The organism is Candidatus Kaelpia imicola (assembly GCA_030765505.1).
GTDB classification, from domain to species: Bacteria; Omnitrophota; Gorgyraeia; order Kaelpiales; family Kaelpiaceae; genus Kaelpia; species Kaelpia imicola.
The window spans coordinates 1-57,671 of the sequence record JAVCCL010000019.1; the positions used below are offsets into that span (position 1 = coordinate 1).

The 57,671-nt window shown below is 39.9% G+C and carries 54 protein-coding genes and 4 tRNA genes (1 of these 58 running past the window's edge); 29 read left to right on the top strand and 29 right to left on the bottom strand.

Annotation, left to right across the window (positions count from 1 at the left end):
• From P9L98_02885 to dnaA, 28 genes are all read right to left on the bottom strand, one after another.
• The coding region (locus P9L98_02885) for a hypothetical protein (GenBank protein MDP8216253.1) at positions 1-266 on the bottom strand (266 nt) is incomplete at its 3' end.
• A 158-nt stretch (positions 267-424) separates the two neighbouring features.
• Positions 425-2,065, bottom strand: coding sequence for a hypothetical protein (locus tag P9L98_02890; protein ID MDP8216254.1), 1,641 nt, complete (start codon positions 2,063-2,065; stop codon positions 425-427).
• Between the two features lie 157 nt (positions 2,066-2,222).
• Positions 2,223-2,885, bottom strand: a complete 663-nt coding sequence (locus tag P9L98_02895; protein ID MDP8216255.1) for a rhomboid family intramembrane serine protease — start codon at positions 2,883-2,885, stop codon at positions 2,223-2,225.
• A 42-nt stretch (positions 2,886-2,927) separates the two neighbouring features.
• Positions 2,928-3,374 carry a D-aminoacyl-tRNA deacylase gene (gene dtd, locus P9L98_02900; GenBank protein ID MDP8216256.1) on the bottom strand — a complete coding sequence of 149 codons (447 nt, stop codon included), beginning with the start codon at positions 3,372-3,374 and terminating at the stop codon, positions 2,928-2,930.
• Entirely contained in the window at positions 3,375-4,859 is a 1,485-nt protein-coding gene (locus P9L98_02905; protein MDP8216257.1) for a hypothetical protein, read from the bottom strand.
• A gap of 18 nt (positions 4,860-4,877) precedes the next feature.
• Positions 4,878-5,630 carry a glycosyltransferase family 2 protein gene (locus tag P9L98_02910; protein ID MDP8216258.1) on the bottom strand — a complete coding sequence of 251 codons (753 nt, stop codon included), beginning with the start codon at positions 5,628-5,630 and terminating at the stop codon, positions 4,878-4,880.
• A gap of 72 nt (positions 5,631-5,702) precedes the next feature.
• The gene (locus P9L98_02915; protein ID MDP8216259.1) at positions 5,703-5,828 is read right to left on the bottom strand and encodes a hypothetical protein; all 126 of its coding nucleotides are present in this window, start codon (positions 5,826-5,828) and stop codon (positions 5,703-5,705) included.
• Between the two features lie 135 nt (positions 5,829-5,963).
• Positions 5,964-8,510, bottom strand: coding sequence for a glucoamylase family protein (locus tag P9L98_02920; GenBank protein ID MDP8216260.1), 2,547 nt, complete (start codon positions 8,508-8,510; stop codon positions 5,964-5,966).
• Positions 8,511-8,584: 74 nt separating this feature from the next.
• Positions 8,585-9,160 carry a carbohydrate binding domain-containing protein gene (locus tag P9L98_02925; GenBank protein ID MDP8216261.1) on the bottom strand — a complete coding sequence of 192 codons (576 nt, stop codon included), beginning with the start codon at positions 9,158-9,160 and terminating at the stop codon, positions 8,585-8,587.
• Between the two features lie 69 nt (positions 9,161-9,229).
• Complete coding sequence (locus P9L98_02930; GenBank protein MDP8216262.1) at positions 9,230-10,423, bottom strand: ROK family transcriptional regulator; 1,194 nt, start codon at positions 10,421-10,423, stop codon at positions 9,230-9,232.
• An 18-nt stretch (positions 10,424-10,441) separates the two neighbouring features.
• Positions 10,442-11,710 carry a sugar ABC transporter substrate-binding protein gene (locus P9L98_02935; protein MDP8216263.1) on the bottom strand — a complete coding sequence of 423 codons (1,269 nt, stop codon included), beginning with the start codon at positions 11,708-11,710 and terminating at the stop codon, positions 10,442-10,444.
• 76 nt (positions 11,711-11,786) lie between these two features.
• A complete protein-coding gene (locus P9L98_02940; GenBank protein MDP8216264.1) occupies positions 11,787-12,974 on the bottom strand; it encodes a hypothetical protein in 1,188 nt (395 codons plus the stop codon).
• Positions 12,971-16,021: an efflux RND transporter permease subunit gene (locus P9L98_02945; GenBank protein MDP8216265.1), complete on the bottom strand. Its 3,051-nt coding sequence runs from the start codon at positions 16,019-16,021 to the stop codon at positions 12,971-12,973. The genes P9L98_02940 and P9L98_02945 overlap by 4 nt, the downstream gene beginning before the upstream one ends.
• A gap of 14 nt (positions 16,022-16,035) precedes the next feature.
• Complete coding sequence (locus tag P9L98_02950) at positions 16,036-19,488, bottom strand: efflux RND transporter permease subunit (protein MDP8216266.1); 3,453 nt, start codon at positions 19,486-19,488, stop codon at positions 16,036-16,038.
• A gap of 13 nt (positions 19,489-19,501) precedes the next feature.
• Complete coding sequence (locus P9L98_02955; GenBank protein ID MDP8216267.1) at positions 19,502-20,758, bottom strand: efflux RND transporter periplasmic adaptor subunit; 1,257 nt, start codon at positions 20,756-20,758, stop codon at positions 19,502-19,504.
• Positions 20,755-23,022: a TolC family protein gene (locus tag P9L98_02960; GenBank protein MDP8216268.1), complete on the bottom strand. Its 2,268-nt coding sequence runs from the start codon at positions 23,020-23,022 to the stop codon at positions 20,755-20,757. The genes P9L98_02955 and P9L98_02960 overlap by 4 nt, the downstream gene beginning before the upstream one ends.
• A 91-nt stretch (positions 23,023-23,113) precedes the next feature.
• Positions 23,114-23,839, bottom strand: a complete 726-nt coding sequence (locus P9L98_02965; protein MDP8216269.1) for a hypothetical protein — start codon at positions 23,837-23,839, stop codon at positions 23,114-23,116.
• 52 nt (positions 23,840-23,891) lie between these two features.
• Positions 23,892-25,430 (bottom strand): hypothetical protein, encoded by a 1,539-nt coding sequence (locus P9L98_02970; protein ID MDP8216270.1) that lies wholly within the window; start codon positions 25,428-25,430, stop codon positions 23,892-23,894.
• Between the two features lie 48 nt (positions 25,431-25,478).
• Positions 25,479-26,054 (bottom strand): carbohydrate binding domain-containing protein, encoded by a 576-nt coding sequence (locus P9L98_02975; GenBank protein ID MDP8216271.1) that lies wholly within the window; start codon positions 26,052-26,054, stop codon positions 25,479-25,481.
• Positions 26,051-26,668 carry a hypothetical protein gene (locus tag P9L98_02980; GenBank protein ID MDP8216272.1) on the bottom strand — a complete coding sequence of 206 codons (618 nt, stop codon included), beginning with the start codon at positions 26,666-26,668 and terminating at the stop codon, positions 26,051-26,053. Before P9L98_02980 ends, P9L98_02975 begins: the two co-directional genes overlap by 4 nt.
• 38 nt (positions 26,669-26,706) lie before the next feature.
• Positions 26,707-27,399, bottom strand: coding sequence for a 16S rRNA (cytidine(1402)-2'-O)-methyltransferase (gene rsmI / locus P9L98_02985; GenBank protein MDP8216273.1), 693 nt, complete (start codon positions 27,397-27,399; stop codon positions 26,707-26,709).
• Positions 27,400-27,413: 14 nt separating this feature from the next.
• A complete protein-coding gene (glmS, locus tag P9L98_02990) occupies positions 27,414-29,228 on the bottom strand; it encodes a glutamine--fructose-6-phosphate transaminase (isomerizing) (GenBank protein MDP8216274.1) in 1,815 nt (604 codons plus the stop codon).
• Between the two features lie 49 nt (positions 29,229-29,277).
• Positions 29,278-29,350: transfer RNA gene (locus tag P9L98_02995), tRNA-Glu, on the bottom strand.
• A 90-nt stretch (positions 29,351-29,440) separates the two neighbouring features.
• On the bottom strand, positions 29,441-31,876 hold the full coding sequence (gyrA, locus tag P9L98_03000) for a DNA gyrase subunit A (GenBank protein MDP8216275.1): 2,436 nt from the start codon (positions 31,874-31,876) through the stop codon (positions 29,441-29,443).
• Positions 31,877-31,899: 23 nt separating this feature from the next.
• On the bottom strand, positions 31,900-34,455 hold the full coding sequence (gene gyrB / locus P9L98_03005) for a DNA topoisomerase (ATP-hydrolyzing) subunit B (protein MDP8216276.1): 2,556 nt from the start codon (positions 34,453-34,455) through the stop codon (positions 31,900-31,902).
• Complete coding sequence (locus P9L98_03010) at positions 34,452-34,736, bottom strand: DciA family protein (GenBank protein ID MDP8216277.1); 285 nt, start codon at positions 34,734-34,736, stop codon at positions 34,452-34,454. Before P9L98_03010 ends, gyrB begins: the two co-directional genes overlap by 4 nt.
• Before the next feature lie 3 nt (positions 34,737-34,739).
• Positions 34,740-35,834, bottom strand: coding sequence for a DNA polymerase III subunit beta (dnaN, locus tag P9L98_03015; protein ID MDP8216278.1), 1,095 nt, complete (start codon positions 35,832-35,834; stop codon positions 34,740-34,742).
• Between the two features lie 214 nt (positions 35,835-36,048).
• Positions 36,049-37,410: a chromosomal replication initiator protein DnaA gene (dnaA, locus tag P9L98_03020; GenBank protein ID MDP8216279.1), complete on the bottom strand. Its 1,362-nt coding sequence runs from the start codon at positions 37,408-37,410 to the stop codon at positions 36,049-36,051.
• A 101-nt stretch (positions 37,411-37,511) separates the two neighbouring features.
• On the opposite strand from dnaA, the gene rpmH reads away from it, so the two are divergent.
• From rpmH to P9L98_03145, 25 genes are all read left to right on the top strand, one after another.
• Positions 37,512-37,649 (top strand): 50S ribosomal protein L34, encoded by a 138-nt coding sequence (rpmH, locus tag P9L98_03025; protein MDP8216280.1) that lies wholly within the window; start codon positions 37,512-37,514, stop codon positions 37,647-37,649.
• 301 nt (positions 37,650-37,950) lie between these two features.
• Positions 37,951-38,184 (top strand): membrane protein insertion efficiency factor YidD, encoded by a 234-nt coding sequence (yidD, locus tag P9L98_03030; GenBank protein ID MDP8216281.1) that lies wholly within the window; start codon positions 37,951-37,953, stop codon positions 38,182-38,184.
• 6 nt (positions 38,185-38,190) lie between these two features.
• Positions 38,191-39,678, top strand: coding sequence for a membrane protein insertase YidC (gene yidC, locus P9L98_03035; GenBank protein ID MDP8216282.1), 1,488 nt, complete (start codon positions 38,191-38,193; stop codon positions 39,676-39,678).
• A gap of 14 nt (positions 39,679-39,692) precedes the next feature.
• Positions 39,693-40,535, top strand: coding sequence for an AAA family ATPase (locus P9L98_03040; protein MDP8216283.1), 843 nt, complete (start codon positions 39,693-39,695; stop codon positions 40,533-40,535).
• On the top strand, positions 40,456-41,289 hold the full coding sequence (locus P9L98_03045) for a ParB/RepB/Spo0J family partition protein (protein MDP8216284.1): 834 nt from the start codon (positions 40,456-40,458) through the stop codon (positions 41,287-41,289). Before P9L98_03040 ends, P9L98_03045 begins: the two co-directional genes overlap by 80 nt.
• Before the next feature lie 3 nt (positions 41,290-41,292).
• Positions 41,293-41,814, top strand: a complete 522-nt coding sequence (locus tag P9L98_03050; protein MDP8216285.1) for a nucleoside-diphosphate kinase — start codon at positions 41,293-41,295, stop codon at positions 41,812-41,814.
• Complete coding sequence (locus P9L98_03055) at positions 41,787-42,653, top strand: YicC/YloC family endoribonuclease (protein MDP8216286.1); 867 nt, start codon at positions 41,787-41,789, stop codon at positions 42,651-42,653. Before P9L98_03050 ends, P9L98_03055 begins: the two co-directional genes overlap by 28 nt.
• Before the next feature lie 14 nt (positions 42,654-42,667).
• On the top strand, positions 42,668-42,901 hold the full coding sequence (locus P9L98_03060; GenBank protein MDP8216287.1) for a DUF370 domain-containing protein: 234 nt from the start codon (positions 42,668-42,670) through the stop codon (positions 42,899-42,901).
• Positions 42,894-43,463: a guanylate kinase gene (gene gmk, locus P9L98_03065; protein MDP8216288.1), complete on the top strand. Its 570-nt coding sequence runs from the start codon at positions 42,894-42,896 to the stop codon at positions 43,461-43,463. The genes P9L98_03060 and gmk overlap by 8 nt, the downstream gene beginning before the upstream one ends.
• 22 nt (positions 43,464-43,485) lie before the next feature.
• A complete protein-coding gene (locus P9L98_03070) occupies positions 43,486-43,680 on the top strand; it encodes a DNA-directed RNA polymerase subunit omega (protein ID MDP8216289.1) in 195 nt (64 codons plus the stop codon).
• Positions 43,677-44,198, top strand: a complete 522-nt coding sequence (locus P9L98_03075) for a flavoprotein (protein ID MDP8216290.1) — start codon at positions 43,677-43,679, stop codon at positions 44,196-44,198. Before P9L98_03070 ends, P9L98_03075 begins: the two co-directional genes overlap by 4 nt.
• Positions 44,195-44,839 carry a phosphopantothenoylcysteine decarboxylase gene (locus tag P9L98_03080; protein MDP8216291.1) on the top strand — a complete coding sequence of 215 codons (645 nt, stop codon included), beginning with the start codon at positions 44,195-44,197 and terminating at the stop codon, positions 44,837-44,839. Before P9L98_03075 ends, P9L98_03080 begins: the two co-directional genes overlap by 4 nt.
• Before the next feature lies 1 nt (position 44,840).
• A tRNA-Cys gene (locus P9L98_03085) sits at positions 44,841-44,915 on the top strand.
• An 82-nt stretch (positions 44,916-44,997) separates the two neighbouring features.
• Positions 44,998-45,083 (top strand) — tRNA-Leu (locus P9L98_03090).
• A gap of 154 nt (positions 45,084-45,237) precedes the next feature.
• Positions 45,238-45,696, top strand: coding sequence for a hypothetical protein (locus tag P9L98_03095; GenBank protein MDP8216292.1), 459 nt, complete (start codon positions 45,238-45,240; stop codon positions 45,694-45,696).
• Positions 45,697-45,921: 225 nt separating this feature from the next.
• Positions 45,922-45,998 (top strand) — tRNA-Val (locus P9L98_03100).
• Positions 45,962-47,752: a threonine--tRNA ligase gene (thrS, locus tag P9L98_03105; protein MDP8216293.1), complete on the top strand. Its 1,791-nt coding sequence runs from the start codon at positions 45,962-45,964 to the stop codon at positions 47,750-47,752. Before P9L98_03100 ends, thrS begins: the two co-directional genes overlap by 37 nt.
• Positions 47,736-48,284, top strand: coding sequence for a translation initiation factor IF-3 (gene infC / locus P9L98_03110; GenBank protein ID MDP8216294.1), 549 nt, complete (start codon positions 47,736-47,738; stop codon positions 48,282-48,284). Before thrS ends, infC begins: the two co-directional genes overlap by 17 nt.
• A 10-nt stretch (positions 48,285-48,294) precedes the next feature.
• Positions 48,295-48,492: a 50S ribosomal protein L35 gene (gene rpmI / locus P9L98_03115; protein ID MDP8216295.1), complete on the top strand. Its 198-nt coding sequence runs from the start codon at positions 48,295-48,297 to the stop codon at positions 48,490-48,492.
• 22 nt (positions 48,493-48,514) lie between these two features.
• Entirely contained in the window at positions 48,515-48,871 is a 357-nt protein-coding gene (gene rplT, locus P9L98_03120) for a 50S ribosomal protein L20 (GenBank protein MDP8216296.1), read from the top strand.
• The gene (locus P9L98_03125) at positions 48,871-50,169 is read left to right on the top strand and encodes a potassium transporter TrkG (GenBank protein ID MDP8216297.1); all 1,299 of its coding nucleotides are present in this window, start codon (positions 48,871-48,873) and stop codon (positions 50,167-50,169) included. The genes rplT and P9L98_03125 overlap by 1 nt, the downstream gene beginning before the upstream one ends.
• Positions 50,170-50,199: 30 nt before the next feature.
• Positions 50,200-50,853 (top strand): TrkA family potassium uptake protein, encoded by a 654-nt coding sequence (locus tag P9L98_03130; GenBank protein ID MDP8216298.1) that lies wholly within the window; start codon positions 50,200-50,202, stop codon positions 50,851-50,853.
• Complete coding sequence (gene pheS, locus P9L98_03135) at positions 50,850-51,866, top strand: phenylalanine--tRNA ligase subunit alpha (GenBank protein MDP8216299.1); 1,017 nt, start codon at positions 50,850-50,852, stop codon at positions 51,864-51,866. Before P9L98_03130 ends, pheS begins: the two co-directional genes overlap by 4 nt.
• Positions 51,863-53,962 carry a phenylalanine--tRNA ligase subunit beta gene (pheT, locus tag P9L98_03140; protein ID MDP8216300.1) on the top strand — a complete coding sequence of 700 codons (2,100 nt, stop codon included), beginning with the start codon at positions 51,863-51,865 and terminating at the stop codon, positions 53,960-53,962. The genes pheS and pheT overlap by 4 nt, the downstream gene beginning before the upstream one ends.
• Positions 53,963-53,990: 28 nt before the next feature.
• A complete protein-coding gene (locus P9L98_03145; GenBank protein MDP8216301.1) occupies positions 53,991-55,298 on the top strand; it encodes a replication-associated recombination protein A in 1,308 nt (435 codons plus the stop codon).
• A gap of 7 nt (positions 55,299-55,305) precedes the next feature.
• Here P9L98_03145 and P9L98_03150 read toward each other — a convergent pair whose 3' ends face one another.
• Positions 55,306-55,926 carry a hypothetical protein gene (locus P9L98_03150; protein MDP8216302.1) on the bottom strand — a complete coding sequence of 207 codons (621 nt, stop codon included), beginning with the start codon at positions 55,924-55,926 and terminating at the stop codon, positions 55,306-55,308.
• 123 nt (positions 55,927-56,049) lie between these two features.
• Here P9L98_03150 and P9L98_03155 point away from each other — a divergent pair, with 123 nt between their 5' ends.
• The 4 genes from P9L98_03155 to P9L98_03170 all read left to right on the top strand — a co-directional run.
• Entirely contained in the window at positions 56,050-56,607 is a 558-nt protein-coding gene (locus P9L98_03155; GenBank protein ID MDP8216303.1) for a flavin reductase family protein, read from the top strand.
• A gap of 1 nt (position 56,608) precedes the next feature.
• Positions 56,609-57,226: a hypothetical protein gene (locus tag P9L98_03160; protein ID MDP8216304.1), complete on the top strand. Its 618-nt coding sequence runs from the start codon at positions 56,609-56,611 to the stop codon at positions 57,224-57,226.
• Positions 57,227-57,325: 99 nt separating this feature from the next.
• The gene (locus tag P9L98_03165) at positions 57,326-57,547 is read left to right on the top strand and encodes a DUF167 domain-containing protein (protein ID MDP8216305.1); all 222 of its coding nucleotides are present in this window, start codon (positions 57,326-57,328) and stop codon (positions 57,545-57,547) included.
• A gap of 1 nt (position 57,548) precedes the next feature.
• Positions 57,549-57,671, top strand: the start of a protein-coding gene (locus P9L98_03170) for an SAM-dependent chlorinase/fluorinase (GenBank protein MDP8216306.1). The gene runs 648 nt beyond the window's last position; 123 of the gene's 771 nt are visible here — the first part of the coding sequence; its start codon is at positions 57,549-57,551; its stop codon lies beyond the right edge, outside the window.

A 57,671-nucleotide genomic window follows, 5' to 3' on the forward strand; every position in this document is an offset into this window, starting at 1 on the left:
ACTACAGTATCAACCGATCTTTCAGGACCACTTGCTGGTAAAAGACCGCTCAAGAAAGTCCCCAGCACTAATGCAGCGGTTTCTATGTTTGTCTGATATCTCGGAATTGCTAGTGTACTAACTTCAGACTTTATATTACCGTTGCTAATCGGAACAACAATAGAAGTATTGCCGTATGGTTCAAATAATTGATCAGGGCTCTTAGCAAAAAGACTTGATATCCCAAGAGATAAAACCAAAATTGCAACTATTATAACTTTATTCATTCCTTTTTTCCTCTACGTATACATTTATACCATATAAAGATTAAGATTGCAAATTTGATATAAAAATTTTTAAAAAGTAAATTAATTGCTATAAAATAGGTAAAAACCTCAGATATAAACGCTAAGCTATTAACTGGTAAAGATTTAACTGCTTTAATTTACGGCAAAGATGTAATCAAGAGAGGTTCGTCTTTGCGAAAATAAGCAATAGGATCAACTCCAGTATCGGCTATAATTCTATATCCTTCAGGAGTTGAAGCAAGCAACCACCCACCTGGGGCAAGCATCTGCTGGTAATATTCTGCAATGATAGTACTGGTCACATCCGTATCAAATTTAAAAAGACGTGCTAAATATCCTATGCCTTGCTGTTTATTGCCATCTGCATCGTAATATTCAACCTCTGTAGGCTGCATATAAGAGATTTGATTAATACCCCATTCATAATCATCTATAGTATTACCCCAATTCCTATCAAAAGTAACATATAGATATAGATACCTTCCAACTGGACCACCTATTGTAAGCTTATAGATCACTGTATCATCCTCGCTTGGCAAACGGTTAATCCCTACTCCTTCTCTTGCAGGTTCAGTATCGGAATCAAAATTATCCTCATCTATCGGAGACCATGGTACATACTCTAGAAAATCTCGCCTTAATACCTTCTCAACCTCAAACCCATTATGTTCTACCCCGAGCTGTAATTTACATAGATTTATAATACCTCTAATAGCTTGAGAATAGTAAGCATCATAAGCATAAGCCTCAGGAGCCTCAGGAGCCTCAGGAGCCTCAGGAGCCTCAGGAGCCTCAGGATTATCATAATAAAATTCAAGGCTTCTCTCTGTAAAAAGCTGTTCTATTCCAAAAAGCTCAATTTTAGGTTGAGCAACTGGTCTATTATCCTCTATAGGGTTAGCGCTACCTGGCTCGAACACAAGCAACGGATAAGAATTCTCTGTATCCTCGCTATAAAAAGAACCTTCTTTAAAAATCAAACCGTCTTCTTTATTAAAATATTCAGTATAAAGATGCGCTGTTTTGAAATCTGTCTCAAACCTCCAAGCAAGATCTAAACACTCTACTTTGGGGTCATCAAGAACGCCTGGCAAATATCTATATCTATACAGCGAAGTACTTACTAGTTCACTTACTCCACCTCTATTTAAAAACAAAACATTATATCTTCTAGCATCATCTCCTGATCTTCCCAAGCTAAAATACACAACATCTGCATCTCCTTTTTCATACAATGTCGTTTTAGCCCTTTTAATCCAAACAGGAAATCTTACAACAGCATCGTCTTTATCTTCAGCATATGTGGGCCAAGACCAGTAATATTCAATCTCAGGTGTAAAATATAATAGATCGCGTCTAAGGAGAGCCTCAAACTCGCCGCCTTGACCTTTTTGAAGCTCCATCTTATCCATTGCGCGACATATAACATCTTCAAAAAGCTGACGTGCTGTAAGCTCATCTATCTCAACCCATTCGTTATATGGTATATCTTTTATAAATGCTAAAACATCTTGTCTGACAACATCCTCTTCCCAAGATTCAACAATACCATTATCATAAGGTACCATCCCATCAAGGTTAGACCCTACGCTAACCGGCACCATTCTCCCTAAATTATCTGATGCTGTAGCCTGAGAAAGATTTAAATCAGGAATAGATGCAAAGATAAACGGCATGGACTGGGCATAGGATATACCGCCGCTTATTAATGAAGAAGTAACTACTATATATAAACCCAACCTCTTCGTCAGGGTTTTCATCTGTACTACTATATCCATTTCAACACAAAATAGACCCTTGTCAAGACTAAAACACACTTTATAAACCCCCTCCTAAATTCTAATATATGTATCCCATATATATAGTAGTTTGTCAAATAACACTACATACTTTATAAAGCCGCCCCCATAATATTAACCCCGTGATTTTAATAGTTTAGCGGGAGAGCTTTTTAAAGAAAAGAAATATAGGTAGAATCAATATCCCAACAACAAACCCGCCTATATGAGCAAACCAGGCAACACCTGAGATATTAGACTCAACAGCCAATGATGAGAACCCATAGAAGAACTGAAACATAAACCAGAGACCTATAAATATATAGGCTGGTATCTTTACTACCTGCCAGAATATAAAAATAGGTACCAGAGTAACAATGCGTGTTGCAGGATAGAGAATAAGATAGGCTGCCAAGATGCCTGATATCGCACCCGATGCTCCTATCGTAGGCATAGAAGATGTAGGATTAACCGCTGCATGAATAAACCCTGCACCTACTCCCGATATTATATAGAAATAGACAAAACCCATGCGGCCTAAGAGATCCTCTACCTTATTACCGAAGACCCAGAGATATAACATATTAGATAGAAAGTGGAGCCAGCCGGCATGAAGGAACATATAGGTAAAGAGAGTGAGGTAGAACTTCGAGTCCTGAGAGAAGAATATCTTTACAGGAATAAGAGAGAGTATATCTCTTAGATGGATATAGTGTACATGTTGACGTTGGTATAAGAATATAACTCCGTTAAGTACAATAAGTATTATTGTTGCCAGAGGAAAATTGCGGGTTGGGATTTCATCTCTTAACGGAATCATGGATTTAGTATATCATCTAATCAGACTTTGAGAAACCAGAGTTTATCTGTCCCTACTATCAAGAAATATCGTAACAGGGCCGTAATTAACCAACTCTATATCCATATCGGCTCCAAAGACCCCTCTTCTTACCTCTACCCCCTGGGCTTCTAGGCAGTCAAAGAACCTGTTAAATAGCTCTTCTGCCTTCTGCGGTTTAAGAGCTTTATCAAAAGAGGGCCTGCGGCCTTTCCTGCAGTCTGCAAAGAGGGTAAACTGAGAGACTAAAAGCACCTCACCCTTGATATCGAGTAAAGATTTATTGAGCTTACCTTTACTATCTTCAAATATCCTTAGATTGGCAATCTTCTTTACCAGCCAGTCTATATCACCCTCAGAATCACCTTCGCCTATACCGAGTAAGACAAATAGACCTTTCTCTATCTCTGATATAATCTTTTCTTTAACCGATAGCCTCCCGTATTTAACTCTCTGCAAGACTACTCTCATCTATTTTTTCTTTTTTAACTCTTCTATCCGCTTTGAGAAAAAACCGCCTGTATAGGCATCAAGAGCTGCTGTCAGCTCTTCAAGATACATCATTCTCTTTATTCTATCAATGCTCTCCTCGGGAGGGTTGTTTATCAGATCAATCTTTACCCTCTTTCTTTCAAAATATAATCTGTTCACCTCATCTAAGATATCAAGCCTTAGTTGAGTATTCAAACGTGAACGGGTATCAATATCATCCTGGTAATGGTTCCAGATTAAATCTTCTAAATCCCAGGTTAAATCAACGCTCCAATCCCTGGGCCCAACATAAGATTGTCCGCCGCTGCTATAGGTACCATAGATTGTTTTATCATATCCAAGATCAAGCTGAGGCAGGAGAGCACGATACCGCAAGGAGCGCCTCCAGGCTTTTATCTTCTCAGGATTAACTTCATTATAATCTAAAGTTGCCTGCTGGACTTCCCGGGCACTGGGCTCAAAAGAGAAAACATTCTCATAGCTTAATTCCAGAAACTCCCGGCTATCCTCTCCCTCCTCAAATAACCCCAGAGCTGTTGCAAGATAGAGCTTACCTTTCTTATCCATCGTGAGCATATTGATGCTCTCTGTAGGCAAACCCTCATAGACCTTGATAGCCTTCTTTCTTCCCAGATAGACCTTAAAGAAACCTCTATCAGTTCCAAGATAGATGAGATCTCCTGAGTTATCGTCTTGAAGTATAGAATTAATCTTTACGCTGCCTAATCCTTGAATATAGGCCTTTTTAAAACCAGAACCGTAATCACTGGATATAAATAGGCCTGCAGTTGTACCAAGATAGACCACACTAGGGTCCTTAGCACTAACTGTTACAACCCTTGGAACATAGGATAGGCCTTCCTCTACCTCTTCCTCCTCTTCTATGCTCTTGTCCTTTCTGGGAGTTATAAAAGTCCTCTGGAATCTATTGAAATCCTCGCTTTTGTAAAGCCCCATATCCGTTGCCAGATAGAGATAGGGCTTCATATAGTCTATCCAGTAGACCTCTATATCATTAGGCAAAGCAGCAACTTTCTTAAAGTCATAGATACCATCCTCACCTATATATAATCCGGAAGAGGTTCCCAGCAAGAGTTTATTATCTTCTCTTTTAAAAGAGAGGCATTTTATATCTTTGCCCTGGCTGCGAAAAAGATAATCAACCCTATTAGAGTCTCTTGCCGAGAGCAATCCCGCGTCAGTTGCAATATATAGGAGTTCATAATCTAGAGGGTCGGGATAGACAAAGTTTATCCCGCCTTCCTTAACCTTGTAGATAAACCTCCACTCTCTATTCTCCAGCTTGTATAGAGAGTCGCTTGAGGCAAGATATAGAATATTGTTGTCTAAGGGGTGGACTACGACAAACCTGCAATCTGCTTCGGTCAAACCTTCGATTCTAGTGAACTCCGCCCAAGAGGTAAAAGAAAAAGCTAAAACGAGAAATAGTAATAAGTGTCTCATTTTAAACCTCCTTGTTCTTTAAGTTTTTCTTTTTAGCTCCTTATACTTAATTAAACTTAAAAACTGATAAAGGGATGCAAAATAGGCCAGCACAAAACCATAGAAACCATCGCGGAAACCCTGTTTCCTAAAATAGCTTCTCAAAAATCTATCTATACCTCTTCTTAAAAATCTGAAAGTTTTTATCTCTTTACCCTGATCAATCCATTTCTGAACTTCAAGGGTTGTCTGGCTGTTTAGCTTATTTATGAAATCTGTAATATCGCGGTAAGAGTAATGTATGATATCTGATTTTAGATGGGCCAGATCACCATCCACAAAGGATACCGGGTGAACATGTGCCTCCTCCCACCTGAACTTATCCTTTAAGAACAGCTTAAGCTGGGGTGAAGGATACCAACCGCCGTATTTAACCCAGTAGTTAGCGATATAATTACGCCTCGGGACAGAACATGCCGCGGCTTTAGGTGAAGATCCCAAAAACTCTGCTATCTCTTTCTTTAATTCCTCTGTGACCCTCTCATCAGCATCGAGGCTTAAGACCCACTTATTTTTGGCCTGCTGATAGGCCCAGTTCCTATGCCGGCCTTCAATATCCATTTTACGCAACAGAATCTTATCTGTATATTCTAAGGCAATATCTCTTGTTCTATCACTGCTATTATCGTCAACGATAACAATCTCATCTGCCCAGCCTCTAACAGATTTAATACACTCCTTAATATTCCTCTCTTCATTCTTTGTAATAATGACTACAGATAGAGCAACCATAATATCTCCTTGTCGTTTTGAACAGATAAATCATAGCTTTAAATATAGGCTTTGTCAAAAAACTTATATTTACTAATCATCTTTGATGCGCTCACGCATCTTATCAATTCCCTCTAGAGCTTTAGGCTCATCAGGCGATATCATATAGGCCTTAAGATAATTTTGCAGAACTTCGCTATCGCGACCTATGGAAGCCATAATACCTGCACAGTTAAGATAATATTGCATATTGGTGTAGGAGTTTTGTAGTATTGTAAAAACGGCTAACAAAAAAGTACAACAATATTTTTAAATCTAGGTTCTGTTAAAAGATATGACTTTATCAATCTATATTTACTCTTTCCTCAGTTTAAGCTCTGCAAGTTCAAACCCATCTTTACACCCTTGATCATAGCAAGGTATAAAGAACAGATTATATTTACATTTAGGCGTATTATCATTTTTGTCAAAATCGTTGACCGCTATTGAGAAGCCTATTTTTAGTCCCGGCTCGGGTTCAATGCCTAAAATCTCAAAAGGTATCGCAATCTCAAGAATATATCCCGACTCTGTAATCTTAGATTTTAACTCTATCTCTTCAAACACTCTGTTCTGGAACCAGGCATAATGCAAAGACTCCTTTCTACTCCCGGAGGGTGCAAAACCAAACTGAAACTGTTTTTTATTGCCCCAGTAAAGATTCTTGTTCTCAGGCGTAATATATACTTCTATGCTGTCTTGCTTATAGATTTTATCTGGAATATCTTCTACCAAAACCTCATTATCCGTCACCTCAACCCAGAGATATAGAGACTCTTCATCCCAGCCCAGGCTAAACTCAGAAGCCAAATCATCAGGATATCGTGTAACAGCTCCATGCTCTATTGTCTCGCTGGCTTTTAAAGCGTAATCATAATCCCCGGCCTTAAAGACCCGCCTATAGTCAACGCTGATAAGGGGCTTTTCGTCCGGCCTAAGCTTCATTGTCCCGGATTTAAACCCTGCCCTATTCATGGCTTCGTTGATATATTTGTTAGACATAAAATAGTCCCAAACAGAACCTGTCAGATAGTTTTCAATCATAAGCAGCATCGGGCCCTGGTCTATCCCAATGACAATATCTGAATACCAATCTTTGTCCCGGTTCAAACTATCGGAAAAACCATATCTACCCCAAACGTAGTCTTTGTAGTGATTATACATCCAGCGCAATGCAGTTATTGTCTCTTGCGGGGCAAAAGGAATTGAACCTCCCAGAGCCGTAAAAGCAACAGTCCCATCATAATAAGCATAACCCGGAGGAGCACCGTAAGCACGGTAACCGGCCGGGGATTCACAGGCAGTAAGCCCCCATGAGTTTTCGTTAAAAGTCATAGAGTTAGACCTATTGTTGATGCAAAACTCCCTGTTGGCCAAAGCTGCATTAACAGAAGATTGAAAATAATCCGCATAGTTGTCATGCTTATCTCTAAAATCGACCCAGATATGTGAATACTGATGAGTAAACATAGGCGGTGAAACTAAGCAAGTATAACCTTCGTAGCTCCAAATAGGCCTTCTTATTTCATCCCATACCTCAGGAGAGATTGGGTGAGTAGGAGACCCTATTGCAAAAAGGTACATCAATAACTGTTCACCATATCTGTTCCATCTATCCGGCAAAAATCCTGTCTCAGGCATCCAGCCCATACACAGAGTATCGCCTTGGGCCATCATCCAGTCCCACTCCACCCTTTCATAAAGGTCCTCCGCCAGCTCTCTAACCTTAGAGCCGAAATATTCCCCTGCGGTTATAGCGCCTGCTAAAAAAAGAGCGGTATCGATTGAAGATAGTTCGCAGTTCCAGACTCTCTTACCGCTATCCATACTTACAAAGTGATAGAAGAATCCATGGACATTTTCCAACTTATCTCTAAAATAAAAGAGCGTATTTAAAACTCTCTCTAAAGCCTTCTCTTTACTGATCCATCCTTTTTCAACTGCAATAGGATATGAACTCAAGGCAAAACCAACTGCAGCAATAGAGGCTACCTTAAAATTGTCATCTTTAAAGTTATCTGCCTTATCTCTGATGAGACCTGTGTCTGGATTAGCTTCGCGCCAAAAATAACCAAAAGCTTTTCTTTGAATTAATTCCAGAAACTGTTTATCTGATAGGCGTGATATATCCGGTTTTGGAATTCTTTCCCGGGCAGTAGGAAATAGGGTAGAACAAGAATCGCCTAAATTCTTAGCTGCTGTAAAGTAAATATCGTCTATATATATTGTTCCTTCTTTCTGGGTTGCTTTCCAATCTTCAAAGACTATGACCAGTTTTCTCATACTATCCCACTCTGAGATGCCTACAAACTGATCTAAGTCTATCAGATACTCTTGCCAGCTATCGCTGAGACCTGTTATATAATAGGCGCCTCTCCTGCCTTGAGAGCTCTGAACCTCTATCTTAAAATCTTTCGTATAGCCCCTATCTGTATCTCCTTTAGCCCAGATGACTAGCTGCTTATACTTGCTTAAATCGGCAGCTCCAAGATCAAACCAGACACCATTGAAAGCTGAAGACGGAGAGTCAACATCGTAATCTATTCTCAAGGAATATCCCCTGCTGCCTACATAGGTTAGAGGCGAGAAAGAGTCATAACAGCTTTGAGAATAATCGTTGGGGGCTTTATCCCAGGCACCAAACTCACCCAGGTTGGTCTTGTTCTCTTTTTCGTTAAAATGGCTTAGGAGAAATACCTCCGGAACTTCTGCCTGAGGTATCAGTTTTAGATCTTTTAAGAACTCCTGGCAGGCCAACTCTTGCTTCTCTCTGAGATGTTTAACTCTAAGATATCTATTCGCAGAAAATGCGGCTATTAAAATCGCAAGGATTAGAGCTGCTGCTAAAGAAACTTTCCTCATCTATAAAACTTTCGATTTGTATAAAGGCGGAGCATGTTTTCACTCCGCCTTGATAGATTAATTACAACTTCCTGTTATTCAAATGTAATATCATCAAAATAGACAGTTCCCTCTTTTACTGCACATCTCCAATCCTCAAAGACTATAACGAACTCGTCCATATTAGAGAAGTCGGATATCCCTGCTACTTTTACAAGAGGAACCACTATCTTCTGCCACTGGTTTGTAATGCCCGTGACATAATATTTTCCTACCTCACCCCTGTTGTTTTTCATCTCGATCTTAAAGAGAGGAGAGAACCCTCTATTCTTGTCGCCCTTTACCCAGATAACAAAGTTTGCATATCCAGATACATCAGAACCATTCAGCTTCATCCAGAAACCGTTATAGGCTGGATTCGGAGAGTCAACATCGTAATCCAATCTCATGCAGAAACCTTTCCCGTCTCTGGTCTCACTATTGTTAAAACTCTCTATAGCTGTCTGAGAGAAATCCATTGGATCTCTATCCCAAGCGCCGAAATCACCGCCGATATTGTTTGGCTTTACACCCGAATCAAAATCGGCAACCAGAAGAGCCTCCTTTGCAAAAGAAGCTGCCGCAACTACAAAGAGAGCCACTAACATAAAATAGCCAGCTTTCTTCATCATCCCACCTCCTTTTTTTGTTTTTTGAATCTTCTCATTTATGCCATATAAAGTATCTTTTGTCAAGTTTTCTTAAACCATTAAATAAGTAAAGATATGCTGAATTACAAGGCTTACTGCACCTAAAGCTACAGAGTTTTCGCCCAGCTGAGTAGGTACAATCCTCACCTGACCGCCTATCTCTTCAAAAGTCTTTTCTCTAACAACTTTTTTAATTGCATCAAGCAGTACAGAGCCGGCTCTTTCAATACCGCCGCCTATTACAACTACCTCGGGGTTGAATATCTGAATAAGGTAGGCAATCCTTACGCCTAACTCCTCACCTGCCTCTTTTACCAGGCTTGCTGCAAGTTTATCTCCAGCTCTTACAGCTTCAATGATAGATTTAAAATCTATTTTAGAGCTATCTCCTCCGGCTAACTCCAGAATCTTAGAATCGCTGCTCTCTTTTACCCTCTCTACTGCAGAGGCTTTAAGACCCAAATCAGCCTCCCAGCGATCTAAACCTCTCCAGCGGCTCTTCTCTTCTTCTCTTAAAGTAGGTAAACCCAATTCTCCAGCACAGCCGCCAGCACCTCCATAGATTTGACCATTAATAACTATACCGCAGCCAACTCCGGAGTACATAAAGATAAGATTTTTGATATCGCTTTCAAGCTCAAACTCCCTCTCTCCAAGAGCAGCAACAGTTGCATCGTTCTCTACAAAGACAGGGATCTGAAACTTCTGCTCCAGCATATTCTTTAAAGTGGATATATATATGCTGCCCATCTGCTGGGGCCAGCGTATCGTACCCCCTTTTCTATCTACAATACCCGGTATACCTATACCGATACCTTTTATCCGGTCTCTCTCAACGTCAACTTTGGATATTATTTCTCCAATAAGATCTGACATTGCATCTATCATAGTATTCTCAGTACCTTCAGGCCGACTCTTCTTTACTTTGACCAAAACATTTGCTTTTAAATCAGAGACAACACCTATAATATTAAGAAGGTCCAAGCCTATTCCTATTATATAGGCAGCCTTTGGGTTTAATTCTAAGACAACCGGCCTTCTGCCTCCCGTTGAAACATCAAGACCGCCTTCTATAACAAAACCTTTTTGAATATAGGTATTAACATAATTAGATACCGTAACAATATTTAACTCTGTCTCCTTAGATATCTCTGTGCGAGTAATAGGCCCTTTTCTGCGAATTAGATCGAGGATTGAAAAATTTTTTCGCTCCCTGTCCGTTAAAACCTCTGTTGCTTCTACCATATCTGCCTCCTTTAATAATTACTCCCTAAGGAGCTTGTTGCCTGCTTCTACGATCTCAGGCAAAATATTATCTAATTCAGCCTGACCGTTAAAAAACAGATCCAATTTAGGTTTAATATACAACTCTTCTATCTCTCTCCAGTTAGGACTAAACGGGGGAAAGACTACGCTCTCAACTGCTTCATTAAGCATTTTTTTATTCAGCGGCTTCTCCTTGCTCTGAGCCCAATAAGGGCCCTGGGCAACAGATATTCTGCTTGGCTGCGCCAATCCTATAGAAGCGATACGCTCCATAGTTCGAGCGGAGGTCAAAGCCTTTATTACCTCCCAGGCAAGCTCAGGATTGCTGGATTTTTTCAATATGCAATATGCTGTTCCCCCTGTTGCAATCTGCCGTATATTTTGAGGGCTTTTAGGAAATACCGCTATATCCCAATCAAAGCTCTCTATATTCTGTAATGCCGGAGTCTCCCATATCCCCGACCCTAACATCGCAAGACGTCCGGTCATAAACATCATCTGTACACCCATACCCATATTTATAAGAGCAGAGGGGGTTGGAGATACTCTATGTTTCAAAATAAGATCTCTATAAAACTCCAGCCCTTCTCGCGATGCTTGAGTATTCAACTTTATAGAGCTAGGAGTCTTAACATTATCTACAAGTCTGCCGCCATTAGCTAAAACAAAATTCTGCCAGGCCCAAGTATAAAATCCATATCTCTTAATCTTGCCTTTTTCACCTCTTTCGGTAAGGCACTTTGCAGTCTCAAGAAGAGCATCCCAATCCCAGTCATCATCGGGGTAGGGAATATTATGTTGGTCAAAGATGTTCTTATTGTAATATACACAGGCAAAAGGAGCGATATCTCTTGGTATACCGTAAACATCGCCTTCAATAGTGAAATGTTCAATGATAGGCGAGAAAAAATCATTTAATACAAAACTCTTATCGTTTTCTACAAAAGGAGTAAGGTTTAAGAAAACACCTTTAGAGTAAAAATTTGTAAAAAGTCCTACCTCTGCAGCTATGATATCAGGTGAATCTCCTCCTGCTATCCTAGTTAGAATCTTGCTGCTATACCCTCCGTAAGGAGTATGCTCTAAGGCAACCTTTATTTTAGGATGGTCTCTCTGCCATTCTTCAATAACAGATGTGATTATCCTGACCTCTTCCGGAGAACCCCAAAAAGCAAAGCGCACCTTATTACTATCTGAAGTTGGACACTTCCCGCAGCCCCATATCAATACGGATATTAAGATTAAAATACTTTTTGCAATCTTCATAATAAACTTATTAAGAGCATTGTTTAAATTTTAAAACAACTCTTCACAATTGTCAACATATTTAGAACTAGGAAAATTAATTGCCTGGAAACTCTACAACATCGTTTTTAACCACAGACTCTTGAGGTAAACTCAGAAGGATCTCCGTTGCGGAAGTTACCTCTCTAACTTCATTTACTTTGAGTTTTGCAATCAACTTACCCTCTCTATAAATAAAGCACTCCATCCCTTCTTCTACGCCATCTCTTCTGCCGCGGTCAATTACTATAAAACCTTCTGCTGCGTTAACAGTAACTACCTTGGCTTGAATACTATCATCCCCCACCTCTATTCTGGGCAATTCAACCGCAGTCTCTTGATCGTTGTAACTCATTTTCTTTATCTTTTTAAGAGCTATTTCAAGAGACTGTTTTAGACGTGTAGCCTCAAGCATCTTATCTTCTAAAATCTGACTGGCGTAACTTACCCGCTTTTCGAACCTATCCTTGCTCTGTTCTTCTTTAAGCATCTTCTGCTTAAAATCATCCAGCCTTTTTTCAGTAGCTATTTTGTCTCCCTGAGCCTGTTCTAACTGAAGAGCTAAAGCACGCTTATCCCGCTCCAACCTTTCCAGACCTCTTATAGATTCTAATCTCTCTTCTCTCTCTTGCTCCAGCGATCGGGAAAAAGAAGAGACCATACCTCTAGTCTCAACCAATCTCTCCTCCAGTCTTCTCTTCTCATCCAGAAGCTCTCCTGTAAGCTGATCCAATCGCACTCTCTCGCTTTCAAATCTTAATATCTCTCCGTCTCTTTTCTCAAGCAGCTTCTTAAGATTGCTAAATTTTAGTTCTAAAGAGGTCTTCTCCCGCAGGAGATTAGACCAAAAATCATCTCCCCTGCTATCCTCCGTTTTGACTCTTTTGGTCAATCTCTCTTTTAGATTCTCTCTCTCTCCAATCAACCTGGCAACTTCATCTCTCAGTCTGTTGTTCTCATTGGCCAACTCTTTAAGTTCTTCCTCTGTTAAAAGCCTGCTATCTTCTAGCCTAGTCATCTGGCTTCTGTAGGTTATTAATCGGGTTTTAATATCTTCTACCTCTATCTTAAATTTATCTATTTCAAACTCTAAGTCTCTGTTCTTTTGATGCCAGAGCGCCCTCTCTTCTATATAACTGGAATATATCTTTCTATTCTCCGTACCTAACCAGAAAGCGGATATCAGGGAGAGTGTTGTTAGGACTATCACTGTTGAATATATAACTATCTTTATATTGTCACTCATCGCTTTATCTTTAAAAATATATTTATATGTTTCAATCTATATTTTAAATCTTCCAGTATCATATATCCAGAAGGAATTACAAGAAGAGTTAATATGGTAGATACAGACATCCCTCCGATTACAGTCTTTGCCAGCGGCGACCAGAGATTGGAAGACTCGCTCTTATCTAACGCCATAGGCATAAGGCTGCAGATTGTTGTAATAGAGGTCATAAAGATAGGGCGTAATCTGTGTTCAGCACCTCCAAGGACAGCTTTTTTTAATCCTGCACCCTGTTTTCTCAAAAAATTTATATGATCAACCATGACTATTGCATTGTTGACAACAATACCTCCTAACATCAACATACCCATAAGGGCTCCGATATTAATAGATGTACCTGTATAGTAGAGCATTGGGATGACACCTATTGCAGCGAGAGGCACAGTAGCCATAATAATAAACGGCTGGGTATAAGACTCAAAGAGTGAAGCCAAAACTAAGAAGATTAAAAATAGCGCTGTAATAATCGCAAACTTTTGCTGGCGCTCATTCTCTACCATTAATTCATAATCCCCGCTAAACCTATAAGTATAATCCTCGGGCATCTCAAACTTCTCTAAAACCTTGCTGCATCTTTCAATAGCCGTATTTAAATCCAGGGTTCCCCTATTCGCGCTAACCTGGACCATTCTTGATTTATTTTTATGCCAGATCTCGCTCGGTGCTATATCAAATTTTAAATCTGCAACCTGTTTCAGCGGAATTTTCGCTTTCTCTTTATTGACAAAAGTAATATTCTTTAAATCATCAAAGCTGTCGCGATCAAGCTCGCTCATCCTAACAACAATCTCAACCTCTTTAGTATCAGTATGGAAAAAACTGGCCCTTAGCCCCCGTATCTTCCCGTGTAATTGATAAGCAATATCTTTAACCGTTAGTCCAAATATGCTGAGCTTGTCTTGATCTACTATAATTCTTATCTCCGGCCTACCCTCACGCATTCTTATTTTTTGATCTGTAATCCCTTCAACCTGAGACAGGCTTTGAGCCATCTTCATTGCTATCTGTTTTAAAATATCATAGTCATACCCGTTAATATCGATAAATATTTCATTGCTGCCTACTTCTTGAGGCAGCTCAAAGTATATAAAGGCATCGAAGTTCTTCATTGTTTCATCCATTCTGGGCCGCAGCTCTTCTATGAGATCGTTTGTCATTCGTTCTCTTTGAGCAAGAGGTTTTAACTTTACATATATCTTAGAAGACCATCTCTCTATTCTGGAGGATACAGTCCGTACTTCAGGAACTCCTTTTAGAATCTTCTCAACCATCGCAACCGCTTTATCAGACATCTCCAGTCTTGCACCTGTAGGCAGCTCAACATGTACGGTAAACTTATTCTGCTCTGTAATACCGATAAACTCTCTGCCAATATTTTTCTGAAGAGGCCAAATCCAAATAACAATTGCCATCATAGTTAATATTAAAAGATATCTGAATTTTAAAATAAATTTTAATACATCTATATAAATACCTCTAACTTTTTTAATACTTCTCTCGCTTCTCTTTAAAAATGGTATTCCTCCACCCATCTTGATTATGGATGCAGATAAGGGAATCAAACTTAAAGCCACAAAGAGAGATGCAAGAAGAGAGTAGACAACTGTCAAGGTCAACCCGCTATAGAGCAATCTCATCTGTTTGCCAACAAATATTATCGGCAAGAATGCAACTACAGAAGTAATGGTTGAAGCCACTATCGCCAGGCTGACCTCTTTGCTACCATCTAATGCAGCCTCTCTTTTTTTAAGTCCTCTCTCTTTCTTTTTGAAAATATTCTCAAGTACAACGATAGAGGAGTCGACCAGCATGCCTATACCCAGAGCCAGCCCGGAGAGAGTCATAACATTTAAAGTCAAACCCTGCATAAACATGATTGTAAAAGTGGCCATAACAGAGAGCGGAATAGAGAGTGCGATAATAAATGTCGGAGCCACATCATGGAGAAAGAGCAGCAGCACAATAACTGCCAGCGCTCCGCCGAACATAAGTGACTTGCGGACTGTATCAATAGCCTCTTGAACATACTCGGCCTGCTGAAAAGTAGGTTTTATTATTACATCCTTGGGAAGCTCCTTTTTTATCCTGGAGAGCTCTTCAACCAGCATCTTATTAACTTTTATAGTGTTGGCCGTAGACTCTTTCTGTACATAGATAGAGACAACAGGCCTGGAATCAACTCTGGAAAGATCTATGGGGTCGAGAAAAGAATCCTTGACCCGGGCAATATCTTTAAGCTGAATAATAGACCCCTGAGGATTCACGCTAACCCCAATCTCTTTTATATCTTCAATGCTTCTATACTGACCCATAAGACGGATTAAATTTTTTACTTTTTTCTCTTCCGTCTCTCCTAAAAGCAGATCTATGTTATTAACCCCTACCGTATCAATCAGCTCTCCCAAAGATATGTTGTAAGCCTGTAAGCTGCTCTCAGTTGCTTCGACAATAATCTTTCTCTCTCTACCTCCGGCTATCTCTATATTCGCCACCCCTTCTATTCGCTGCAGCCTGGATTTGATTTTCTCATCCACAATCCTCCTCAACATCTCAGGAGTATATCTCTCTCCTGTTACAGCAAGTATCACTATTGGAACATCTGTCTGTTGATACCGCGCAATAACCGGTTTCTCTATCTCTTTAGGCAGTCTATCTTTGACTCGGCCAAATTTCTCCCTAACCTCCAGAGAAGCAAAATCCATATCGGTACCCGGCTCAAATCTCAAAATAACTCTGGACTCTCCTTCTTCAGAGATAGATATAAGCTCTTTAAGCTTACTCACATCGCTTACAGCTTCTTCAACCGGTTTTGTGACAAGGCGCTCTACGTCAGGGGAAGGAATACCGCCTCTAATCCTTATAATGATGCTTATGGTATCATAGCTATAGTTGGGCATCAGCTCAACGGGCAGCTGTATCAAAGCAATATAACCTATGAGTATAATACCCAAAAATATCATACTCATTGCAACCGGTTTTTTTATCGAGAACTCAGGTAGATTCATAAGTTAAGCCTATGCTATTTTATTCTATACCACCTGCCAGGACCATTTGGCCCTTCTGGAGTAATGATCTTTTTCTTCTGCAGGTCTTTGAGATCTCTGGCTGCTGTAGCAATAGAGATACTAAACATCTGCATATATTCCTGCCTCCTCAACCTTCCTTTCTGACGCAAATATTTTAAAGCCTCTGCCTGCCTCTGATTTAAATCCAAACGTTGATCTTTCTTTTCTCTCTCTTCCTCTCTCTCTGATTTTACCTCTGTAATATCCGGCTGCTCCCGTTGCTGCGACTTGAGACCGGATATTAGTCCCTGTTCTACTTCAGGTAATACCTCTCTCTTGCCGCTCTCTATCATCTTTACAGCAACAATGTATAATGCCGGAACTATAAAGAGAGTAAGCAATGTAGACGAAGACAGCCCTCCGATAACAGCTATAGCCATAGGGGCCCTCAATTCTGCCCCTTCGCTAAATCCCAATGCAAGAGGTATAAGACCGAGGGTTGTAGTCAAAGCTGTCATCAATATCGGCCGCAACCTGTTTTGAGAGGCCTCTAAGACAGCCTCATAAGTAGAGAGCCCCTCTTCTCTTAATCCATTAACACGGTCTATTAAAACAATACCGTTATTAACAACAATTCCGCCCAGGATAATTACCCCCAAAAAAACAACTATATTGAGAGTGGTATGAGTAAGAAGCAGAGCAACTGTTACACCTATCGCTGCCAGGGGCACGGCGAGTATAATAATAAAGGGCTGCCAGAAAGACTCAAACTGCGCAGCCATTATCATGTAGACAAGTATTATAGACAATAGCAGGGCAAAGAAAAGACTTTTAAAAGACTCCTTCATCTCTTTACGCTCTCCGCTAAGCTGTGCCAAATAATCCTGCGGAATATCCAGATTAGATATCCTATTCTCTACGCTGTTCGCGATTTCATTAAACCCCCGCTTATAAATATTGGCCGAGACCAGAACGGTTCTCTCTTGGCCTAACCGCCTGATCTCAGACGGCCCCACGCCTTTCACAAGATAAGCTACATCCGCCAACGGAATCTCAACCCCAAGAGGTGAATGTATAAGTATGCTTCTTATTTTAGAGATGTTCTCTCTGTCCTCGTCACGCAACCTTGTTCTGATATCGTACTCTCTACCCTGCTCTTTATATTTAGAAGCAACGTAACCGCGTATCGCTGCATGGGTTGCCAAAGATATAGTATTCACCGAGAGGTTATAGAGTGCGGCTTTCTGTTTCTTTATATTGATCTTTACCTCCGGTTGAGGAGGCATAAGGTCACTCTTAATATCATAGAGCCCGGTAATGTCGCCTAGACTCAAAACTATACTTTCTGAGATAGAGCGCAAAACATCTAGATCACGCCCTTTTATCTCAACATTGACCGGCTTACCCCCGCCCATAGCTGCTTTGAATATTGTCTCTTGCAGAATATACGCTAGCTCTGCCCCCTCTAAATCAACGACCAGCAAGTCCTTCTGTAGCTGCTGTACAATATCTTGGCTTTTTCTATAATAAGGTGATCTCTTCGGCAGTTTCTTTAAGTTGACTACTATCTGGGACTGATGAGATCCCAGGGTCTCTACAGCTCCCCCATAGTCCTTCTCTTTAGAAGAACCAACGGTCACGCTAACACCTTTAATGTCGGGATAGCTAAAGATGGCTCTCTCTATCCTCTTTACAACCCTATCTGTTATCTCAATCTTTGTACCTGTAGGCATATCAACCTTTATCATAAACTCTCTCTGGTCAACCTTGGGCATCAACTCTCTGTCTACCCTGGTCAAGAGATAGAGAGAGAGGCCTGTTGCTGCAATAACAAGAACGAACCCTATCTGCTTAAATCTCAAGAATGATTTCAATGCACTAAGATATGAGATACGCAATATTTTCATCCAGGCCCACTCTTTAGGTTCTTTACTCACTCCCTTTATTTTAGAAGTAAGACTGGGAATCAAAGATAACGCAACAACAAGAGAAGCAATAAGAGCAAAGATAACAGTAAAAGCCAGCTCTTTAAACAGCTGTCCTGCAACGCCTTTAACGAATATCAGAGGAAGGAAGACCGCTATCGTTGTCAAAGTAGAAGCGAAGATAGCAGCTGCCACTTCAGACGCTCCGCCGATAGCCGCTTCTTTGGCAGGTCCGCCAAGCTGCCTCTTACGGACGATATTCTCTATAACAACAATGGCATTATCTACAAGCATACCAACACCCAAAGCAAGACCGCCTAAAGACATAATGTTAATAGAGAGTCCTCTGAAGTACATAAGGCTGAAGGCAAACATAATAGATATAGGTATTGAAAGCGCGACTATCAGAGAGCTGTATATATTCATCAAAAAGAAGAAGAGAACAATGAAAGCAAGTACACCTCCCTGAATTGCAGCATCTCTAACTCCGTTAATGGAGCTCTGGATAAACTTAGACTGATCATAGACAATCTCTATCTCGACTCTACCCCGCAACCTCTCTTCAATCTTAAGAAGTTTCTTCTCGATAGCCTTAACTACTGTAATAATATTGGCCCCTGCTTGCCGTTGAATTCTAAGAGCAATATTATCGCTGCCGTTATAACGTGAGAGGTTGGTTAAATCCTTAAGCGAATCCTGCACTCTGCCTAAATCGCCCAAGTGAATTATTCTTTTATCCGAACTCTCCCCTTTTAGCTCTCTTATATATTCTTCATATTGCGTCTTTGGCGGGTCAACATCCTGTACTTCAACAATAACATTCTCAATCTCTTTAACCGCTTCAAACTCACCTATTGTCCTGATCAAATATTCATAGAATTTCTCTTTAATTGTCCCGGCAGGAAAAGTAAAATTTGTCTGTTTTATAGCTTCAGCAACTTTTAAGATTGGAATGCGATTGGCATATAGTTTACCTTGATCAAGTTCAACCAGAATCTCCCGCTCTCTACCTCCTGCTATCGCGGCTGAAGCGACACCTTCTATTTTCTCCAGCTCGTCTTTGATCTCTTTTCTAGTTAGCTCTCTTAACTCTCTAGACGGAAGGCTTCCTTTAATAGATAATATAGCAATAGGTATCTCGAAGGGATTAAACTTCATTACTATCGGATCTTTGGCTCCAATAGGAAGCCTCTCTTTGACCAAATCTATCTTCTCTCTAACACCCAGAGAAGCAAAATCCATATTTGTACCCCAATCAAAATCGAGAATAATAAGAGCAAGCCCTTCTTTTGAAATCGAAGATATTTTCTTAAGCCCGTTGACTGTGCCTACCGCCTCTTCGATTATCTTTGTTACAAGGGTCTCAATCTCTTCAGGCGAGGCATTCTCGTAGGTTGTAACAACGCTAATCTGGGGATAAGATATCGATGGATATAGCTCCTGCGGCAAACGCATCCAGGAGATAGCACCCAGAAGCATAACACCCAGAAAGAACATTGTTATTGTAACCGGTCTTCTTACAGAAAAGCTAGGTAGATTCATTGCAGAATGATTATTAAAACAGTTTTTCCTGTCTCTCTATAATTTTGACGGGACTGCCCGCAGAAAGTTTTTTCATTCCCGGCGTCTCTGTGACAATTAGATCACTTTCCTTAAGACCTTTTTTAATAACAGCAAAGTCGGTCGTAATATACTCAACAGAGACTTGGCGGTATGCTACTTTACCCCCTTCTACAATCGCCGCATAATAGGCCCCCTGCTGTATTGAAACGGAAGCGCTTGGAATAACATAAGCATCCCTCTTTCTAAAGACAGCAATGGCTACCCGCGCAAACATTCCGGGTCTGAGAAGCTTCCCCGGATCAAGCACTCGTATGCGCACATTGAGTGTTCGTGTTCTTTCATCTACTTCAGGAAATAGTGTCTCTACATAACCAAAGAAAACTCTTGTCGGATAAGTATCTACTTTTATCTTTACTTTCTGCCCTGATTTAATCTTAAAAATATCTCTCTCTATAATCCCTGTCTCTACAAACGTATTGTCCGGGTCTATAAATTTACAGATCACGTCATTAGATGTAACAAACTCTCCTACCTCTTTCTCTTTTTTACCTATCAAGCCGTCTTGAGGAGCTTTTAATTGCAGCTTCTGAAGCTTTAATTTACTCAGCGCCAGCTCTTTGTTGCTGACCTCTATTTTAGCTTTGGCAACATTGACCTCGGCCTGCACCTGATCCAGCCTATCTTTTATAATTGCACCTAATTTATAAAGTCTCTTAACTATCTCATATTTTTTAAGTGCTACTTTACGCTCTGCCTCTGAAACCTGCAGCTTTGCCTGCGTCCACTGAACCTCTAAATTAACATCTTTAGGATCAAGGGCTGCAAGAAGATCGTTTTTCTTAACTTTTTCACCTTCTTTGAAATTGGCGTTTTTTAATATTCCATTTGTTTCAAACTTCAACTCAAGTATCGGAATATTTTTAACTGTACCTGCCACAAATAATTCATCTGTAAAATCAACCGGTTTAAGCTCATAGATTTTAATCGGTATCTCTTCCTGAGACTGCTGCGGAAATAGCGAAGAGATGTCTTGGGGCTTCTTATCTGCAGAGCTTTTCTTTTTCGATTCTTCCGTTAACTGCTTTTTTCCTTCCGGCACCGAATACTTCTCACCCTTATTTTGAGAATTAAAAAGCCTCTGCACGCCTAAAAACAGAGAAGCTATAATAACTATGTTTGCGACAATAAACATAATCTTTTTGGGAGTAAAAAACTGTTTTGCTTTAGATAAATCTAAATTTTTTTTCATTGCATTATCTCCACGTTATCCCCGATTCTCAAACCCTTGAAATTATCCCCGATACCTTTTTCTAAATAGCAGGCCGACATCTCTCCTTCTATGCGAGCAGGTATGAGCAGAGCATACTCTCTACCATTTCGATAGACTACAACCTTGCTTGATGGGGTTAAACCTTTTGCATTTCCGATATTAAGGATTGCCATTTCATGCTGATTGTTAACTCCGATTATCCTACCCTCTATACCTGTTAAAGTTGCTTCCCTGCTCTCTTTTTTAAAATCCGGAAGCAAGAAAGGTGTGTAGCTAATGTTTGCAGAGGGATGCTCGCCAAACTTCTCCCAGGCAGTTATTACCGGCCTATCGGTTGTTAAACTTAAAAAACTTTCAACTCCACATGCCTTGGAAAGTCCGGAAAGAGCCATATAATAACCTATCAAAGCGCGGTTATAATTTACTTTTTCATTAGCATAATCTAAATATGACTGCATTAATGCTGTTATATCTGCTTCTTCTATCTTCATCTTACCCTCTGTTACCTTTAGCCGTTTATTCAAGAAATCCAGCTTTCTTAAAGATGTCTCTATTTGGAAAAGAGAGGATATATAATTTGCATAAGACTTACTAACTTCAGCAACAATAGTCTCTTCAGATTCAAGTTCTTCGTTTAAAGCCTTCAGGTGTTCTGTTTGAGCAGTTTTTATATCCGCGATGCTCCCCAGCCTGTCGACTAGAGAAAGCTCTGTTGATCTTGTAAAAGATTCCGTTGTCTCTTCCAGGCTAAAGCCGCCTGCCGGCCTACTCTGCTTTGTTACAGAACTACTCAATGTGCTTGTACCTATAGGCTTAGTCACTTTTAATCCTACATACCAACTATCTCTGAAGACTTTATCTTCTGACTCATAGCCTTCGGCCATCTGGCCAACTTTACTTGTAAGGCTTATTCGGCACCTGTTTTTAGCTTTTGCTATCTGTTCATTCAAATTGTTAAAATGGCTTACTAATTGCCTAATTCTTAATTCGGGGCGTTTTATCTTGGCAATTTCTAATGCTTTATCCATATCAACATTGACTCTCTCAAAAGGCAGCCAGTTGACAAAGTTTATCTCTTCATCTTCCGGCATATTTAAAATTTGCCTAAAAGAAAGCTCCGCTAAAGAGAGCTCTTTCTGGGCTGATATGAAAAAAAACTTGACCTGATGGTAAGAGGATTGTAATTGTCCGTATTCCAGCTCTGTGATCAGCTGCTGTTGATAGAGAACCTCTCCTAATGCAAAAATCTTGTTTGCCTCTTTAATAAGCTTATTAAAAGTATCCCAATTCATCCTGTTCAGCACGACACTGTAGTAGCTTCTTTTTAATTCCAGGGAATAATCAGAATAAAGCCTCTTGTGCTCATAAAGCGAAAGTTCTCTGTTTATCTCAGCCTGTTCAATTTTATACCTCAATTCGCCGCCATAAGATATAGGCTGCTCCAGCTCTAATTCATATGATTTCGAAAAAATATCAACATCACCGACAGTAGCACCGCTTGTATCAGTAACTCTAATTATAGCATTAGGAAAAAGCTGCCGCTTAGCCTCGCTTAGTTTAAGCTGCGCAAGTTCATATTGACTTTGCGCAACTTTGAGCTCCCTATAGTTTTCCACTCCAATCTCTAACCATGGCCGCCAACCCCAAATTGCCTCCTGCCATTCCCGCTCATTTTTAGGACCTATGCGTTTATTCGGCATAAAACTAAATATTTTGGGAATATCTACCTCTTTATCCACGTCTTTATCCACAAAAGCTTCTCTGCCTTTACCTACAGAAGCTTCTTTAATAAACGGAAATTTGATATCTATGCTCTTCCTGCTTAGCGATACATCGTATTTGCTTGCTTTGCTTATAGCAAGCCTTATGCCGTCTACTTTTCCGGGCTTATCAGCAGTTGGTTCATAACCTGGATAAAACTCCACTTCTGCATATTCTACCCCGGGCAGATCGATATCAATCTTCAATCTATTTATGCAAAGAATATTGCTGCCAATAAGGTCAAAAAAGAGATATTGGTTATCATTAACCCAGTACGCAGAATAAGTAGGAGGCCGGTTGAAATTAAGTTTTAAGGTAAACAGACCGTCTTGAAATACTTTTTCAATGCTGTTTAAGGTAACCGTATCATCGGAATATGATACGGTTATTTGCAATAATGATACGGTTAGCAAGAACCATATCATAAATGATACGGATAGCTTTTCTGCCGTTACTTTTGAGACTAATCTATATATAACCATATCATAACCGTATCATTTAGAATCTCTCAAAAAAAGGCCTCATTGTCAAGTAGAAAATGGAAGCACGCAAAGGGGATTAAACCGCAGGAAATTAATCTGAAATCTGATTGATATCGATTAAATCGTCCTGCCTTGCAAGAATATGTGCGATACGTTCAAGTTCTTTTATCAATCTCTCTTTTGCTTTAGGATCTAAAGGGGGGATTTTTATCACTATCTTGTTCTGCCCAAAGATTATATTTATAAATACATTTATTTCTCGCTCTTTAGGGCTTTTACTCTCCTCTTGAATATCCTGCTGCTCGGCTTCCTCTTCTTCGCTAACAGATTCAACTTCTGCTATCTGCACTTTGACCCTAAGACCGTATTTATGCACCGGTAGATTCTCTCCCTGCCTTTTCACAGCATCCTTAAAGACTAAAGGTGCTGCATCTTCTAACTCTTTTATAAGCCTCTCTATCTCAACTCCGTTTTCAATCTCGGGAACACCCTCCTCAAACTCTAATTCAATAGTCTCAATCCCAAAAATAGATTCCGGCATTGTATAGGCATAAAAATCACTACCCATGGGTGATGCGGTATCCGTCTCCTGCTGATGAGCTATATAAGGAAAATAGAGAACCTCGCTCTCTATCTTTTTTAAGGGAGTGTAGGCAGGCTTGCTATATTCACTTCCCAGGCTATAATCCCAGCTCTTTTTTTGATACCCACTATTCATATCTTGCGCAAAAGATATAGAGGATTGTAAGGATATAATAATCAAAAACAGAAGACCAGCACCGATGGTTGAAACCTGTTTTAGAAAATCTATTTTCATATAGTTACTATCTTAACAAATAGCGGTCTATACTGCCAATAAATTATCAAGATTAAATATCACTGCAGGCTTCTGGAAAGGAGGTATTCTGGGCTTGAAGAGTATCATCGCTCTCTGACCAATATCGGGCAAGGACATTAGTGCGGGCTGCCTCATAATCTATGCCTTGGTCTATAACTTGCTCTGCAATCTCTTTAATTGCATTGCCGAATTCTTCCAACGCTATATCGCCTAAAATTCTTGCAACCTCTTCGTCTTTAAAAGCGCGCCACATTACCTGTCCGTATTGAATTGCATCTTCAAATGAACCTTCGACTAAAGCTAAATTAAAATTCACCGATTCTAAAGTAGCAAGTTTAGTCAAAGGATCGTACTCTAATATTTTACTTATAGAAATTGTATTATAGCTTATCTCTCCATCCTTGGATTCTATATGAGAAATGTTTAAAATCTCCGATGCTCTGTCATATTCATCATATTGATAAAATTGAAGAGAGGTAGTAATTAAATCAGGGGCATTATCATCGTTAAAGTGTTTTATTTCAAGCACTTGGGGCATATATTCTATATCGCCGTCTTCATTGACGGATGAATAAAACTCTTTTATATTAACAGTCTCTTCGTAACTGCGAGTATACTCTCCAGGTAAAACTTCGGTAACTTTTCTATGATAACTTTTATTTTCTCTCAGTTGAAAATCCATCTCCAAAATATCTTGTTCAAAACTTGTAATAACTCCTGTCTCTAAATTTTCTATCTCTTGGTACAATTTAACTGCATAACCGAATGCATTTGATTTTTTGTTATCAAATCCCCACCAGTCACCTTCACATTCAAGATACTCTATGTAGTTATAACTATCTTTGTATACAACGAACTCTATCTCTGGATCATTATCATCCTGCGCATATACAGGCTTGCTTGTTTTAGAAAATGTCCAGTCCAAAAAATGCGTATTTTCACTTCTTAATGCAATCTGTATTGGTATCACCGTGCTGGGACCGCCCAGCTTATCATTTGATATGCTGTGGTTAAAAGTTATTGAAAACCCTTTTTTTGCATGCTGTCCGGATGTCTCCGTTATTCTCTTTATAGCCTCTTCTATATCCCCGTCTGTAACACCCTTTTTTCCCTTCGCATATTTGTTTATAATCCATTTTGCAACCTCCGTATTTGTTCCATTAAAAGATAATGATCCATTCTTACCCACGCTTCTGCTAGGACCGGCAGCCTTAATTGGAGCAAAGAGTTGATCGCTACTTATCATTGCAAATTCTCTAATTTTATTTCTTATAGCAGCGATTGCATATAGCGATGCGCTTAAATTTTGATAACTAATGCGTACCTGCTCCCCTGATTTCTTTCCTATCAATAAAGCCTTTATAGTCGCCTCTCTCTCTTCCAGCTCATCAATAGATAACGCGGCAGAGAGAGCGTTATAAAGCTCTGCAGCTGAACCATAATGCGATAAATCCATAGGATTCTCTTTCTCTGAATCACTATATGCACTCACATCTATGGAGAGCATACAGCAGATAGATACTATTATTAGACCCAAAATTAAATCTTTTAAAAAGTCTTTCTTCCTCATCACAATACATTTATACCACATCTTTTATTAAAAAACAAATAAGAGTACTCATTTTAGATAAAAATCGTCTATATAGCAACGCCCTGCTTCTATGCTGGTATAACGCTTATCTATAAATACATTTATTTCTACTATGTTGGAGAGCCTTTTATCTTTTAGACTATTCAGCGATATCTCTACTCGCCCCCATTCACTAGAGACTTGAGAGTTCATCTTTGTGACTCTATTACCAAATTTATCTTCTATTGTAACTCCTACTATTTTAGAAAATCCCAGCGTCGGCTCACCCTTAATCCAAAAACCGAGCAGGTTGTACCCGCTAAAATCATGATCTGAAACATCTAACCATAGACCTCCCACGAGATCTGCCCCGGACCTAAAATCATAATCAAGCGCCACAGCTCTTCCTCTCTCTCCTACCCGGACGCGGGCCTGGAGCTCAGCCTTAAAGCTTGCCTGCTTATCGTTAGACACCGCCTCCCATACTCCTCCTTTATATTCATCTGCATTAAAGTCCTGCAAAATAAAGATCTGCTCCCTATACTTTGAGAAACCACCAGCTGTATTGGTACAGCCGTAGAGCATGATAGAGATAACCACTATAAATATAAGCTCTTTTCTCATGCTTTTACCACAATCCGCGGTTCTTTGATAGAGTAACTACCTACACCATCCCGATCGCCGCCTTTAGGTACAACTATTTTGATACTCTCTATATCCGCTATCTTAATCTCAAAAAGGGTCAATGGTATTAAGACAAGTGTAGGGCCTTTCAATTTTGCATTCAGTATTTTAGAATAACTATTGCCTTTTAATCCAATCTGGATATCCAGAGAGCTAGGCCCCTTCTTGCCCGGTAAAATGACCATCTCTAAAGCATGGTCTCCGGCTTTTTCATCAGATATCTCCAGAGGTAAAGATATCTCGCACTCCGGCATCCGCCTAAACAGAGAGAAATAGCTTATACCCAACGTCCTGCTCTCTCTATTAATACTGGCAGTCATAAAACCTAAATAGCCTATTCTGGTCGTAACCCGCTTTTTAGAATCTTCCTGGAAAAGAAAATCAAAACTATATGCAGTCTCAGACTTAAGATTGAAATCGGGCCACTCCTCGTAAAGTTCAGGATTGACTATAACAGCCTGGGGTAAAGCAAGGGTAATGCTCCGGTTCTCTTCAGCAAAACATAGAGAATATAAAGCTAAAACAGTAAAGAGTACGGCATTCTTTATTCCCATAATAGCATCAAAGACATTTTAACACCTGCGCCGAGATTTTACAAACCTCTACTACCCTCCAATAATAAAACCATCTCGCCTTTTAATCTGACTTGGTTACACTCTATGCGCTTTAGGAGTTCTGATGTTTTACAACGCAGAAGTTCTTCATGGAGTTTTGTCAACTCCCTGGCTAAACAGAGATCCCTATCTCCTATAATCTCTAAAATATCTCTTAACAGTTTTTCTATCCTATGAGGGCTTTCATAAAATATAATAGTCTTGGAATCCTCTCTTAAAGCTTCAAGCCGCTGTTTTCTTTTGCTGTTCCTGCGAGGCAAAAATCCTTCAAAAGTAAACCTGTCTGTAGCTAGACCTGAAGCTACTAAAGCAGTTAAAAAAGCGCTGGGCCCGGGAATAGATATAACATCTAAATCACATCTTAACGCCTCTCTTGCGAGGTAGAACCCGGGGTCCGAGATCCCGGGAGTACCTGCATCTGAAATAAGAGCATAGACAGCACCCTCTTTTATCTTTTTTAAAACAGCGGATGTCTTCTGCTCTTTATTGAAATCATGAAAAGAGACTCTTGGCGTCTCTATGCTATATCGATGAAACAGCTTTTGAGCTCTACGAGTATCTTCACATAAGACCACCTCTGCCTCCTTGAGAATCTCAAGAGCCCGAAGAGTAATATCCCCTAAATTTCCAATAGGCGTTCCGACCAGATAGAGCCTTCCCTTGTTAGACATTTTGAAATAAAAAATTATTCTACAGTTACGCTCTTTGCAAGGTTGCGGGGCTTATCAACATTGCAACCTTTTTTAAGCGCAATAAAATATGCCAAGAGCTGTAATGGCAATGGAGTAAGTAATACTGCAACAGATTCTCGTATCTTGGGTACTTTAATAGTTCTGAAGCAGGTTGATTCCGACTCTGAATCTCCTTCTGTTATGAGACCTATAAGCTTTCCTTTTCTAGCTTTTATCTCAAGCATATTGGATAGCATCTTATCCCGCACCCTACCTGCAACAGAGAGAACCACTACAGGGAGCTGCTCTTCAATTAAAGCTATCGGCCCATGCTTCATCTCACCGCCTGGATATCCTTCAGCATGAATATAAGATATCTCTTTTAGCTTTAAAGCCCCCTCTAAAGCATTGGGATAATTAATTCCTCGGGCTAAATATAGGAAATTTGGAGATTGATATAGCTCTGATGCTAAGCTTTTAATGCTATCTTTTTCGGCAATTATCTTCTCTAAATAGAGCGGTACCTTTTTCAAATCTTGTATATAGTCTTTTAAAAATTCGGCATCCTTAGTTTTACGAAGTTGAGCCAGTTTTAAAGATAGAAGCTGTAAGACCATAATCTGAGCCAGGTATGTTTTGGTTGAGGCTACACCTATCTCGAGGCCGGCAGCAGTATAGAGCACTCTGTCAGATTCTCTGGCAATCGTTGAATCTTCTACGTTAACCAGAGAGAGTGTTTTAAAATTAAACTCCTTGGCAAGACGCAGGCTGGCCAATGTATCTGCAGTCTCACCCGATTGGGATATAGATATAAAAAGCGTATGCTCTTCGGGCACCGGATTTCTATATCTAAATTCACTTGAGGTATCTACGGTAACCGCTATGCCTGCCATATCCTCTATCAAGTATTCGGCAATTAAACCTGAGTGGTAGGCTGTACCGCAGGCAACTATTACAATTTGCTTTATATCCTCAAAGAAACTATCTTTAATCGGCAATTTAACCTGATTCTGGTTAATATAATGTTCAATAACATTTTTGATTACCTCGGGCTGTTCATATATCTCTTTGAGCATAAAATGCGAAAATCCATTTTTGTCAGCCGAAGGCATTGTCCACTTTAACTCTGAAGGGTTTTTAAGCCTCTCTTTACCATTAAAATCCTTTATAGAGAAACTGTCTTTTTTTACTATTATCATCTCTCCGTCGTCTATGTATATAACAAGCTGAGCCTCGCCTATCAATGCTGTTGCATCTGAAGCAAGGTAGTAACCATCCTTACCTATGCCCAGAAGCAAAGGGCTTAACATCCTGGCAGCAATAATTTTATCCGGCTCTCTTTTGGAAGCTGCCATCAAAGCATAGCTACCCTTCAGTTTTGGCAAAACCTGCCGCACGGCCTCTTCTAAATCATCCTTATAATACTCCTCTATAAGATGTGCTATTACTTCCGTATCTGTATCTGATCTAAACCAATGGCCGTTTTCTTCAAGTCCGATTTTAAGCTCTTGATAGTTTTCGATAATACCATTATGCACGATAGCAATCTCATCTTTGCAGTCCAGGTGAGGATGGGCATTGAGCTCATTGACCTCGCCATGAGTAGCCCAGCGCGTATGCCCCAAACCCAAGCCGCCCTTTATATTTAACGATTTCAGAGCATCTTTTAGTACTTCGACCTTACCAGACCTCTTTACAGTTTGGAAGTTACCGTCATTAAATATAGATATGCCGGCAGAATCATAGCCTCTATACTCTAAGCGCTCCAACCCTTTCTCAAGGATATCAAGAGCATCTCTCTTACCTATATAACCAATTATGCCACACATGCTACCTAAACCCCCTTTTTACTAACGCCTATCTTGCTGCCTATATCAACGTCCCCAGCCGGGTTTGAACCGGCGCCGACGGCTCGAAAGGCCGTTGTCCTAGGCCGCTAGACGATGGGGACTCCATTTTCCGTTTAAATACTACTTTATTAAGTTTACCACTTTATTTCGATTTTGCAAATAACTCTCTATTTTTCTCAAACTGTTGCCGTTTAGCTCTGCTCATCGTCTTTGACTACCTTAGCAAAAGATACGACTCGATCCTTATCGGCCGTCCGGACAATACGCACCCCCGAAGTGCTTCTCCCTATCTCCCTAATATCTTTTACAGAAGTCCTGACCACCTGTCCGCTCTGGGTCATCAAAACGATATCATCTTGATCGCTCACAACCTCTGCCCCTATAACCTTACCTGTCTTGGTGGGCAGTTTCATATTGATCACACCTTTGCCGGCGCGGGATTGTATCCTGTAAGCTTTAACAGCTGTCCTTTTGCCGAATCCTTCCTCGGCAACCGTCAAAATACTATCCTCTTCTTTAACACAGCACATGCTGACTACTCTATCTCTTTTGGATAGAGTAATACCTCTGACCCCTTGAGCGCTGCGGCCCGTCGGCCTAAGCTGCTTCTCTGAAAAACATATAGACTTTCCGTCTTTTGTCGCTAAGAAGACGTTATCTTTGCCATCGCTGATTCTGGCGCATATAAGAGAGTCCTTACTCTTTAACGAGATAGCATTTACTCCCCCTTTACGCGGGTTTTTAAAATCATTCAACTTCATCTTTTTGACAACACCGGCAGCCGTAGCAAGAACAAGAAACTGATTGGAATCAAAATCTCTAACAGGTATAAAAGCGGTGACCAGCTCTTCTCTGTTTAAACTTAAGATGTTGACAACGGCTTTACCTCTCGCCGTGCGGTTGGCAACAGGGATTTCATGTACTTTTAACCAATAAAGCCTACCGCTATTGGTTAAGAAAAGCATATGGTCATGTGTAGAAGCAATGAAGAGTTGATCGACAAAATCACCCTCCTTCAGATCCATCCCTATCACACCCTTGCCTCCACGGCGCTGGCTTTTATATGTAGAGATAGACTGCCTCTTTATATAACCCAAATTGGATATTGTAACAACCATATCCTCTTCTGCGATTAAATCTTCAACCTTGACCTCCTTAACCTCTTCCACGATATTGCTTCTTCTCCCGTCGCTGTATCTATCTTGCACCTCTTTGAGTTCTTCTTTTATTACTTCCATAATCTTCCTGCCACTATTAAGCAAGTCTTTTAAATATTCTATCTTCTTTATAAGCTCTAAATACTCTGCCTCCAGTTTACTTACTTCTAATCGTGTTAACCTCTGCAATTGCATCTCTAATATAGACTGGGCCTGTATCTCTGTTAGTTTAAGATTTTCAACTAGCTTCTCTTTTGCATCTTGTGTATTTTTAGCCTTTTTAATTAAAGCTATAACCTTATCAATGTTTGCCAAAGCCAGTTTTAACCCCTCTATTATATGTGCTCGTCTCTCTGCTTTTTCAAGGTCAAATTTTGTCCTTCTGGTTACAACCTCTTTTCTATGCTGAACAAACTCTGTAATCAATTGTTTTAAGGTTAAGACTTGCGGCCTATTATTCACAAGGGCAAGCAAGATAATACCGAAAGAGACCTCCATCTGAGTATGCTTGTAAAGCTGGTTCAGAATAACTTCGGAATGTCGATCTCTTTGAAGTTCTATCATAATACGAATACCCTCTTTGTCAGACTCATCTCTTAGGTCGGATATACCCTCTATCCTCTTCTCTTTGACCGTATTAGCAATCTGTTCTATAAGGTTGGATTTGTTTACCTGATAAGGTATCTCTTTAACAATGATAGCCTCCTTACCTCCTTTAAGCTGTTCTACCGCCGCTTGAGCGCGAATCTTAATAATCCCTTTACCCTGGCTGTAAGCCTCTCTTAATCCTTCGCTGCCATAGAGTATCCCGCCTGTTGGAAAATCAGGCCCAGGAATATATTCCATCAACTCTGCTATAGTGATATCGGAATTATCTATATAGGCAATCGTTCCATTAATAACCTCTGTTAAATTGTGAGGAGGTATATTTGTTGCCATACCCACAGCGATGCCTGAAGAGCCGTTGACAAGAAGATTAGGAACTCTGCCGGGTAAGAGCGTGGGCTCTTTTAAGCTTTCATCAAAATTGGGCCTGAAATCCACTGTATTCTTTTCAATATCAGCAAGCAGCTCTCCGGATATTGCCGCAAGCCTAGCCTCGGTATACCGCATTGCCGCTGCCGAATCGCCGTCTACAGAGCCAAAGTTGCCCTGACCGTCTACAAGAGGATACCGCACAGAGAAACTCTGTGCCATACGCACCAGAGCATCGTAGACCGCCGTATCACCGTGGGGATGATATTTACCTAAAACCTCTCCGACTATACGAGCGGATTTTTTGTAAGGCTTGTTAGACTCTAACCCCAGCTCTTTCATAGCAAATAATATTCTTCTATGAACAGGTTTGAGCCCGTCTTTTGCATCCGGCAAAGCCCTGCCTACAATTACGCTCATTGCATAGCTCAGATAAGAGTCTTTCATCTCATCCTTAATATCTACATGTTTTATATTCTGTTCTCTGGCGTACATCTCTCTCCTTCCCTTTTTAAAAACTATACATCTAAATACCTTATCTCATGAGCATGTTCTTGGATAAAATTTCTCCGGGGCTCAACCTGATCGCCCATAAGTGTAGTAAAAATATTATCTGCTTCAACAGCGTCTTCTAAAGATACCTGCACTAAGGTTCGGGCATCGGGGTCCATAGTAGTCTCCCAAAGCTGAGCAGGGTTCATCTCGCCTAAACCTTTGTAGCGCTGTATCTGTAGTCCTCGTTTACCCTGGCTTTCAACATTCTCTAACAGTTCCCGTAAAGAAAAGAGTTCTGTTGTCCCGTTGTTTTTTAATACAAAAGGTGCTTTGCTTTGGGGTCTATTTTTATTCTTTCGCTCTTCAGCTCCTGCCTGGACAGGCTTAAAATAGTCTTTAGGGCTGAACCCCGTTTTAATAAGCTGTTTTAGCTGTTTTGCGAGATCCATCTCTTCCCAGATTTCGATAATCTCTAAATCGCTTACATTAGAAAAATTCTTTTCTTCGATGTCAAACTCAATCTCCTTCTTTAATTTTTTCTCTAGCAAAGATATATATACACTAAGCTCTTCGTCTGTAGACAGAAACTGCTCTTCTTTTTTAAATTTTACCCTGTAAAGCGGCAGGGCCCCTCTGTTTTTATCCCAATGGTTGATATAGTCTCTTACGTCTATGCCGCGTTTTTGAATCAATCTTGTAATCCGCCTGATCTCAACAAGAAGAAGCAGGAGATTTAATAATTTATTCCCGGAAACTTTCTTGCTATTTTTCACGTTTAAGACACACCCTTCTATGCCAAGTTCTAAAACAAATTGGGCCATCTCATCTTCGGTTTGAATATATTTTTCACGCTGCCCTTTTTTAATTCTATAGAGTGGCGGCTGCGCAATATATATATGTCTATTTTCAAGTAAGGCAGGCATCTCTCTATAAAAAAATGTTAGAAGCAGGGTTCTGATGTGAGAGCCGTCAACATCCGCATCGCACATAAGGATTATGCGATGGTAGCGCAGTTTTTCGATTTTGAACTCATCTTCAATACCGCTGCCTAAAGCGCTGATGATAATTTGAATCTCATTGCTTTTTAAGACCTTGTCCAGGCGGGCTTTTTCTACATTGAGAATCTTGCCTTTTAAAGGCAGAATTGCCTGGAATTTTCTATCCCTCGCTTGTCTGGCTGAACCGCCTGCAGAATCTCCTTCTACAAGATAGAGCTCGCAGAGCTCGGGATCTTTCTCAGAACAATCTGCAAGTTTACCAGGCAGGCCTCCCGCTATATCTAATGCACCCTTCCGCCGAGCTATCTCTCTAGCTTTACGCGCGGCGGTCCTTGCCTGGAAAGCAAGCACTGCCTTAAAGACAATCTTCTTTGCTGTAGAAGGGTTTTCTTCAAAAAACCCGCCCAAGTGTTTGTTGACCATAGACTCTACAATGCCTTGAATATCACTATTACCCAGTTTAGTTTTGGTCTGTCCTTCAAATTGAGGGTCGGGGACTTTAATGCTGATTACTGCAATTAACCCTTCTCGTACATCATCTCCTGAAGGTAGAGGCTCATCATCTTTAATCATCCCTTTACTTCTGATATAGCTATTAATCGTCCTGGTCAAGGCTGAGCGAAACCCCGAGACATGTGTTCCCCCTTCAATAGTATTGATATTGTTAACAAAGGAGAAAACGCTTTCGTTATAACCATCGTGATACAGCAAGGCAACCTCAAGAATAAGAGCATCTTTTTTTGTTTCCAAATAAATCGGCTTATTATGCAGGGCATTTTTGTTTTTAGCAAGGTACTCTATAAAACTGACTATACCTCCTCTAAACATAAACTCTACATCTTTGCCTACCCTCTCATCTTCTAGTTTTACTTTTAACCCTTTGTTAAGGAAAGCCAGCTCTCTTAACCTGTTGGCAATAATATCGAACTTAAATTCTGTAGTCTCTCGAAAAATATCCGGGTCGGGTGCAAATGTAATCTTTGTTCCGGTTTTTTTACTCTTTCCTATTGTAGCAAGCTTTGTCACCGGCTTACCGTACTCATACCTTTGATGATAAACCTTACCGTCTCTTCTAATCTCCGCCTCTAACCATTCTGATAAAGCATTGACCACAGATACGCCAACACCGTGCAGTCCGCCTGAAACTTTGTAAACTCTAGCATCAAACTTACCGCCAGCATGAAGAGTGGTTAAGACAACCTCTACAGCAGGTTTCTTCTCTGTCTTATGTCTATCGACCGGAATACCTCTGCCGTTATCTATAATTGCAATGCTGCCGTCAGCCTGTACGCGGACTTTAATGCTGTCACAATAGCCCCCCATGGCTTCATCTACACTATTATCAACCACTTCATATATAAGGTGATGTAAACCATATAAAGAGGTGTCGCCAATATACATAGCGGGTCTCTTTCTGACAGCCTCAATACCTTCTAAAACCTGAATATTAGTTGCATCATACCTCTGTTTCGTTTTTATCTTAAGGCTTTTCTGTTCTTCTGTTTTAATCCTGCCCTCTAAAGGTTTGACCATCCCTACTCCTTTCTGTTTTTTTTTCTTAGACTCTTTTTTCTCTTTCATCTTCCCACTCTGAATTTTATCTCCTCTATTATTCCTTGTTTAAAAAAATCTTTCAGGCCGTCTTTTATCTTCTCTATCTTCAGAGAACAAATATACATCCAATCACTATCATCAACATCCACATAAAGCACTCTTTTTTTTAAAGCACCCGGTTCTGCATGCTCTATAAAACTCTCAGTTATCTTGTTCCAGGCTGTAATTATTTTGCCGCCTTCTGCGTTTTTGTTTTGAATCTCTTTTAAAACACTCTTTAACTCCTTCTTTAGGGGCTTCTCTCTCATTTTTTACATTAACTGCATAGGTAAAACGAGATAGAGATATGTAGAGCCTATCCTTATTATTCCGGGTTTATCTACTCCGTTTAATTCAAATACTATCTCGCTCTGATCGATATTTTTCAAAATATCCAATAAATATTGAGGGTTGAAACCTATTATTATCTCTTCTCCTTTATAGTCCGCTTCCAGCTCTTCGCACCCCTCTCCTAGTTCGGGGGTCACTTTCGATATTACAACTTTATCTTTGTAAACCTCTATCTTTACAACAACAGATTCCGTGGTTGTCATAAGGTTAGCTCTTTTAATTGCTTGAAAAAAATCCTTTGTATTTAATGTTAGCTTGTTGTCGCTCTCTTGGGGTATAACCTCTTCATATTTAGGAAAGTCTCCTTCTATAAGACGTGTAATCAGCTCTGTTTTGGGTAAAGAGAATGCCATCTGGTTGTTTTTTTCGGATAGGCTTACAGTTAAAGGGGTTTCTGTTTTTTCACTCATTTTTAATAACTCTAACACTGCTTTTTGAGGAACTATATATTTACCCGACCATCCTGTTTTAATGTTTTCCCGACAGAGCGCAAGCCTTCTGCCGTCACTTGCTACTAAACTTAAGGAGTCTTCATTAAAATCAAATAGAATACCGTTTAAAACATACCTTGTCTCTTCTTTTGAACAAGCAAAATAAGTTTTTGATATCATTGAGGCAAGCTTTTTGGCATCTATTTTAAAACTTTTGCCTTCTATTTTTGGTATATCGGGATACTCTTGAGGTGAAAAACCTAAAAGTTTAAAATAACATTTCTCAGCTCTTAATATGACTCCAAAATTTTTTGTTTCTTCTATCAGTATATTATCGGATGGTATCTCTTTTAATATATCATAAAATTTTTTTCCTAAAGCTGTAATCTTGCCTGATTGTATTACTTCCACGTCTATTTTTTTTCTAATACATATTTCAAGATCCGTAGCTGTGATAAAAAGTTTATTCTCTTCCGCCTCTAATAACAGATTGGATAGAATCGGTAACGTTGATCTTGAAGGTATTGCTGCTATTACATCTTGTAAATGTTGGGTTATCTCTCCCCTCTCTACTTTTATTTTCATACCTGCCTCCTTTATCCACACATTCTTTAATAGTAGTTTTTTAAAAACTAGTAGTCTCTAGTAGTGGTTGTTGAAAAGTTGAAAAACCATATAATACCATAAAATCAAATCAATTATTTATACACATCTTAATGTTATTTAAAAGTGTATAATACCTTTTTAACCCTCTCTCTATATTAACAATCCGTATATCCACATATTATCCACAAGCAGCCTACATGTTTTTATCTATTTTATCCACAAGGTTATCCACAACGCTCTTTAAATTAGATTCTCTACCCTTCTCTATTTTTTGTATCGCATGCATAACCGTAGTATGATCTCTACCCCCAAAAGCTTGACCTACGCCGTTTAGGGATGAATCGGTATATTTTCTAGCAAAATATATTGCTATCTGACGCGGCAGAGCAATATATTTTTTACGCGACTTACTTTTTAAGTCCTCTACTGATAGATTAAAAAATTGTGCAACTTTATTTTGAATATAAGGTATTGATATTCTACTCTCTTCCTCTTTTACCATATCTTGCAGTATTTTTTTTGCCAAGACAATATCTATTTTCTCTTCTATTAAAGTAGAGTGCGCCACTACTCTAAGCAGCGCACCTTCCAGCTCCCGAATATTCGAAGATATTTTTTCTGCTATATAAGAGAGAACACTTTCTGGTATTAACAGTTTTGCATGTGCAGCTTTTTTCTTTAAGATTGCCATGCGGGTCTCATAATCCGGCTTTTGTACATCAACAACCAACCCCCAGTGGAACCTTGAGACCAGCCGCTCTTCTAAGTCCGGGATCTCTTTAGGTGAGCGGTCGCTAGAGATTACTATCTGTTTATGAGAATCATAGAGTGCGTTGAAAGTATGAAAAAACTCTTCCTGCATACCTGTCTTACCCGCTAAAAATTGTATATCGTCTATTAATAAAAGATCGACACTGCGGTAACGTTCTCTAAACTTTGCAGTACTTCGGGTCTGTATTGCTCCTATCAGCTGGTTGGTAAACTCTTCAGATGATATATAATGAACTTTGAACTCAGGATAGCGGTTTATGATTCCATGTCCCATAGCATGAAGCAGGTGAGTTTTTCCCAGTCCTACTCCGCCGTATAAAAATAGCGGATTGTAATCTTTCGCAGGCGATAGTGTTATTGCAAAGGTTGCGGCGTGTGCAAGCTTGTTGCATTCTCCAACCACAAACTCTTCAAACGTGTTGTTGGGATTAAGTTTCTCCAGCACGTTTTTGGATATTAATTGTGTTCTATTTTTCGGTGTACTCTTGAGGTGCGGAGTTAATGCTAAATTATTATTTTCACTTCTTTTTTTGGATTCTTTAATAGAAAGCTTAATATTGTACTCTCTTCCGGTAGTCTCTCTTAAGAAAAAAAGAATTTTGTCCATATATCTTTCCCGGATCCAATTACTGAAAAACATATTAGGCACAACAAGCTCTATTGTGTTTTCAGAGAGTGCTTTGACTTCAAGAGGCTCTATCCAGAATTTGTATGTATGGCTGCCGAACTCTTGAATCAGCCTCTGTTCTATCTCCTCCCAAAAAGCAATATCTTGTTTCTGCATAGGCAGTAATTATAACAATCGATAGGCAGCGTTGCAATATTTAAGTTGATTTAAGCGAGTACTTTTTTTATAATAATCCGAACAGCAGGAGGTGATTAGCCTTGAAGAAGAATTTAAAGCCGGTTTCAAATTTAAAAAGAAAACGAAAACATGGTTTTTTGAAAAGAAATTCTACGAAGGCCGGGAAAGCAGTTCTTAATAGAAGAAGAAAAAAAGGGCGTGCTCAAGTTGCGGTTTAATGGATAAGCGTTTCAGCTCCCTTAAAAAGGAAAAAGACATTCAGGCAGTCTTTTTAGAGCGCAAGCGGTTCAGCAGTAAGAATTTTGTCTTTTATTACAAGTTGAGATTGGATAACAGCATCAAAGCTGCCTTTTTTGTACCTAAGAAAGTATTTAAACGGGCTTGGGATCGCAATAGAACCCGGAGAGTATTGAGGGAAGTTTTTAGAAATTATACTTGGGACAGCAAAGGATTGGATATTATATGCATTATCAGAACATTGGAACGAGAGATGCTGAGTCTCAAAAAGATAGAGCCTCTCTGCTCGCTCTTGTTAAAGAAAATAGGTCGATCCTAATTATAGCTATTATTAGGTTCTATCAAATTTTGCTGGCACCACTCTGGCCTTCAAGGTGCCGTTTTTACCCGACATGTTCTAATTATTCTATTCAAGCACTGCAGGAGAAGGGTTTTATAAAAGGGATTTGGTTAACTGTAACAAGAATATTAAGGTGTAACCCTGCTTTTCCTGGGGGGTATGACCCTGTGAGGTGATGAGAGATGGAAAATAACAAGAGGATACTTCTTGCAACAGCATTGGCTTTCTTGGTTATGCTCGCTTACCCTTATTATGCGAAAAGATATATACCGCAGAGGCCGCATAGTGTAGCCCCCTTAGAACCAGAAACGCTTGTAGCAGAGGAAGATTTAGAGTCTGCCGGAGCATATGATACGGTATATGATACGGTTATAAGCGATGATACGGTAGATGATACGGTTATTGAAAATCAAGAGCTGAAAATTGAACTAAATACTCGGTCTGGAGTGGTCAAATCAGTAAAAATAAAAGACGGTTTAGAGCCGATTAGCTTTTACCCCTTGCAAGATAAAAGGTTAGGACTGTTGATGCCAACCGTATCAACCGTATCATTTGAAGAAAGTAAAGACTGCGATACGGCTGAGATGGTTCTATCTTCAAATGGCGTTAGAAGAGAATATAGTATAGATAAACATCTTCTTCTCTTCAATACGGAGGGAGAATCTCAGCTCCTCTTCTATATGCCTGGTAAATATGAGGTCTCTATGCGGGAGTCCCGCTATCTGCGGGTTATGGTAAAAGATGGCCGGCAGAATACAGAGAGCATTAAGATTGGAAGCCTCTTAAAGAAAAAAAGGTTTTTTAATGCCGTAGATTGGTTTGCCCTCTCTTTTAGACATTACTCTATTCTCTTTGATCCCAGCCAAGATCTGGATCTAGAGATAAAACCTTCAAGCGATCAAGAAGGATTCTTTTTCGCTATAAAAGGCAAAACAGAGAACATAGAAGTTTTAACATACATAGGACCCAATTCTGAGTCTATATTGGCATTTTACGACGATAATTGGTTGGATTTGTTAAATTACGGTAAGCTAAACAACATAGTAAAAAGCTTACTAGGCATATTTTATAAAGTCTCCCATAATTATGGTCTGGCCATTATTATGCTGGCGTTACTGTTAAACTTTATCTTTGCTCCTTTAACATTGAAATCTCAAAAATCTATGAAAAAGATGCAGAGCTTACAGCCCCATATGCAGGAGTTGAAAGAAAAACATAAAGATAATCCTCAGGCTGTCAATAAAGAGATGATGGAGCTTTATAAGAAGCATAAAGTCAATCCCATGGGTGGTTGTCTCCCTATGTTCCTGCAGATACCGGTCTTTATAGCGCTCTATAACACTTTGATGCGCAGCTATGAACTAAAACATGCATCGTTTCTGTGGATTAAAGACCTCTCTGTTCCTGACAGGCTTTTTATGCTTTCTAAGAGCTTGCCCTTGATAGGCAGCGAGGTCAATCTATTACCTATTTTAATGGCGGGACTGATGTTTGTTCAGCAGAAGTTTTCTCCCACGGCTAAGGTCTCCAGCAGCAGCACTATGCCCAACCTCTGGTTTTTACCTATTATTTTTGGGGTTATTTTTTATAAATTCCCGGCAGGATTGGTCTTGTACTGGTTTACGAACTCACTCTCTATGCTCGTTTTGCAAAATATGCATAGAAAGTGATTTTCACGTGAAAAATGATAATTGCAATATCAAATCAGAAAGGCGGCGTTGGTAAGACTACTACCGCAATTAACTTAAGTACAGCTCTGGCTTCCAAAAGTGCCGGCAGAGTTTTGCTGGTCGACTTTGATCCTCAAGCTAACGCAACAAGCGGTATCGGTATAACCAAAGCAGAATTGAGTAAGTCTATATATGACTTCATACATTTAGATGTCACTGAAGAGGTTATTTTAAAAACGGCAATACCAAACCTTTTTCTCCTGCCTTCGACAATCGGACTTTGCGGGGCCGAGATAGAGCTTATTGAGAGCGAAGAGCGGGAGTTTAAGTTGAAAAACAGAATAACTACTATTTCAAGCCAATATGATCATATTATTATTGATACTCCACCATCGCTAGGTATCCTGACAATCAACGCTCTTGTAGCGAGTGAACGTGTAATTATCCCCATACAGTGTGAGTATTATGCCCTAGAGGGGTTAGTCGATTTTTTAGGAACACTAAATCTTATAAAAGATAGGCTGAATCCTTCACTTGACATTTTAGGAATTTTGCTTACAATGGCAGATTATAGAACGAATATTGCTCGAGATGTGGAAGAAGAGATACGCAATAATTTTAAAGATCAGGTTTTCCACACAGTTATCCACAGAAACGTGCGCTTGGCCGAAGCTCCAAGCTATGGTCTGCCAATAGAGCTGTACGACTCAAAATCAGTAGGAGCTTTATTGTACAGAGAGCTTGTAGATGAGGTTTTATTGAGAATGGGAGGAGTTTATGGAAAAGAAGAGAGGTCTGGGCAGGGGAATATCAGCTCTTATACCGGAGAAGAGAGCCAAGGATTCCAGCCGCTATAAAGATATTGAGATTGATAGAGTCAAACTCAATCCGTATCAGCCTAGAAAAGAGTTTTCTAAGACCGAATTACTCCATCTTCAGCAATCAATCGCAAAAGATGGTCTCCTGCAGCCTATAGTAGTTGTAGAGGAAGGAGAATCTTTCAAATTAATAGCCGGAGAGAGAAGATTTAGATCGGTACAGAACTTAGGCTGGGAACGCATCGCGGCTTTAGTTCTTCATAACGTAGAAGAGGTTGAACTTCTAAGAAAATCTCTTGTTGAGAACGTACAGAGAGAAAATCTGAATCCCATAGAAGAAGCTCAAGCCTATAAGAGGCTGATGGATGACTACGGCTATTCTTTAGAAGAGGTTGCAAGAGAGGTTGCAAAAGATATTTCAACCATATCAAATGCTGTACGGTTACTTGCGCTTCCTGAGAATATACAGAGAGACTTAAGTCAAGGATTGATCTCGCCTGGCCACGCCAGGGCTTTATTAATGCTGGGTAAGGGCCCGCAGGTGCAGAGCCTTGCCGATAAGATAAAGTCTGAAAAGATGAGCGTTAGAGAGGCTGAAAAAAGAGCTAAAAAGAGAGAAGGCAGACTCTCTTTAGATCCTCATCTTAAAGCAGCATTAGAGGAGCTGCAGAGAAAAATAGGTTCCAAGCTTAATGTAGAGATGAAGAAAAGAGGCGGGAAGATAGAAGTTCTTTTTATGGACAATGATGATCTTCAGAGAATAGTGGCAATACTTTTAGACAGGGAGGCATAATATATGTTAAACCAGGTATTGGTGCTGATTAAACCGGACGGTCTTAAGAAGTCTTTAACAGGTAATATTCTCACCAGATTATCAGAGACAAAACTTGAGATTATAGCGGCTAGGATAGTTAGAGTATCTAAAGAGCTGGCTGAAGAGCATTACCAACATCTTAAAACTGAGCCCTTCTTTAAAGAGTTGATTCAATATCTTCAGGGTGAGCTGCATCAGAGAAAGAAAGTGATGGCTATGATATACTGGGGGGAAGATGCGATAGCAAAAGTACGTGATATTGCCGGAGCAACTAATCCTGAAGAGGCCAGCCCGACGTCTATCAGAGGTCAATATGGCCGCATTACTACAAAAGGTCTTTATGAGAACGTTGTCCACGCTTCCGCTAATGCTGAGGAGGCGGAGAGAGAGATAAAGCTATGGTTTAAGCCGGATGAGATAATCTTTGATCTCTATGCCGTTAAGAACGGAGTATTAAAAGAGGAGAGAGTGAGGGTATGGGCACGAAGAACAGAAACAGAATAAGAAGCATGACTGGTTTTGGTAAAGGGAGTGATAGGAGTGAGAAGTGCTCGTGCTACTGCGAGATAAAGAGTGTTAACCACAGATATTTGGAGATTAACACTAAGATGTCAGATGAGTTTTCAAGGCTGGAGTTAGAGACGAAAAGAATTATTAAAAATCAGGTTACCCGCGGGGCAGTCTATCTCAATCTCAGCTTTGTCTATGAGGAGGGTATGAACCTTAAAGTCAACAACCGTCTATTTAGCAAACTTCTCAGACTTGAAAAAGAGATTGAATCCAAACATGGCATAGCACAACCTCTCAATATCCATTATATCTTAAGTTATCCCGGGGTTGTAAAACAAGCCCGTCCTGATATCTCCTCGGCTGAAAAGAGAAAGCTTATCATTAAAGCTCTTAAGAATGCGTTAGATTCATTGATGATTAGCAGAGATAGAGAGGGCGGGGCACTGCAGAAAGATTTATTTGTCTGTTTAAACAAGATAGAGAAGAGTCTTCAAGTTGTAGGTTCAGTAGAGAAAACAAGAGAAGAGGCTCTTTCAAAAAAGATGCAGAGAGAAGCAGTTCGAATACAGCATGCTCAGAGTACGGCGTCTCTGCCGGCACTTGCTTCTGTTAATGAAGAGGTTGTACGCCTTAAGACCCACCTTAAGACCCTTCGCAAGCTTATAAGTAAAGGCGGGGTTGTAGGTAGAGAGCTAGATTTTTTAGCCCAAGAGATGAATCGAGAGGCCAACACCATATCAGCAAAAGCACTCTCTTCCAAGACAGCCTGTTTTATCGTACAGATCAAGGCTGAAATTGAGAAGATAAGAGAGCAGTCTTTGAATATTGAATAGGGGAGGTCTAAAAGATGAAGGCTTTAAATGTTGGGTATAGCAATACGGTATCTTTGGATAAAATAGTTGCCGTGATAAATGCGGATTCTAAGCCTGCGCGCAGATTAAAAGAACGGGCAGAAAAAGAGGCCAGACTTGTAGATGCTACTAGCGGACGGAAGACAAGGTCCTGTCTTATAACCAGCAGTAACCATATAATACTCTCGTCTTTAAATACTCAGACACTCTCACAGCGTATTAATGAATAGAGAAGCCAAGCTGTTTATTATCTCCGGTCCTTCCGGTGTGGGTAAGACTACGATTGCTCAGAAGCTCTTTCAGGAAGTCGAAGGATTAGTCGGGAGTATATCTTGTACAACAAGAGAGAGAAGAGGGGCGGAGAGAGACGGTATAGATTATAGGTTTATCAGCAGCGGCAAATTTCAAGACCTTATTAAAGAGGGTGCTTTTCTTGAATGGGCCGGAATATTGGAGAGTCTCTACGGGACGCTGAGAGATGATATAGAGGCGCAAATAGCTGCGGGCAATGATGTTTTGCTCTGTATAGACGTACAGGGAGCTGCGCAGGTTCTTAAGGAAAAACCTGATACGGTAGCGATATTTATAATGCCGCCCAACATAGAAGAGCTGCGGATTAGACTGCTTAATAGAGGGGAGAGCGAAGGGGAGATAGAGAGGCGAATAGATTTGGCCAAAAAAGAGATAGAGAGGGTCTCTCACTATCACCGCGTTGTTTATAATGATGTTTTACATAAAGCCGTAGATTTGGTAAAATCTATAGTTTATGCAGAACGTCAAAAAATGGTATAGATAACCAGAAGGAGGAGTTGAGATGTCTTATGTAAAATTGGATGATGTAAGAAGAAATATAGAGAGCATCTATAAAGCCACTATTATAGCAGCACAGAGAGCTGTAGAGGTATCCGAGGCTATGGCTAATCAGAAATTGGTTACAAAGCAGAAGCCGACAACTTTTGCTATTCATGAACTTCAGGAAGGAAAGCTTAAATACAAAAAAGTAGGATGAAAACCGTTTTATTGGGAGTAACAGGCAGTATTGCAAGCTATAAAGCGGCTGATATAGCTTCTAAATTAACGCAGCAGGACTATAAAGTTTATACGCTGTTGACGGAGAACGCAAAGAGATTTATTACTCCGCTTACGTTTGAAGCACTGACAGGCCAAGAGGTCTTTGATGATATGTTTAAGGAGCGTCAGACTCATATATCTTTGGCAGGAGAGGCTGACTTAATTCTTGTTGCACCTGCTTCGGCCTGCTTTATATCCAAACTTGCTTCGGGGATTGTCTCTGAATTGCTGCAGCTAACCATAATATCTTCTTCAGCACCTGTGTTGATATGTCCCGCCATGAATGAAAATATGTACCGCAACCCGATTATAAAAGAGAATATTGCAAAATTAAAAGGATACGGCTATAACTTTTTAGATCCTGGCAAAGGATGGCTAAGCTGCGGACATACCGGGGAGGGCCGGCTCTCTGACACAAAAGATATCTTAAAGAAATCTTTAGAATTGCTAAGATGAATCTTCTTATCTCTTTTGGTCCCCTTAAAGCATATATTGATGATGTCCGCTGCATAACTAATAACTCTAGCGGTATTATGGGCTATAGTCTTGCCAGAGAAGCTCTGCGGCGTAAATATAATGTAAAGGCTGTAGCAGGACCGACAAATTTGCAGCCGCTTAAAGGGTTAAAAGATTGGCTTGGAGTTGAAAGCTATTCTGACCTTAAAAAGGCGATGGAGAGGGAGTTTCAATGGGCGGATATTATTATTATGGGCACTGCTGTCTGCGACTTTGTACCCCTTAGAAAGAAGAGCGGTAAGATTAAAAGATCTAATGCGGGTTTAAACTTGCAGCTAAAATCGACCAGCAGTATAATAGGCTCCCTTTCTAAAAAGAGAGGACGTAAGAGGAAGCTTTTGGTTGGGTTCTCTCTGGAGAGTGAACATTTTATAGCCCGTGCTATTGATAAACGCAGCAGAGATGATTTAGATATGACCTTGGCGTTTTATCTAAATAAAGATAGTATGCCTTACGGGGATAATCATTGTGAGCCTGCATTGGTAGCAAGAGACTTTATAATTAAAATGCCTGTTCTAAGTAAAGCTGTTTTAGCAGGATATGTATTAGATGTTTTAGATAAGCTTAGTATGAAAAAATAATGGCGGCGTAGCCAAGTAGAAAGGCAGTGGTCTGCAAAACCACCATTCAGCGGTGCAAATCCGCTCGCCGCCTCCAGGATAATTGAGATAGAGCCTGCAGGTGACAAATAGGGCTTTATTTGATACCATATTTAATTAAGTGAGCTAAGATGAATTTTGCCGGGATGGCGGAATTGGCAGACGCATCGGACTTAAAATCCGATGTTCCGTGAGGGACGTGCCGGTTCAAGTCCGGCTCCCGGCATGTTAATCCCCCAAGAGTCAAAATTAATCTTTCTTTTATATGTACATCTTAAACATTTTTTAAAACAATTTGACAACATTGCAATCCTGTGGTATATTTTCTACATGTTGAAGCGAAAAGGAAGAATTAACTGTCAAAATAAGGAGGTAGCAAGATGAAGAAGTTAGTTTTGTTTGGTCTGGTAGTTGGATTGCTTGGAATCACACCTTTGTTTGCAGCAGTAATAGAAGAGGGGCCAGCTTGTTTAAGTACTGGGAATATTGTGCCATTCAAAACCGGTTCTCTGGTAGAATATATGAGAAGTAAGCTGGAGCCAGTAAGTTTAGAGAGAATAGAGGAAATAAAAACAGCATTAAAAGTGAAAAAACAATTAGAGCCCTATAAAATGGATATAGGAGTAGAGCCGATAAGAGGGTTGCTCTCACATTATATTAGCTATAGAGATTCATTGAATTCAGAAGATACGCTGCCAATGAATACTTTCAATATAATAATGGCGAAATTATTTCTTGGATTACCGTTAAATCCTGATGATTTAGGTAGATATATAATGGATCTAGGTTTTAAGCCAAGAGATGAACAGATAGTTGGAGGTTTAGAGCTGACAGAGTAAGAAAGCAAACAATATCTTTGTTAGATTAAAAGTCCGTTAATTTTTTAGCGGACTTTTTTTAATTTAAACTTTCTAAATACTGTAAGTATTAATAACAAGGAATAGATTGTTGTTATCAGGGGTATACAGTTTGTCTGAGTATTACAAGTGAATAGGCTTTCTTTTTTCTTAAATTTATACTAAAATACCTTTCAAAATAAGATTTGCGTTATACTAGTATATATTGGGCGGTTAGCTCAGTTGGCTAGAGCGCCACGTTGACATCGTGGAGGTCACAGGTTCAAGTCCTGTACCGCCCACCATATTGGGAAAGGATAGAAAAGTTATAAATATTATGGAAGAGAAGCTTTTAAAAATTCGCCACAGCAGTGCCCATATAATGGCTGATGCCGTGCAGCAGTTATTTCCGGCTGCCAAGCTGGGCATCGGTCCGGCCATTGAAAATGGGTTCTATTATGATTTTGATTTAGAGCATAGATTGACTCCGGAGGATCTTGAAAAGATTGAGAGAAAGATGAAAGAGATTATAAATAACAATTATCTTTTTACGCAGAGTTCTCTATCTAAAGAGGAAGCCCAAAAACTATTTAAAGACAGAGGGGAAGATTACAAGCTGGAGCTATTAGGTGAGCTGGAAGACAGCGAGATAACTATCTATAGACATGGAGACTTTAGCGACCTTTGCAAGGGTCCTCACGTTAAAAGTACATCTGAGCTAAAAGCATTTAAGCTGCTTTCAATAGCGGGTGCTTACTGGAGAGGAGAAGAATCTAATAAGATGCTGCAGCGTATATATGGTGCTGCTTTTGCAACTAGAGAGGAGCTGGAAGAATATCTTGAGAGATTAAAACAGGCTGAAGCCAGAGACCATCGTAAGCTGGGCAGAGAGCTCAAGCTTTTTACCTTTTTTCCTCAAGCCGGGGCCGGGCTTGTTTTCTATCTTCCTAAAGGGTGGATATTAAAAAAGACAATAGAAGACTATGTATTTAAAAAACATATTCAGGCAGGGTATAAGATTATTCAAACCCCCCAAATATTAAAAGCTGATATTTGGAAGCAGTCCGGGCATTATGATTATTACAAAGAGCATATGTATATATTCCAAAGCGATGGAGTGGAATATGCAATTAAACCGATGAACTGTCCGGGTCATATAATGATATATCAGTCACAGCGGCATAGCTATAGGGAGCTACCGCTTCGCTTCTTTGAAGCAGGGACAGTATATAGACATGAGAAGACCGGAGTTTTACATGGTCTGCTGCGCGTACGGGGTTTTACCCAGGATGATGCTCATATTTTCTGTCGGGAGGATCAGCTTGAAAATGAGATAGAGACTGTTATCAAATTTACGCAGGATATTATGCTGGACTTTGGGTTTGAAGAGTTCAAAATAGAACTCAGCACCCGCCCTAAAGATTCAATCGGCACAGATGAGCAGTGGCAGAAAGCCACCGTTGCTCTTGAAAATCCGCTTAAAGGGATGGGTCTTGATTATGAAACTTGTGCTGAAGAGGGTGCGTTCTATGGTCCTAAGATAGATATCAAACTTAAAGATGCTATAGGCAGGTTATGGCAATGTGCTACTATTCAATGCGATTTTGCAGGGCCGGAAAGATTTGATCTAACTTATATCGGAGAGGACGGGGGAGAGCATTGTACTATAATGCTGCATAGAGCCATTCTTGGAAGCTTGGAACGTTTTATCGGTACTTTAATAGAGCATTACGGCGGGGATTTTCCTCTCTGGTTAGCCCCGGAACAGGTAAGGCTGCTGCCGGTCTCTAAAAAATTTCTTGCATATATGGTAAAATTGGAGAGAATATTAGAACAACAAGGAATAAGAGTTACAATAGATTCCAGGCCTGAAACGCTTGGTTATAAGATAAGAGAAGCAGAGATAGAGAAGATCCCGTATATCTTAGTAGCCGGAGGGAGAGAGGAGGCTACCGGAGCAGTTTCAGTGCGGTCTCGTAAGGGAAAAGAGGAGAGTACTATGGAGATGGATATGTTAATAACTAAATTAAAGGAAGAGATAGGTGGCAAAAACTTATAATAATAGAAATTTTAATAACAGAAGGCGTATCAGGATAAACATTAATAGGTTTATTAGAGCAGAGCGAATACGGGTTATAGATTCGGATGGAACGCAGATTGGTATCGTGCCTTTAGAAGAGGGGCTGAAGATTGCTCAGCAGAGAGAGTTAGATTTAGTAGAGATTTCAGCAGGGGCTTCACCGCCGGTCTGCAGAGTAATGGATTTTAACAAATATAAATATCAACAAGAGAAGAGGGCCAAAGAGGCCAAAAAGAGACAGAAACAGGTGCATTTTAAAGAGGTTAGATTTAAACCCAGGATAGAAGAGCATGACTATCAGGTTATTCTTAAAAGAGTCCGTAAATTTTTAGAACGGGGAGATCGTGTTCGAATAAGAGTTTTCTTTAGAGGAAGAGAGATGGCCCATCCTGAGTTAGGCGATAATGTGATGAAAAAATTACTTGGCGATATTGAAGATATAACAACCGTAGAGAAACCGCCTTCTCGCGAAGGTAGGTATCTGATAACTATTTTATTTCCGAAGCATTAGGAGACTTACGATGCCTAAAATGAAAACAAAGAAGGCAGTTAAGAAAAGAATTAGACTAACCGGGGGAGGAAAGCTTAAAAGGGCTAAAGCTGGTAAGAGTCATCTTATGAGAAAGAAGCGCTCCAAGAGGCGGTTATCTTTGAAAGAAGGCTCTTATGTGAGTGATGCCGAAGCTAAAAAAGTGAAAAAGATGCTCCCGTATGGTTGAAGTTAAAAGGAGGTAGTAAATTATGGTAAGAGTAAAACGTGCGCCTGCCAGAAAAAAAAGGCACAATAAAATTTTAAAGATGGCCAAAGGCTATCGCGGCGGACGCGGGAAACTTTACAGAACAGCGCTGGAGACTGTCAGAAGGGCTCTGGTCTATAGCTATAGAGACAGAAAAGTAAGAAAAAGAATATTTCGCAGGCTCTGGATAAATAGAGTATCGATAGCCTGTAAGAACGAAGATTTTTCTTACAGTAAGCTGATTAATGGTTTAACTAAAGCAGGGGTACAGCTTAACAGAAAACAGCTATCAGAGATGGCTCTAGATGATAGGGAAGGTTTCAGGCAGATAGTCTCCTTAGCCAGAGAACATATTGGCTGATGCAGATAAAACCTGCAAGGATAATAATTCTCAGCTTTCTCTCAGTCATAATTGCAGGGACATTATTGTTTCTGTTGCCTGCCTCAACCTCTCAGCAGATATCCCTTATCGATGCTCTCTTTACAGCGACTTCTGCAACCTGTGTTACAGGGCTTATTGTTAATGATACCGGTTCTTTTTTTACTCCTTTAGGGCAGGGTATTATTATGCTGCTTTTTCAACTCGGCGGACTGGGTATTATGACTTTCTCTACAATATTTGCTCTTATGCTGGGTAGGCGTATAACGATCACAGGACGTAAGACTCTCTCTCTGGCTTTTGAAAATATAGAGTTTGACATTAAACTGCTTCTCAAGGGTATCATTGTCTTTACTATATTAATAGAGCTGCTGGGGGCCTGCCTGTTTAAGCTGTTCTTGCCCGGGATAGGAGTATTTAGTGCTCTCTTCCATTCTACGTCAGCATTCTGCAATGCTGGTTTCTCTCTTTTTGAGACAAGTTTTCAAAAGTTCCGCTCTTCGGAAAGCATCAATATTCTGATGACAACTTTAATTATTGCCGGCGGTCTTGGTTTTTTGGTACTCTTTGACCTTGCGTGTTGGGCGAAGGGCAAAATTTTAAAGAGGGAAAGCAGATTAACTTTACATAGCAAGATTGTTATTGCCGTAAGTCTGATATTGATTCTTACAGGTATCTCTTTTCTTTTCATAGCCGAAGGAGATCATCTTTTTTCAGAATATTCTTTTTCCGAAAAATGTTTTGCTTCTTATTTTCAATCTGTTACAGCGCGTACAGCAGGTTTTAATACAGTAGAGATTGGAAGTCTTCAAAAAAGCTCCAAGTTAATGCTCGGTGCTCTTATGTTTATCGGGGCTTCTCCGGGTTCTACCGGAGGGGGAATAAAAACGGTTACTTTTGCTCTGATTGTCTTAGGGCTCATAGCACTGCTTAGAGGAAGCGCACAGATAAGAATTGCAAAACGCGCTATATCAATGCAGGTTTTTGAGAAGGCAATTGTAATCTTTGTCTTAAGTGTTGTCTGGATTTTTTTTGCAACTACGATACTCTCTATAACAGAGAGTAGGAGTTTTCTAGATGTGCTGTTTGAGGTTGTCTCTGCTTTTGGAACAGTAGGGCTCTCCTGCGGTATTACTGCTGGTTTGACCACAGTAGGCAAATTGATTATAATTTTAACTATGTTTTTCGGAAGGATTGGCCCAATGACTTTGGCTATTGCTCTCGCAAGGTGCGAGGAAGTGGATTTTAAACTTCCGGAAGAGAATGTCATGGTCGGCTAAGTTGACTATATAACTAGGAGATTGGTAATTATGAGACAGTATGCTGTGATAGGGCTTGGTAAGTTTGGCCGAAGCGTTGCTCTGACTCTTCTTGAAGATGGTGAAGAGGTAATAGGTATTGATTCCAATGAAGAGGTTGTAAAACAGCTTGCAGATAGACTGACGAATACTGTTGCAGTTGATGCTGCCAGCGAGAAAGCACTTACAAAATTAGGCATTCAGGATGTCGATGTTGCAATTGTCTCCGTTGGAAGTGATTTTGAGGCTAGCATCTTAATTACCCTTCTTCTAAAAGAGCTGGGCATTAAAGAGATTGTAGTCAAAGCAAACTTAGAAGGACAGGTAAAAGTTTTGGAGAAAATAGGGGCTACCAGAGTTATTCAGCCCGAGAGAGATATGGGTATACGGCTTGCAAAATCACTATCCTCTCCGCGTATCATAGACCATATTGAACTCTCCAGCGATTATAGCCTTTTAGAGATGTCTCCTCCCGAGGATTTTGTCGGTAAATCTTTAGGTGAACTGGATATCAGGGCACGGCACGGCTTGAATGTTATTGCGCTTAAACATGAAGGAGGCGAAGTAGATATATCTCCTCAGGCAGATCATTTGATAAAGAGAGGAGATCTCCTTGTGGTTATAGGTCAGAATGCTGATATAGAGAAGGTTAAGAAGAAAGCATGAATATAGAAGATCTCAGAGAGTTATATCAGGAGGCAGAGCTTAATCTTAATGAGGTTATAGACTTAAAAACCCTTGAAGAGGTAAATAACACCTATCTGGGCCGCAAGGGTAAGATAGCAGAGATTATCAAAAAGATTCCAGCTTTGCCGGAGAAAGAGAGGCCGCTTATCGGTAAAGAGGTCAATGTTCTTAAAAATCGTATTAGTAAAATTATCCGGGAAAAAGAGATTAACATTAAAGACAATCAGCCTACAGAGGTTAAAATAGATGTTACATTACCGGGAAGCAAGTTTGAATCCGGAACTCTTCATCCGATTACTCTTACAATACGAGAGATAGTCAAAATCTTTAAACATATAGGTTTTAGCTCGATAGACGGCCCGGAGATAGAGACAGACTACTTTAATTTTCAGGCTTTAAATATCCCCCAAGATCATCCGGCCCGGGATAGCTTTGCTACTTTTTACCTCTCTGACCGTAAATATCTTTTGCGGTCTCAGACCTCGCCTGTTCAGGTTAGAGTGATGCAGAAAGTTAAACCGCCTCTAAGAGTGTTATCTCCAGGAAAAGTTTTTAGACCCGATAACCTCGATGCCAGCCATTCTTTTATGTTTCATCAGATAGAGGGGCTGGTTGTAGATAGAGAGACTAACTTCTCACATCTTAAAGCCTCTTTGGGGTATTTTATAAAAGAGTTTTTTGGCCCTGAGACTAAGATGAGGTTTAGGCCCCATTACTTTCCTTTTACCGAACCTTCCGCAGAGGTTGATATCTCCTGTATTATCTGCGGCGGGGAAGGTTGCTCTGTATGCGGGCGGAAAGGTTGGCTGGAGATACTTGGAGCCGGAATGGTCCACCCCAACGTGTTCAAAGAGGTCGGTATTAACTCAGAAATTTTTCAGGGTTATGCATTTGGTATGGGTATAGAACGGATAGCGATGTTAAAGTATGGTATAAATGATATAAGGATATTTTTTAACAATGACATCAGGTTTCTGGAGCAGTTTTCATGAAAGCCCTTCTTTCCTGGTTAAAGGATTTTGTCGATATAGATATATCTCCCCAGGAGCTTTCTGCCTCTCTTACCATGATAGGATTAGAGGTTACATCGGTAGAGAGAATAGAAGAGAATGACTACCTTCTTGATATAGAGGTGACTCCCAATAGGCCAGACTGTCTCTCTATCTTAGGTCTGGCACGTGAAGTTGGACTGGCTTTAGATAAAAAAATAGAACATCCTAGAATTGTATTCTTGCCCAGAATATCGATTGCCTGTATAAAGGAGACAGGATTCGATATTACCATTGAAGACGGGGATGCCTGTCCTCGATATATCGGCAGAGTTCTCTTGGATGTTCGGGTTAGGCCGGCACCTGATTTTATTAAAGATAGACTGCAGAAAATGGGAGTGCGCTCTATCAACAATGTTGTAGATATAACCAACTATCTTTTGCTTGAATTAGGCCAGCCTATGCATGCTTTTGATTATGATAAAATTAAAGATCGTAAAATTATAATAAGAAGAGCCAGGAAGAACGAAAAGATCATAACTATAGATAAAGTAGAGAGAGAGTTAAGCCCAGAAGACCTTGTTATAGCTGATTCTAAACGGCCCGTTGCTCTTGCTGGAGTTATAGGAGGGCTGGAAACGGAAGTAACAGAGAAAACAAAAAATGTTCTTTTGGAGAGTGCGTATTTCAATCCGCTATTGATAAGAAGAACAGCTCAAAGGCATGGTCTGACGACAGACTCTTCTTACAGGTTCGAGAGAGGTGTAGATTTTGTTATGGTTGACTCTGCTTCTAAATGCGCTGTTGATTTAGTCTGTAAGCATGCATCAGATAGTCTGACCAAGTTGACTGTAGCAATAGATAAAACCAAGGACCTTATAAAGAAACAACTGCCTCTTTCGTCAAAAGTTGTACTGAAGTTTGAAGATATCGAGAAAAAAATCGGGACTCTTCCTTCTAGTTTCTGGATTCGTAAAAAAATTAAGAGTTTAGGTTGTGAACTATTGTCTATTTCAAAAGATATGATAAAGATAGGAGCTCCTATCTATAGAAGCGATTTAAACAGCAGTATAGACTACGTTGAAGAGATAGCGCGTATATACGGTTATAACAATATACCAGCCCAGGAACTTCCGGCTCTCAAAGTCTCTTCGGAGGAGGAGTTAAAAGAGTTCACCGGCGGCGGTTTTGAAAATAGAGTTAAAGACTACCTGGTGCGTGAGGGGCTGCATGAGACGATAAGCTATGCTCTCTTGTCTGAAGATGAAGCAGATAAGCTAGATTTTCCAAATATGATTTTTTTGGATAACCCCATAGTAAAGAGTTATTCCGTTCTAAGGCCTTCTATCATGCCTTCGCTTTTAAAGATAGCAGAGCATAATTTTAATCGTACGAATTATAATCTTGCCCTCTTTGAATTAGGTAAGGCCTATTCTTATTTTCAGCAGGAGCCTAAAGGGCCCAAGGAACCCAGAGAGGACAAGGCGGCAGCGATACTGCTTAGCGGTATTAAGTATCGAGATTGTTCTGGGCGGGAGTTAAAGTATACTTTTTTCGATCTTAAAACTATTATTGAAAGAATTTTGAATAATTTTGGTATCAGAGATTATGATATTATAATAGACCAAAACCGTCTTTATAACAACAGTTGCTCTGCAAAGATAATGCTTGGCAATTATAAAATTGCATCTCTCGGCAAAGCTTCTAAAGAGGCGAAAGATTATTATGGTTTAAAAAGGGAAGTCTATTTAGGTGAGATCATGCTGGATTTAGTAGAACACTCTAAAAGAGACGGCTCTATATATAGGGAGATATCTCAATACCCTGCTATTGAAAGAGATATATCTCTGGTATTACCTAAGTCTGTAGCGGCTGCTGAAGTTCTGTCTAAAATTAAAGACAGAGACAGCTTGATACAAAACGTAGAAATAATAGATATATACGAAGGCAAGCAGATAGAACCGGGTAAAAAGAGTCTTGCAGTAAGAATCCAATTCCAATCTTTGGAAAGAACGCTGAAAGACGAAGAGGTTGATAGGATAGAGGCAGGTATTAAAGGTGTTCTCTCTGAAGAGCTATCTTACCAGATACGTGAGTAATTCCAAAAGTTTACTATGAAGCTGTATTATGGCTACCCTGTTTAAGAAAGAGATAGAGAGCAGGTTAACCCTGGCTTCTCGAATGAGGCCAAGGAATCTCTCTGAATTTGTCGGCCAGGAGCATATTTTATCAGAAGGAAAGATCTTAAAGAGAGCTATTGATGCTGACAAGATAAGCTCTCTTATTCTTTATGGTCCGCCGGGAATAGGCAAGACTGCTCTGGCTTTGATAATTCAAAATAGAACAGATTCTTATTTTAAACGTCTCAATGCCGTTACCTCTAATGTTAAAGAGTTACGGCAGGTAATAAAGGAAGCCGATTTTAAGTATAATCAAAATAATAAAAAGACTCTGCTCTTTATTGACGAGATCCATCGTTTCAACAGATCTCAGCAGGATGTTCTTTTACCGGACATAGAAGCCGGTAATCCTATTCTTATCGGAGCAACAACTCATAATCCTTTCTTTGCTCTTACAGCTCCTCTTATATCCCGCTCATTGGTCTGTGAGTTTAAGACTCTATCCGTAGCTGAGATTGTGAAGATATTAGAGGCTGCTCTCTCTGATAAAGAGAGAGGCCTGGGCAGTTTAAAGTTAAAAGTAGCTGAGGAAGTGCTAACTTTCTTTGCTCAAGTTGTAGACGGAGATGGACGCCGTGCGCTCAATGCCCTTGAAATTGCTGCTTTAACTACAGAAGAGAATAAAGAAGGCTGGATAAACATAGACCTTAAAATTGCTCAGGATTCAATTCAAAAAAAGGCTTTGCTCTATGATTCTGGAGAGGATAACCATTATGATACAATCTCTGCTTTTATAAAATCTATTCGCGGCAGCTCTCCGGATGCTGCTGTATACTGGTTGGCAAAGATGATATATGCCGGAGAAGATCCCCGTTTTATTGCCCGGAGACTTTTAGTAGCCGCTTCTGAAGATATAGGCAATGCTGATCCCCAGGCTCTATCTGTTGCCCAGGCTGCAGCTTATGCTGTTGAGTATCTCGGTATGCCTGAAGCTAGAATATCTTTAGCTCAGGCTACAACCTATCTTGCATCCGCCCCCAAATCAAACGCATCTTATATTGCAATAGAGAAGGCTCTTGAAGATATTGAAGGAGGCAGAGTACTGGAAGTCCCGAACCACTTAAAGGATAGCCATTATAAGGGTGCGGAAAGACTGGGCCATGGCAAAGATTATAAGTATTCTCATTCCTATAAAGATAGCCGGGTTGAGCAAAACTATCTTCCCGGGGATATTAGCTATTATCTTCCTAAAGATATTGGTTACGAGAGAAAGATTAAAGAATTTTTAGACCATTTGCAAAGCTTAAAAGGATAGTCGGCAATTATTTGATAGTTACTGCAGAGAGTATCAGCTCTTTATCGCTCAATATCTTTTCTATGAATTTTTCGACCACTTCCCGCAAGGCTTCTGCAGTCTCACTTCCTGAGCTCCGGGCTTCGTGAGAAGAATATTTGCGCTCCATCTTAGCACTCTCTTTATAGCGGCATATTTCAGTGTTGTCTTTTGCATTAAGGATAATGAATGTAATTGCCGCTTCACCCTTCCCGGCTCCGGACTTAATGCCTATATCATGTATATACTTTACATAGGGCAGTTTTGCGGTTGGTGCAACCGATGATTTCCAGTAAAAAGAGTTTATCTCTCCTCTGATTACTATATCCACGTTATCTAGCTGATAAGTTATTCTAATAGAATCAAAGAGCTCTGCATCTCTTAAGTCTTTTGTAATCAGCACAGTAAGCTCTTTGTTAAGATTAGAGAGTCTCTCTATATGCTCTCTCTCTTCTTCAGTCCTTAAGTCTTGGAACAAATCCATTCCAGCTTTAAGAGCAATATTGCCTTTGGGGAATATAGGATGGTGAGTATACATTGTGACGATCTGCGGTTTTGATGCGCAACCGAGAGAGAGAGTTAATAGAATTAAAAAAAGGTATTTCTTCATAGAAGCATTTTAGCTTATAGCAATAGATAGGTAAATATATTTTTAGGAAAAAAGCTACCTTTTGTTATAATTACAATTCATTTTATTTTTATATTCAGCCCATAAATGTTACAATATTTTATTATGACCAAAAGAGAAATATCTTTAGATTATGCACATAGACTTTTAAACCATGGTTGCGTTATTCTTGTGACATCTCATTTTAGAGGCATTAATAATATCGTTACTCTATCTTGGCAGATGCCTCTATCGTCTAAACCGAGACTCTTTGCTCTCTCTGTCTCTAGAAAGCATTTTTCAAATAAGTTAATAAAAAGAAGTAAAGAATTAACCATTAACGTACCTGGAAGAAATCTGATTAAGGAGGTTCATTTCTGCGGTTCTTATACAGGTAAAAGAGTTAATAAGTTTGATAAAACAGGGCTTACTCCAACAGCCGCAGATTTTATTGCAGCACCTCTTATTGAGGAGTGTTTTGCCAATATCGAGTGTAAGGTATGCAATATGTATAATGTAGGTGACCATACTCTCTTTATAGCAGAGGCTTTGCGAGCTTCGGCCGACCCTAAATGGTTTGATGGAAGATTCCTGAAACTGGATGATAAAGGTATGGAAACATTGCATCACCTGGGAGAAGATCGCTATATGATATCCGGGACTGTTATAAGGGCAAGGCGGTAGAGTGATTAACAGAAGGGATGATATCAAAGCTGTTATTTTTGATCTCGGCAATGTAATTGTCTATTTTGACCATATGATAGCAGCTAAGAAAATATCTGAATTTTGTTCTAAGAGCCCGGAAAGTATATACAGTATGTTTTTCTCCTCTGCTTTAGCTGAGAGTTTTGACAGCGGAATTATAGGAGAGGGGGATTTTTTTGAAGAGGTAAAAAAGGTGCTGGGAATTGACGACAGATTGAATCAGGAGGATTTCTACGAAATTTGGAATGATATCTTTTGGATAAACGAATCTATTATCGAAATCATCAAAGAGACCAAGAGGCTTTATGGAGAGTTTTCGATAATATCCAACATCAATAAACCCCATTTTGAATATATTTGGCAAAAATTTGGACTGGTAAGAGAAGCCAGCAAGGTGGTTTTATCATATGAAGAAGGGGTCTTGAAACCCAATAAACGGATATATAAATGTGCCCTTGATCTAATAGGACATCTTGCACCCGATGTTTTCTATACAGATGACAGGATAGAGTTAGTAACTGCTGCTGAAGAGATGGGTTTTAAAGCGGTACAGTTCAATGATGCGGTAAGTTTGAAGCAGCATCTTTTTAAGTCCTGATTTTAATCAAACATCATTAAATCAGAGGTTCTGTTTTCAGTATGATGGATTTTAACTTCAACTGGTTTTAAATAATCGTTTAAGGTATACTGTTTCTCTGTGAAGATAAATGTTAAAATCACCCCTAATGCCAAGAAATTTGGCATAATAGAAGAGCAGGGTGTTATAAAAGTTAAAGTTAATACTCCAGCCAAAGAGGGCAGGGCTAACAAGAGTTTGGTCAAGATGCTTGCAGATTATTTTTCGGTGCCGAAGTCTAGAGTCAAAATATTAAAAGGCGAAAATTCGCGGAATAAAGTTATTAATATAATAAAGGAATAATATGATTGCTTTGCTGACCGATTTCGGGTTTAAAGATGAGTATGCTGGAGTTATAAAAGGGGTGATATGTTCAATCAACCCCAGGGTAAAAATAATAGATCTCTGCCACGAGATTCCGGCTCAG

Bases quoted from the DNA above. Each gene is read 5' to 3' on its own strand.
- P9L98_02920 (MDP8216260.1), bottom strand. From the start codon at position 8,510: ATGAGGAAAGTTTCTTTAGCAGCAGCTCTAATCCTTGCGATTTTAATA.
- P9L98_02895 (MDP8216255.1), bottom strand. From the start codon at position 2,885: ATGATTCCGTTAAGAGATGAAATCCCAACCCGCAATTTTCCTCTGGCA.
- dnaA (MDP8216279.1), bottom strand. From the start codon at position 37,410: ATGCAGAAACAAGATATTGCTTTTTGGGAGGAGATAGAACAGAGGCTG.
- P9L98_02915 (MDP8216259.1), bottom strand. From the start codon at position 5,828: ATGGCTTCCATAGGTCGCGATAGCGAAGTTCTGCAAAATTATCTTAAG.
- P9L98_02890 (MDP8216254.1), bottom strand. From the start codon at position 2,065: ATGGATATAGTAGTACAGATGAAAACCCTGACGAAGAGGTTGGGTTTA.
- P9L98_02905 (MDP8216257.1), bottom strand. From the start codon at position 4,859: ATGAGACACTTATTACTATTTCTCGTTTTAGCTTTTTCTTTTACCTCT.
- gyrA (MDP8216275.1), bottom strand. From the start codon at position 31,876: ATGTACGCCAGAGAACAGAATATAAAACATGTAGATATTAAGGATGAG.
- P9L98_02945 (MDP8216265.1), bottom strand. From the start codon at position 16,021: ATGAATCTACCTGAGTTCTCGATAAAAAAACCGGTTGCAATGAGTATG.
- P9L98_03045 (MDP8216284.1), top strand. From the start codon at position 40,456: ATGGAAAAGAAGAGAGGTCTGGGCAGGGGAATATCAGCTCTTATACCG.
- gmk (MDP8216288.1), top strand. From the start codon at position 42,894: ATGAATAGAGAAGCCAAGCTGTTTATTATCTCCGGTCCTTCCGGTGTG.
- P9L98_02910 (MDP8216258.1), bottom strand. From the start codon at position 5,630: ATGGTTGCTCTATCTGTAGTCATTATTACAAAGAATGAAGAGAGGAAT.
- P9L98_03060 (MDP8216287.1), top strand. From the start codon at position 42,668: ATGAAGGCTTTAAATGTTGGGTATAGCAATACGGTATCTTTGGATAAA.
- glmS (MDP8216274.1), bottom strand. From the start codon at position 29,228: ATGTGTGGCATAATTGGTTATATAGGTAAGAGAGATGCTCTTGATATC.
- P9L98_03145 (MDP8216301.1), top strand. From the start codon at position 53,991: ATGGCTACCCTGTTTAAGAAAGAGATAGAGAGCAGGTTAACCCTGGCT.
- P9L98_02980 (MDP8216272.1), bottom strand. From the start codon at position 26,668: ATGGGAATAAAGAATGCCGTACTCTTTACTGTTTTAGCTTTATATTCT.
- P9L98_03055 (MDP8216286.1), top strand. From the start codon at position 41,787: ATGGGCACGAAGAACAGAAACAGAATAAGAAGCATGACTGGTTTTGGT.
- P9L98_02925 (MDP8216261.1), bottom strand. From the start codon at position 9,160: ATGATGAAGAAAGCTGGCTATTTTATGTTAGTGGCTCTCTTTGTAGTT.
- P9L98_02950 (MDP8216266.1), bottom strand. From the start codon at position 19,488: ATGAATCTACCTAGCTTTTCTGTAAGAAGACCGGTTACAATAACAATG.
- P9L98_02935 (MDP8216263.1), bottom strand. From the start codon at position 11,710: ATGAAGATTGCAAAAAGTATTTTAATCTTAATATCCGTATTGATATGG.
- dnaN (MDP8216278.1), bottom strand. From the start codon at position 35,834: ATGAAAATAAAAGTAGAGAGGGGAGAGATAACCCAACATTTACAAGAT.
- pheS (MDP8216299.1), top strand. From the start codon at position 50,850: ATGAATATAGAAGATCTCAGAGAGTTATATCAGGAGGCAGAGCTTAAT.
- P9L98_02975 (MDP8216271.1), bottom strand. From the start codon at position 26,054: ATGAGAAAAGAGCTTATATTTATAGTGGTTATCTCTATCATGCTCTAC.
- P9L98_02930 (MDP8216262.1), bottom strand. From the start codon at position 10,423: ATGGTAGAAGCAACAGAGGTTTTAACGGACAGGGAGCGAAAAAATTTT.
- gyrB (MDP8216276.1), bottom strand. From the start codon at position 34,455: ATGAAAGAGAAAAAAGAGTCTAAGAAAAAAAAACAGAAAGGAGTAGGG.
- P9L98_03125 (MDP8216297.1), top strand. From the start codon at position 48,871: ATGCAGATAAAACCTGCAAGGATAATAATTCTCAGCTTTCTCTCAGTC.
- P9L98_02965 (MDP8216269.1), bottom strand. From the start codon at position 23,839: ATGAAAATAGATTTTCTAAAACAGGTTTCAACCATCGGTGCTGGTCTT.
- P9L98_02960 (MDP8216268.1), bottom strand. From the start codon at position 23,022: ATGGTTATATATAGATTAGTCTCAAAAGTAACGGCAGAAAAGCTATCC.
- P9L98_03080 (MDP8216291.1), top strand. From the start codon at position 44,195: ATGAATCTTCTTATCTCTTTTGGTCCCCTTAAAGCATATATTGATGAT.
- rpmI (MDP8216295.1), top strand. From the start codon at position 48,295: ATGCCTAAAATGAAAACAAAGAAGGCAGTTAAGAAAAGAATTAGACTA.
- rsmI (MDP8216273.1), bottom strand. From the start codon at position 27,399: ATGTCTAACAAGGGAAGGCTCTATCTGGTCGGAACGCCTATTGGAAAT.
- P9L98_03050 (MDP8216285.1), top strand. From the start codon at position 41,293: ATGTTAAACCAGGTATTGGTGCTGATTAAACCGGACGGTCTTAAGAAG.
- P9L98_02970 (MDP8216270.1), bottom strand. From the start codon at position 25,430: ATGAGGAAGAAAGACTTTTTAAAAGATTTAATTTTGGGTCTAATAATA.
- P9L98_03075 (MDP8216290.1), top strand. From the start codon at position 43,677: ATGAAAACCGTTTTATTGGGAGTAACAGGCAGTATTGCAAGCTATAAA.
- yidC (MDP8216282.1), top strand. From the start codon at position 38,191: ATGGAAAATAACAAGAGGATACTTCTTGCAACAGCATTGGCTTTCTTG.
- P9L98_03070 (MDP8216289.1), top strand. From the start codon at position 43,486: ATGTCTTATGTAAAATTGGATGATGTAAGAAGAAATATAGAGAGCATC.
- P9L98_02955 (MDP8216267.1), bottom strand. From the start codon at position 20,758: ATGAAAAAAAATTTAGATTTATCTAAAGCAAAACAGTTTTTTACTCCC.
- pheT (MDP8216300.1), top strand. From the start codon at position 51,863: ATGAAAGCCCTTCTTTCCTGGTTAAAGGATTTTGTCGATATAGATATA.
- P9L98_03010 (MDP8216277.1), bottom strand. From the start codon at position 34,736: ATGAGAGAGAAGCCCCTAAAGAAGGAGTTAAAGAGTGTTTTAAAAGAG.
- rplT (MDP8216296.1), top strand. From the start codon at position 48,515: ATGGTAAGAGTAAAACGTGCGCCTGCCAGAAAAAAAAGGCACAATAAA.
- dtd (MDP8216256.1), bottom strand. From the start codon at position 3,374: ATGAGAGTAGTCTTGCAGAGAGTTAAATACGGGAGGCTATCGGTTAAA.
- P9L98_03130 (MDP8216298.1), top strand. From the start codon at position 50,200: ATGAGACAGTATGCTGTGATAGGGCTTGGTAAGTTTGGCCGAAGCGTT.
- P9L98_03095 (MDP8216292.1), top strand. From the start codon at position 45,238: ATGAAGAAGTTAGTTTTGTTTGGTCTGGTAGTTGGATTGCTTGGAATC.
- P9L98_03150 (MDP8216302.1), bottom strand. From the start codon at position 55,926: ATGAAGAAATACCTTTTTTTAATTCTATTAACTCTCTCTCTCGGTTGC.
- P9L98_03040 (MDP8216283.1), top strand. From the start codon at position 39,693: ATGATAATTGCAATATCAAATCAGAAAGGCGGCGTTGGTAAGACTACT.
- P9L98_03155 (MDP8216303.1), top strand. From the start codon at position 56,050: ATGACCAAAAGAGAAATATCTTTAGATTATGCACATAGACTTTTAAAC.
- P9L98_02940 (MDP8216264.1), bottom strand. From the start codon at position 12,974: ATGAGTGACAATATAAAGATAGTTATATATTCAACAGTGATAGTCCTA.